The 56,968-nt window shown below is 71.4% G+C and carries 52 protein-coding genes (2 of these 52 running past the window's edge); 6 read left to right on the top strand and 46 right to left on the bottom strand.

What is annotated here, in order from left to right:
* From AB3X52_RS07825 to trpC, 7 genes are all read right to left on the bottom strand, one after another.
* On the bottom strand, positions 1–1,163 hold the 5' portion of the coding sequence (locus AB3X52_RS07825) for a glutamate synthase subunit beta (RefSeq protein ID WP_367992984.1). Its footprint begins 304 nt before the window's first position; 1,163 of the gene's 1,467 nt are visible here — the first part of the coding sequence; its start codon is at positions 1,161–1,163; the stop codon falls past the left edge of the window.
* A gap of 65 nt (positions 1,164–1,228) precedes the next feature.
* On the bottom strand, positions 1,229–5,773 hold the full coding sequence (gene gltB / locus AB3X52_RS07820; RefSeq protein WP_367992982.1) for a glutamate synthase large subunit: 4,545 nt from the start codon (positions 5,771–5,773) through the stop codon (positions 1,229–1,231).
* A 226-nt stretch (positions 5,774–5,999) separates the two neighbouring features.
* Positions 6,000–6,920 (bottom strand): prolipoprotein diacylglyceryl transferase, encoded by a 921-nt coding sequence (lgt, locus tag AB3X52_RS07815; RefSeq protein WP_367992980.1) that lies wholly within the window; start codon positions 6,918–6,920, stop codon positions 6,000–6,002.
* Complete coding sequence (locus AB3X52_RS07810) at positions 6,917–7,534, bottom strand: SCO family protein (protein ID WP_367992978.1); 618 nt, start codon at positions 7,532–7,534, stop codon at positions 6,917–6,919. The genes lgt and AB3X52_RS07810 overlap by 4 nt, the downstream gene beginning before the upstream one ends.
* Positions 7,531–8,340, bottom strand: a complete 810-nt coding sequence (gene trpA / locus AB3X52_RS07805; protein WP_367992976.1) for a tryptophan synthase subunit alpha — start codon at positions 8,338–8,340, stop codon at positions 7,531–7,533. Before trpA ends, AB3X52_RS07810 begins: the two co-directional genes overlap by 4 nt.
* A complete protein-coding gene (gene trpB, locus AB3X52_RS07800) occupies positions 8,337–9,638 on the bottom strand; it encodes a tryptophan synthase subunit beta (RefSeq protein WP_367992974.1) in 1,302 nt (433 codons plus the stop codon). The genes trpA and trpB overlap by 4 nt, the downstream gene beginning before the upstream one ends.
* Positions 9,635–10,438 carry an indole-3-glycerol phosphate synthase TrpC gene (trpC, locus tag AB3X52_RS07795; protein ID WP_367992972.1) on the bottom strand — a complete coding sequence of 268 codons (804 nt, stop codon included), beginning with the start codon at positions 10,436–10,438 and terminating at the stop codon, positions 9,635–9,637. Before trpC ends, trpB begins: the two co-directional genes overlap by 4 nt.
* 235 nt (positions 10,439–10,673) lie before the next feature.
* On the opposite strand from trpC, the gene AB3X52_RS07790 reads away from it, so the two are divergent.
* Complete coding sequence (locus AB3X52_RS07790) at positions 10,674–11,018, top strand: DUF4190 domain-containing protein (RefSeq protein ID WP_367992970.1); 345 nt, start codon at positions 10,674–10,676, stop codon at positions 11,016–11,018.
* 13 nt (positions 11,019–11,031) lie between these two features.
* Here the strand turns inward: AB3X52_RS07790 and AB3X52_RS07785 are convergent, their stop codons facing one another.
* Genes AB3X52_RS07785 through AB3X52_RS07760 form a run of 6 tightly spaced genes read right to left on the bottom strand, consistent with a single transcriptional unit; the run spans position 11,032 to position 16,159 of the window.
* Positions 11,032–11,478 (bottom strand): DUF2752 domain-containing protein, encoded by a 447-nt coding sequence (locus AB3X52_RS07785; RefSeq protein ID WP_367992968.1) that lies wholly within the window; start codon positions 11,476–11,478, stop codon positions 11,032–11,034.
* A 10-nt stretch (positions 11,479–11,488) separates the two neighbouring features.
* Entirely contained in the window at positions 11,489–11,689 is a 201-nt protein-coding gene (locus AB3X52_RS07780) for an HGxxPAAW family protein (protein ID WP_367992966.1), read from the bottom strand.
* 43 nt (positions 11,690–11,732) lie between these two features.
* A complete protein-coding gene (locus tag AB3X52_RS07775) occupies positions 11,733–12,233 on the bottom strand; it encodes a Trp biosynthesis-associated membrane protein (protein WP_367992964.1) in 501 nt (166 codons plus the stop codon).
* 46 nt (positions 12,234–12,279) lie between these two features.
* Positions 12,280–12,624 carry a phosphoribosyl-AMP cyclohydrolase gene (gene hisI, locus AB3X52_RS07770; protein WP_367992962.1) on the bottom strand — a complete coding sequence of 115 codons (345 nt, stop codon included), beginning with the start codon at positions 12,622–12,624 and terminating at the stop codon, positions 12,280–12,282.
* A gap of 17 nt (positions 12,625–12,641) precedes the next feature.
* Positions 12,642–14,420, bottom strand: a complete 1,779-nt coding sequence (locus AB3X52_RS07765; protein ID WP_367992960.1) for an ABC transporter ATP-binding protein — start codon at positions 14,418–14,420, stop codon at positions 12,642–12,644.
* Positions 14,417–16,159, bottom strand: coding sequence for an ABC transporter ATP-binding protein (locus AB3X52_RS07760; protein ID WP_367992958.1), 1,743 nt, complete (start codon positions 16,157–16,159; stop codon positions 14,417–14,419). Before AB3X52_RS07760 ends, AB3X52_RS07765 begins: the two co-directional genes overlap by 4 nt.
* A gap of 103 nt (positions 16,160–16,262) precedes the next feature.
* Here AB3X52_RS07760 and AB3X52_RS07755 point away from each other — a divergent pair, with 103 nt between their 5' ends.
* On the top strand, positions 16,263–16,853 hold the full coding sequence (locus AB3X52_RS07755) for a hypothetical protein (protein WP_367992956.1): 591 nt from the start codon (positions 16,263–16,265) through the stop codon (positions 16,851–16,853).
* 83 nt (positions 16,854–16,936) lie between these two features.
* On the opposite strand, the gene AB3X52_RS07750 is transcribed toward AB3X52_RS07755, so the two are convergent.
* From AB3X52_RS07750 to hisD, 8 genes are all read right to left on the bottom strand, one after another.
* On the bottom strand, positions 16,937–18,190 hold the full coding sequence (locus AB3X52_RS07750) for a hypothetical protein (RefSeq protein WP_367992954.1): 1,254 nt from the start codon (positions 18,188–18,190) through the stop codon (positions 16,937–16,939).
* Between the two features lie 138 nt (positions 18,191–18,328).
* Positions 18,329–19,438 (bottom strand): hypothetical protein, encoded by a 1,110-nt coding sequence (locus AB3X52_RS07745; protein WP_367992952.1) that lies wholly within the window; start codon positions 19,436–19,438, stop codon positions 18,329–18,331.
* 181 nt (positions 19,439–19,619) lie between these two features.
* Positions 19,620–20,381 (bottom strand): imidazole glycerol phosphate synthase subunit HisF, encoded by a 762-nt coding sequence (hisF, locus tag AB3X52_RS07740; RefSeq protein ID WP_367992950.1) that lies wholly within the window; start codon positions 20,379–20,381, stop codon positions 19,620–19,622.
* On the bottom strand, positions 20,378–21,127 hold the full coding sequence (priA, locus tag AB3X52_RS07735; protein WP_367992948.1) for a bifunctional 1-(5-phosphoribosyl)-5-((5-phosphoribosylamino)methylideneamino)imidazole-4-carboxamide isomerase/phosphoribosylanthranilate isomerase PriA: 750 nt from the start codon (positions 21,125–21,127) through the stop codon (positions 20,378–20,380). The genes hisF and priA overlap by 4 nt, the downstream gene beginning before the upstream one ends.
* Positions 21,128–21,153: 26 nt before the next feature.
* Entirely contained in the window at positions 21,154–21,822 is a 669-nt protein-coding gene (hisH, locus tag AB3X52_RS07730; protein WP_367992946.1) for an imidazole glycerol phosphate synthase subunit HisH, read from the bottom strand.
* Positions 21,822–22,448, bottom strand: a complete 627-nt coding sequence (gene hisB, locus AB3X52_RS07725; protein WP_367992944.1) for an imidazoleglycerol-phosphate dehydratase HisB — start codon at positions 22,446–22,448, stop codon at positions 21,822–21,824. The genes hisH and hisB overlap by 1 nt, the downstream gene beginning before the upstream one ends.
* Positions 22,445–23,536 (bottom strand): histidinol-phosphate transaminase, encoded by a 1,092-nt coding sequence (locus AB3X52_RS07720; protein ID WP_367992942.1) that lies wholly within the window; start codon positions 23,534–23,536, stop codon positions 22,445–22,447. Before AB3X52_RS07720 ends, hisB begins: the two co-directional genes overlap by 4 nt.
* 2 nt (positions 23,537–23,538) lie before the next feature.
* Positions 23,539–24,858 (bottom strand): histidinol dehydrogenase, encoded by a 1,320-nt coding sequence (gene hisD, locus AB3X52_RS07715; RefSeq protein WP_367992940.1) that lies wholly within the window; start codon positions 24,856–24,858, stop codon positions 23,539–23,541.
* Between the two features lie 103 nt (positions 24,859–24,961).
* Between hisD and AB3X52_RS07710 the strand changes: the two genes are divergently transcribed.
* Entirely contained in the window at positions 24,962–25,627 is a 666-nt protein-coding gene (locus AB3X52_RS07710; RefSeq protein ID WP_367992938.1) for an LON peptidase substrate-binding domain-containing protein, read from the top strand.
* 9 nt (positions 25,628–25,636) lie between these two features.
* Here the strand turns inward: AB3X52_RS07710 and AB3X52_RS07705 are convergent, their stop codons facing one another.
* The 25 genes from AB3X52_RS07705 to mraZ form a co-directional block, all read right to left on the bottom strand.
* Entirely contained in the window at positions 25,637–27,379 is a 1,743-nt protein-coding gene (locus tag AB3X52_RS07705) for a hypothetical protein (protein ID WP_367992936.1), read from the bottom strand.
* A gap of 32 nt (positions 27,380–27,411) precedes the next feature.
* On the bottom strand, positions 27,412–27,999 hold the full coding sequence (locus AB3X52_RS07700; protein ID WP_367992934.1) for a hypothetical protein: 588 nt from the start codon (positions 27,997–27,999) through the stop codon (positions 27,412–27,414).
* Positions 27,984–31,559 (bottom strand): DNA polymerase III subunit alpha, encoded by a 3,576-nt coding sequence (dnaE, locus tag AB3X52_RS07695; protein ID WP_367992932.1) that lies wholly within the window; start codon positions 31,557–31,559, stop codon positions 27,984–27,986. Before dnaE ends, AB3X52_RS07700 begins: the two co-directional genes overlap by 16 nt.
* Positions 31,560–31,907: 348 nt before the next feature.
* A complete protein-coding gene (locus AB3X52_RS07690) occupies positions 31,908–32,321 on the bottom strand; it encodes a GNAT family N-acetyltransferase (RefSeq protein WP_367992930.1) in 414 nt (137 codons plus the stop codon).
* 34 nt (positions 32,322–32,355) lie between these two features.
* Positions 32,356–33,297: an RluA family pseudouridine synthase gene (locus AB3X52_RS07685; protein ID WP_367992928.1), complete on the bottom strand. Its 942-nt coding sequence runs from the start codon at positions 33,295–33,297 to the stop codon at positions 32,356–32,358.
* Positions 33,294–33,875 (bottom strand): signal peptidase II, encoded by a 582-nt coding sequence (lspA, locus tag AB3X52_RS07680; protein WP_367992926.1) that lies wholly within the window; start codon positions 33,873–33,875, stop codon positions 33,294–33,296. The genes AB3X52_RS07685 and lspA overlap by 4 nt, the downstream gene beginning before the upstream one ends.
* Positions 33,848–34,276, bottom strand: coding sequence for a TraR/DksA family transcriptional regulator (locus AB3X52_RS07675; protein ID WP_367992924.1), 429 nt, complete (start codon positions 34,274–34,276; stop codon positions 33,848–33,850). The genes lspA and AB3X52_RS07675 overlap by 28 nt, the downstream gene beginning before the upstream one ends.
* Positions 34,277–34,592: 316 nt before the next feature.
* The gene (locus tag AB3X52_RS07670; protein ID WP_367992922.1) at positions 34,593–35,363 is read right to left on the bottom strand and encodes a DivIVA domain-containing protein; all 771 of its coding nucleotides are present in this window, start codon (positions 35,361–35,363) and stop codon (positions 34,593–34,595) included.
* A gap of 168 nt (positions 35,364–35,531) precedes the next feature.
* The gene (locus AB3X52_RS07665; protein WP_367992920.1) at positions 35,532–36,053 is read right to left on the bottom strand and encodes a cell division protein SepF; all 522 of its coding nucleotides are present in this window, start codon (positions 36,051–36,053) and stop codon (positions 35,532–35,534) included.
* A gap of 41 nt (positions 36,054–36,094) precedes the next feature.
* Positions 36,095–36,811, bottom strand: a complete 717-nt coding sequence (locus AB3X52_RS07660; RefSeq protein WP_367992918.1) for a YggS family pyridoxal phosphate-dependent enzyme — start codon at positions 36,809–36,811, stop codon at positions 36,095–36,097.
* Positions 36,808–37,521, bottom strand: coding sequence for a peptidoglycan editing factor PgeF (gene pgeF / locus AB3X52_RS07655; protein ID WP_367992916.1), 714 nt, complete (start codon positions 37,519–37,521; stop codon positions 36,808–36,810). The genes AB3X52_RS07660 and pgeF overlap by 4 nt, the downstream gene beginning before the upstream one ends.
* 8 nt (positions 37,522–37,529) lie before the next feature.
* The gene (gene ftsZ / locus AB3X52_RS07650) at positions 37,530–38,762 is read right to left on the bottom strand and encodes a cell division protein FtsZ (RefSeq protein ID WP_367993022.1); all 1,233 of its coding nucleotides are present in this window, start codon (positions 38,760–38,762) and stop codon (positions 37,530–37,532) included.
* Positions 38,763–39,005: 243 nt separating this feature from the next.
* Positions 39,006–39,800 (bottom strand): cell division protein FtsQ/DivIB, encoded by a 795-nt coding sequence (locus AB3X52_RS07645; protein WP_367992914.1) that lies wholly within the window; start codon positions 39,798–39,800, stop codon positions 39,006–39,008.
* The gene (gene murC, locus AB3X52_RS07640) at positions 39,793–41,214 is read right to left on the bottom strand and encodes a UDP-N-acetylmuramate--L-alanine ligase (protein WP_367992912.1); all 1,422 of its coding nucleotides are present in this window, start codon (positions 41,212–41,214) and stop codon (positions 39,793–39,795) included. Before murC ends, AB3X52_RS07645 begins: the two co-directional genes overlap by 8 nt.
* Positions 41,211–42,284: an undecaprenyldiphospho-muramoylpentapeptide beta-N-acetylglucosaminyltransferase gene (murG, locus tag AB3X52_RS07635; RefSeq protein WP_367992910.1), complete on the bottom strand. Its 1,074-nt coding sequence runs from the start codon at positions 42,282–42,284 to the stop codon at positions 41,211–41,213. Before murG ends, murC begins: the two co-directional genes overlap by 4 nt.
* 21 nt (positions 42,285–42,305) lie before the next feature.
* On the bottom strand, positions 42,306–43,577 hold the full coding sequence (ftsW, locus tag AB3X52_RS07630) for a putative lipid II flippase FtsW (protein WP_367992908.1): 1,272 nt from the start codon (positions 43,575–43,577) through the stop codon (positions 42,306–42,308).
* A 20-nt stretch (positions 43,578–43,597) separates the two neighbouring features.
* Complete coding sequence (murD, locus tag AB3X52_RS07625) at positions 43,598–45,058, bottom strand: UDP-N-acetylmuramoyl-L-alanine--D-glutamate ligase (RefSeq protein ID WP_367992906.1); 1,461 nt, start codon at positions 45,056–45,058, stop codon at positions 43,598–43,600.
* Positions 45,058–46,131: a phospho-N-acetylmuramoyl-pentapeptide-transferase gene (gene mraY / locus AB3X52_RS07620; protein WP_367992904.1), complete on the bottom strand. Its 1,074-nt coding sequence runs from the start codon at positions 46,129–46,131 to the stop codon at positions 45,058–45,060. The genes murD and mraY overlap by 1 nt, the downstream gene beginning before the upstream one ends.
* Before the next feature lie 126 nt (positions 46,132–46,257).
* Entirely contained in the window at positions 46,258–47,826 is a 1,569-nt protein-coding gene (locus AB3X52_RS07615; protein WP_367992902.1) for a UDP-N-acetylmuramoyl-L-alanyl-D-glutamate--2,6-diaminopimelate ligase, read from the bottom strand.
* A 76-nt stretch (positions 47,827–47,902) separates the two neighbouring features.
* The gene (locus AB3X52_RS07610; RefSeq protein WP_367992900.1) at positions 47,903–49,642 is read right to left on the bottom strand and encodes an MFS transporter; all 1,740 of its coding nucleotides are present in this window, start codon (positions 49,640–49,642) and stop codon (positions 47,903–47,905) included.
* Positions 49,643–49,698: 56 nt separating this feature from the next.
* Positions 49,699–50,097 carry a MarR family transcriptional regulator gene (locus AB3X52_RS07605; RefSeq protein WP_367992898.1) on the bottom strand — a complete coding sequence of 133 codons (399 nt, stop codon included), beginning with the start codon at positions 50,095–50,097 and terminating at the stop codon, positions 49,699–49,701.
* A gap of 102 nt (positions 50,098–50,199) precedes the next feature.
* Positions 50,200–51,954, bottom strand: coding sequence for a peptidoglycan D,D-transpeptidase FtsI family protein (locus tag AB3X52_RS07600; RefSeq protein WP_367992896.1), 1,755 nt, complete (start codon positions 51,952–51,954; stop codon positions 50,200–50,202).
* 153 nt (positions 51,955–52,107) lie between these two features.
* The gene (ftsL, locus tag AB3X52_RS07595; protein WP_367992894.1) at positions 52,108–52,611 is read right to left on the bottom strand and encodes a cell division protein FtsL; all 504 of its coding nucleotides are present in this window, start codon (positions 52,609–52,611) and stop codon (positions 52,108–52,110) included.
* A gap of 21 nt (positions 52,612–52,632) precedes the next feature.
* Entirely contained in the window at positions 52,633–53,610 is a 978-nt protein-coding gene (rsmH, locus tag AB3X52_RS07590) for a 16S rRNA (cytosine(1402)-N(4))-methyltransferase RsmH (protein WP_367992892.1), read from the bottom strand.
* 165 nt (positions 53,611–53,775) lie between these two features.
* Positions 53,776–54,207, bottom strand: coding sequence for a division/cell wall cluster transcriptional repressor MraZ (gene mraZ, locus AB3X52_RS07585; protein WP_367992890.1), 432 nt, complete (start codon positions 54,205–54,207; stop codon positions 53,776–53,778).
* A gap of 427 nt (positions 54,208–54,634) precedes the next feature.
* On the opposite strand from mraZ, the gene AB3X52_RS07580 reads away from it, so the two are divergent.
* The 3 genes in view from AB3X52_RS07580 to AB3X52_RS07570 are tightly spaced (at most 4 nt apart) and all read left to right on the top strand, a layout consistent with a single transcriptional unit that may run on beyond the window.
* Positions 54,635–55,630, top strand: a complete 996-nt coding sequence (locus tag AB3X52_RS07580; RefSeq protein ID WP_437440541.1) for an AAA family ATPase — start codon at positions 54,635–54,637, stop codon at positions 55,628–55,630.
* 4 nt (positions 55,631–55,634) lie between these two features.
* Positions 55,635–56,936, top strand: coding sequence for a DUF58 domain-containing protein (locus AB3X52_RS07575; RefSeq protein ID WP_367992888.1), 1,302 nt, complete (start codon positions 55,635–55,637; stop codon positions 56,934–56,936).
* Positions 56,936–56,968 carry the start of a transglutaminase TgpA family protein gene (locus tag AB3X52_RS07570; RefSeq protein WP_367992886.1) on the top strand. The gene runs 2,316 nt beyond the window's last position, so only the first 33 of its 2,349 coding nucleotides appear in the window; its start codon is at positions 56,936–56,938; the stop codon falls past the right edge of the window. Before AB3X52_RS07575 ends, AB3X52_RS07570 begins: the two co-directional genes overlap by 1 nt.

Raw genomic sequence — 56,968 nt, 5'->3', positions numbered from 1 at the left:
GTGCCGGCGATCTCGACGAGCTTGCCCTCCTGGAACTCCACCTCGACGAGCTTGAGCGCCCGGACGTGGCCGTCGGCATCGCCCAGGAACTCCTTGGTCGAAGCCTTGTAGAGCCGCTCGCCGTTCTCCTCGTGGGCCGAGGAGACCCGGAAGATCATCGGGTACGTCGGCCACGGCTGCCCCGCGGGGCGGTCGGCCGGCGGCTCGGGCATGATCTCCAGCTGCGTCACGCTCTTGGCGCCCTGGCGGGTCGCGGTGCCGAGGCAGTCCGCACCGGTGTCGCCGCCGCCGATGATGACGACGTGCTTGTCGGTGGCGAGGATCTGGTCCTCCACGGTCTCGCCGAGCGCGACCCGGTTCGCCTGCGGGAGATATTCCATCGCCTGGTGGATGCCCTTGAGCTCGCGCCCGGGCATCGGCAGGTCGCGCGGGACGGTCGACCCGATGGCGAGTACGACGGCGTCGTACCGGTCCAGGAGCTGCTGCCCCGTGAGGTCGGTGCCGACGTCGACCCCGGTGCGGAAGATGGTCCCCTCGCGCTTCATCTGGCCGAGGCGCTGGTCGACCTGCTTCTTCTCCATCTTGAACTCGGGGATGCCGTAGCGCAGCAGGCCGCCGATCTTGTCGGCACGCTCATAGACCGCCACGGTGTGACCGGCCCGGGTGAGCTGCTGCGCGGCGGCGAGGCCCGCGGGGCCCGACCCGATGACGGCGACCGCCTTGCCCGACAGCCACTCGGGCGGCTGCGGCTTGACGTAGCCGGACTCCCACGCCTTGTCGATGATCGAGACCTCGACGTTCTTGATGGTCACCGGGTCCTGGTTGATGCCGAGAACGCAGGCGGTCTCGCACGGGGCCGGGCAGAGGCGACCGGTGAACTCCGGGAAGTTGTTGGTCGCGTGCAGCCGCTCGATCGCGGTCTCCCAGTCGTTGCGCCAGACCAGGTCGTTCCACTCGGGGATGATGTTGCCGAGCGGACAGCCCTGGTGGCAGAACGGGATGCCGCAGTCCATGCAGCGCGAGGCCTGCGTGTTGATGATCGGCAGCAGACTCCGGCCCACCCCACCGGGGTAGACCTCGTTCCAGTCCTGGACGCGCTCCTCGACGTCGCGTCGGGTCGCAACCTCGCGACCGTGCTTCAAGAATCCCTTGGGATCAGCCATGCTGTGCAGCCCCCTTCATAGCTGAGCGGCCGCTGTGGCCTGACGTCGACTGATGCAGATACCGCTCAGCCATGAAGTACCTCCATAATCCGCGCGGCGGCCTCGTCCTCGTCGAGGCCCTCCTCGAGGGCCTCCTCCTGGGCTTCCAGCACGCGCTTGTAGTCACTGGGCATGACCTGCGTGAAGCGGGTCAGGGCGGCCGGCCAGTCGGCCAGCAGCTCGGCGGCGGTCTCGGAGCCGGTCTCCTCCGCGTGGGCGCGGACGAGCTCCTCGAGCTCGCCGTGGAACTTCTCCTCCACGGCGGTCAGCTCGACCAGCTCCGGGTTGACCCGGTGGGCCTTGAGGTCGAGGACCCAGGCGACGCCGCCCGACATGCCGGCCGCGAAGTTGCGGCCGGTCTTGCCGAGGACGACGACGCGTCCGCCGGTCATGTACTCACAGCCGTGGTCGCCCACGCCCTCGGTGACCACGCTGGCACCGGAGTTGCGGACGCAGCACCGCTCCCCCACGCCGCCGCGGACGAAGATCTGTCCGGAGGTGGCGCCGTAGGCGATGGTGTTGCCGGCGATGATGTGCTCGCTGGGCTTGAACGTCGCCGCCCGGTCCGGCCGGATGACGAGGCGGCCGCCCGAGAGACCCTTGCCGACGTAGTCGTTGGCGTCGCCCTCGAGGCGCAGCGTGATGCCGCGCGGCACGAACGCGCCGAACGACTGCCCCGCCGAGCCGGTGAAGGTGATGTCGATCGTGCCGTCGGGCAGCCCCTCACCGCGGTACCGCTTGGTGACCTCGTGGCCGAGGATCGTGCCGACGGTCCGGTTGACGTTGCGGATCGGCAGCTGGGCGCGGACCGGCTCGGCCCGCTCGAGCGCGGGCTCGGCCAGCGGCACGAGCTGGGTGATGTCGAGCGACTTCTCCAGGCCGTGGTCCTGACCACCGGTGTTGCGCAGCGCCTGGCCCTCGAACTGGGCCGGGACCTCGGCGCGGTGGAAGATCGGCGTCAGGTCGAGACCGGCCGCCTTCCAGTGGTCGATCGCGTCGCGGGTGTCGAGCACCTCGGCGTGGCCGACCGCCTCGTCGATCGAGCGGAAGCCGAGCTCGGCGAGCAGCTCGCGCACCTCCTCCGCGATGTAGCGGAAGAAGTTGACGACGTACTCCGCCTTGCCGGTGAAGCGCTCGCGCAGCACCGGGTTCTGCGTGGCGACGCCCACGGGGCAGGTGTCGAGGTGGCAGACCCGCATCATGATGCAGCCCGAGACCACCAGCGGGGCGGTCGCGAAGCCGAACTCCTCGGCGCCCAGCAGGGCGGCGATGACGACGTCGCGGCCGGTCTTGAGCTGGCCGTCGGTCTGGACGACGATCCGGTCGCGCAGCCCGTTGAGGAGCAGCGTCTGCTGCGCCTCGGCGAGGCCGAGCTCCCAGGGACCGCCGGCGTGCTTGAGCGAGGTGAGCGGCGAGGCGCCGGTCCCGCCGTCGTGGCCCGAGATGAGGACCACGTCGGCATGGGCCTTCGAGACGCCCGCGGCGACCGTGCCGACACCGACCTCCGCCACGAGCTTCACGTGGACGCGCGCGCTCGGGTTGGCGTTCTTGAGGTCGTGGATCAGCTGCGCCAGGTCCTCGATCGAGTAGATGTCGTGGTGCGGCGGCGGGCTGATCAGGCCGACGCCCGGCGTGGAGTGCCGGGTCTTGGCCACCCACGGGTAGACCTTGTGGCCGGGCAGCTGGCCGCCCTCACCGGGCTTGGCACCCTGCGCCATCTTGATCTGGATGTCGTCGGCGTTGGTGAGGTACTCGCTCGTGACGCCGAACCGGCCGGACGCGACCTGCTTGATCGCGCTGCGGCGGCTCGGGTCGTAGAGCCGGTCCGGGTCCTCGCCGCCCTCGCCGGTGTTGGACTTCGCGCCCAGCATGTTCATGGCGATGGCGAGGGTCTCGTGCGCCTCCTTCGAGATGGAGCCGTACGACATCGCGCCGGTGCTGAACCGCTTGACGATCGCCTCGACCGGCTCGACCTCGTCGATGCTGATCGGGGTGCGGTCGCCCTTGAACTTGAACAGACCGCGTAGCGTCATCAGCCGCTCGGACTGCTGGTTCACCCGGTCGGTGTACTGCTTGAAGATGTCGTAGCGACCGGTGCGCGTGGAGTGCTGCAGGCGGAACACCGTCTCCGGGTCGAAGAGGTGCGGCTCGCCCTCGCGACGCCACTGGTACTCGCCGCCGATCGGCAGCTCGCGGTGGGCGGGAGCGACGCCGTCGCGGGGGTACGCCGTGGCGTGCCGCTTGGCGACCTCCTCCGCGATGACGTCGAGGCCGACGCCGCCGAGCTTGGAGACCGTGCCGGTGAAGTAGGCGTCCACCAGCTCCTGCGACAGGCCGACGGCCTCGAAGATCTGGGCACCGGTGTAGGACGCCACCGTGCTGACCCCGATCTTCGACATGACCTTCAAGACACCCTTGCCGAGCGCCTTGATCGTGTTGGCCATCGCCTTCTCGGGGTCGGCCTTGACGAAGTAGCCCTCGTGGGCGAGGTCCTCGACCGACTCGATCGCGAGGTAGGGGTTGACCGCCGCGGCGCCGTAGCCGACGAGGAGCGCCACGTGGTGGACCTCGCGGACGTCGCCGGCCTCGATGATCAGGCCGACCTGGGTGCGGGTCTTCTCGCGCACCAGGTGGTGGTGGACGGCGGCCGTCATGAGCAGCGACGGGATCGGTGCCTTCTCGGCCGTCGCGTGACGGTCGGAGAGCACGATGACGCGGGCACCCTTGGCGATGGCGTCCGACACCTCGCCGCAGATCTCCTCCAGGCGCGCCGCGAGGGCAGCGCCACCACCGTCGACGTCGTACAGGCCACGGGACACGTGGACCTCGAACCCGGGCATGTCACCGTCGTGGTTGATGTGCCGGATCTTCGCCAGGTCGTCGTTGGAGATGACCGGGAAGGGCAGCACGACCTGGCGGCACGACGCCGGGGTCGGCTCGAGGAGGTTGGCCTCGGGGCCGATGGTGCCGTTGAGCGAGGTGACGAGCTCCTCACGGATGGCGTCCAGCGGCGGGTTGGTGACCTGCGCGAAGAGCTGGCTGAAGTAGTCGAACAGCAGTCGCGGCTTCGCGGAGAGCGCCGCGATGGGGCTGTCGGTGCCCATCGAGCCGATCGGCTCGGCGCCGGTGTTGCCCATCGGCGCGAGGATGACGCGAAGCTCCTCCTCGGTGTAGCCGAACACCTGCTGGCGCCGCGTCACCGAGGCGTGGGTGTGGACGATGTGCTCGCGCTCGGGGATGTCCTCGAGGCGGACCAGGCCGGCGTGGAGCCACTCGTCGTACGGGTGCTCGCCCGCGAGCCTCTCCTTGATCTCGGCGTCCTCGATGATGCGGTGCTCGTCGGTGTCGACGAGGAACATCCGGCCCGGCTGGACGCGGCCCTTGCGGATCACCTTCGCCGGGTCGATGTCGTCGAGCACACCGGCCTCGGAGGCGAGGACGACCAGGCCGTCGTCGGTGACCCAGTAGCGCGAGGGGCGCAGACCGTTGCGGTCGAGGACCGCGCCGACCTGGGTGCCGTCGGTGAAGACGACCGACGCCGGGCCGTCCCACGGCTCCATGAGCGAGGCGTGGAACTCATAGAAGGCCCGCAGCTTCGGGTCCATCTCGGTGTGGTTCTCCCACGCCTCGGGGATCATCATGAGGACCGCGTGCGGGAGGCTGCGGCCACCGAGGTGGAGCAGCTCGAGCACCTCGTCGAAGCTGGCCGAGTCGGAGGCGCCGGGGGTGCAGATCGGGAAGAGCCGCTCGAGGTCGCCCGGGATCAGGTCGGACTCGAGGAGCGCCTCGCGGGCCCGCATCCAGTTGCGGTTGCCCATGACGGTGTTGATCTCACCGTTGTGGGCGATGTAGCGGAACGGGTGGGACAGCGGCCAGCTCGGGAACGTGTTGGTCGAGAACCGCGAGTGGACCACGGCGATCGCCGAGGCGACGCGCTCGTCGACCAGGTCGGGGTAGACCTCGGCGAGCTGCGTGGTGGTCAGCATGCCCTTGTAGATCAGGGTGCGCGAGGAGAGGGACGGGAAGTAGACGTCGGTCTCACGCTCCGCGCGCTTGCGCAGGCAGAACGCCATCCGCTCGAGCGCCATGCCGGCGACGCGCTGCTTGGCGCCCGCGACGAAGAGCTGGCGGAAGGTCGGCATCACGGCGAGCGCGGTAGCGCCCAGCGAGGCCGGGTTGACCGGCACGTCGCGCCAGCCGAGGACCTCGAGGCCCTCCTCCGCGGCGATCTCCTCGATCTGCTTCGCGGTGGTCTCGACGTGCTCGGAGTCGCCCGGCAGGAACGCCGTACCGACGGCGTAGGAGCCCCTGACCGGCAGCTCGAAGCCGACGACGTCCCGCAGGAAGGCGTCGGGGACCTGGATGAGGATGCCGGCGCCGTCGCCGGAGTTGGTCTCCGCGCCCGCGGCTCCGCGGTGGTCGAGGTTCAGCAGGGCACGCACGCCCTGCTGGACGATCTCGTGCGTGGGCTCACCGGTGAGGGTGGCCACGAAGGCGACGCCACAGGCGTCCTTCTCGAAGCGGGGGTCGTAAAGCCCCTGAGGAGTAGGGAACGAGTGCTCGTAGGGCACCGAGTTCTCCCGTCGTTGTCCGTGCGCAGAACGCGCCCCGACTCAGGACTCTGGGAGTTCCGTCAGAGGGTGCGCGCGCCGTGCGAGGTCGGCAATGGCAGGTGGTGCAGGGGACGGCATTGGCCCGCGCGATGATCGTAGGTTACCAGTATGTGACACAGACGTTCCATCGGGTGTCTCTGGGATGGACCTTCCGGTGTTCCGAGGCGCCGGGGCCGGTCCCGGCTCAGGCCTCCGAGGGGACCTCGGGGTCGTGGTGCTCCCGGCCGGCGACGTACACGCTCTCCTCGCGGCGGCCGCGACCACGGTAGGTCGCCCAGGCGAAGTAGAGCGCCGCGGCGACGAACAGGATGATGGACATCCAATCGCTCCAGCGCAGCCCGAGCACGTTGTGGAGCTCGACGTTGTCGATGCGGAGGAACTCGATCGCGCCGCGCCCGAAGCAGTAGGCCATGACGTAGAGCGCGAGCACGCGGCCGCCACCGAGCTTGAAGCGGCGGTCGAGCCAGGTGACGACGAAGAACATCGCGACGTCCCACACGAACTCGTAGAGGAACGTGGGGTGGAACGTCGCATAGTCGCCGGCGGCGGAGGCCGTCGACGGCGGGTTGTCGGGTCCGTACGGCGCCGGCCACCGGTCGGCGTCGATCTTCAGCGCCCACGGAAGGTCGGTCGGCTTGCCGAACAGCTCCTGGTTGAACCAGTTCCCCCAGCGGCCGAGGCCCTGGGCGAGCAGGCAGGTCGGTGCGATCGCGTCGAGCATCGGCCACAGCCGCATGCCACGCCGGCGGGCGGCGATGATCGCCCCGACGGCGCCGAGCGCGATCGCGCCCCACACGCCCAGACCACCGCGCCAGACGTAGAACGCCGCCCACGGGTTGCGGCCCTCGCCGAAGTAGAGGTCGTGGTCGGTGATGACGTGGTAGAGCCGGCCACCGACGAGGCCGAACGGGACGGCCCACAGCGCGAGGTCCTGGATCTCCCCCGCCTTGCCCCCGCGGGCGACCCAGCGTCGCTCCGAGACCCACACCGCCACGATGATCCCGATGACGATCGCCAGCGCGTAGCCGCGGATCGGGATCGGCCCGAGGTCCCACACGCCGTCGTGCGGGCTCGGGAGGAAGAGCGGGACGGGACCCAGGGTCATGAACGGCCCTTCTGCAGCAGGGTGTGGATGTCGTCGGCGAACTGTCGCGGCGAGGTGTCCATGCTCCACAGCACCGTGGCCTTGCCGCCGGGCACGACGGCCGAGACGTGGGTGTCGTGGGTGGTGAGGTCATAGCCGCCGCTCGGCAGCTTCTGCCCGGACCCGACGTAGATCTTCATCGACTCGCCGAGCTTGACGATCGTGTGCAGCTTGCCGGTGAGGCCGATGAACGCGGGGTCGTAGTGGTCGAGGTATCGCCGCAGGACGTTCTGCGTGTCACGGCCCGGGTCCGTCGTGACGAAGACGACGTCGACGTCCTTGCGGTCCCCCTCGTCGAGGGTCTGCATCGCCGCGGAGAGCGACTGCATGACCAGCGGGCACAGGTCGGGGCAGTGCGTGTAGCCGAAGAACACCAGCGTCAGCGGCTTCGTCGCGTCGCTCGCCAGCGAGTAGGGCTTCGCGTCGGTGTCGGTGAGGGAGACGTGGGCGACGGAGTACGGCGCGTGGGTGATCCCCGTCAGCTTCGTCGACCCCGACGCCGCGCCCGCGCCGGAGCCGCAGGCGCTGAGGGTCAGCGCCAGGGCGGCGAGCACCGCCACGAGCAGCTGCTTCAACGCCGAACCCCCGTGGCGAGGTCCTCGGTGAGGGTGGTGAGCGCCTTCAGCGCGGCGGTCCGGTCCCGGGCGTGGTCGAGCACGGCCCGCACGAAGGCGGAGCCGACGATGACCCCGTCGGCGTACGCGGCCACCTCGGCCGCCTGGTCGCCGTTGCTGACCCCGAGGCCGACCCCGACGGCGAGCCCCAGGGGCGCCTGCGCGCGGGTCCGGCCGACGAGCGGGCCGGCCAGGTCGGAGGTGGTCGTCCGGGCGCCGGTGACGCCCATGACCGCCGTGGCGTAGACGAAGCCGCGGCAAGCCGCCGTCGTCATCGCGATCCGCTCGTCGGTGCTCGAGGGCGCCACCAGAAAGATCTTGTCGAGGTCGTGCGCGTCCGCCGCGGCGATCCACTCCTGGCCGAAGTCCGGGGTGATGTCGGGCGTGATCAGGCCCGCTCCCCCGGCGTTCGCGAGGTCGGCGGCGAACCGCTCGACGCCGTACCTTTCAACCGGGTTCCAGTAGGTCATGATCACCGTGGGGACGCCGGTCGCCGCGACGGCCTCGACCGTGCGAAGCACGTCCCGCGTGCGTACGCCGCCGTCCAGCGCCTGCTGGGCGGCCGCCTGGATGGTGGGACCGTCCATGACCGGGTCGGAGTAGGGCAGCCCCACCTCGATGACGTCACAGCCGGCGGCGACCATCGCCTTGAGCGCCTCGATGCCGCGGTCGACGTCGGGGAAGCCGGCGGGGAGGTAGCCCACCAGCGCGGCCCGGCCCTCGGCCTTCGCCTTCTCGAATGCGGTCGCCGTGGTCACGCCGGTCATGCCTTCGCCCCCTCGGCGATCTGGGCGTCAGTCGCCTGGATCGGGCGGCCGGCGGCGTCGGCCTGGCCGAGACCGAACCACTCCACAGCGGTGCCCATGTCCTTGTCACCGCGGCCCGACAGGTTGATCAGGATGGTGGCCTCGGGGCCGTGCTGCTCGATCAGCCGCGGCGCCTCGCGCAGCGCGCCCGCCACGGCGTGCGCCGACTCGATGGCCGGGATGATGCCCTCGGTCCGGGAGAGCAGGGCGAAGGCGTCCATCGCCTCCTTGTCGGTCACGCTGGTGTAGGTCGCGCGTCCCGACTTCGCCAGCCAGGCGTGCTGCGGGCCGACGCCCGGGTAGTCCAGGCCGGCGGAGATCGAGTGGGACTCGAGCGTCTGCCCGTCCTCGTCCTGGAGGACGTAGGTGCGGGCGCCGTGGAGCACGCCCGGCTCGCCCGCCTGGATCGTCGCCGCGTGGCGACCGGTCTCGAACCCGTCGCCCCCGGCCTCGAAGCCCCAGATCGCCACGTCGCGGTCCTCCAGGAAGGCGGTGAAGAGCCCGATCGCGTTCGAGCCGCCGCCGACGCAGGCGGCGATCGCGTCGGGCAGCCGGCCGTCCTGCGCGAGCACCTGCTCGCGCGCCTCGTCGCCGATGCCGCGCGCCAGATCGCGCACGAGGGTCGGGAAGGGGTGCGGCCCGGCCGCCGTGCCGAAGAGATAGGCGGTCGTCTCGACGCTGGCCACCCAGTCACGCAGCGCCTCGTTGATGGCGTCCTTGAGGGTCGCGCTGCCGGAGTCGACCGCGATCACCTCGGCGCCGAGGAGCTGCATGCGAGCCACGTTGAGGGCCTGGCGCTTGGTGTCGACCGCACCCATGTAGACCGTGCAGTCGAGCCCGAAGTACGCCGCCGCGGTCGCGCTCGCGACACCGTGCTGCCCCGCGCCGGTCTCGGCGATGACCCGGGTCTTGCCCATCCGCTTCGTCAGCAGCGCCTGGCCGAGCACGTTGCGGATCTTGTGGGCGCCGGTGTGGTTGAGGTCCTCCCGCTTGAGCAGGATCCGGCAGCCGACCAGCTCCGAGAGCCGGGTCGCGTGGTAGAGCGGGCTCGGCAGGTTGGCGTAGTCGCGCAGGATCGCGTCGAACTCGGCCACGAACTCCGGGTCGGCCTTCGCCTCGTGCCACGCCACGTCGAGCTCGTCGAGCGCCCTCATCAGCGCCTCAGGCATGAAGCGGCCGCCGAAGCCCTCGACGGCTCCGCCGTACCAACCCAGCGCGTCGGCGTCGAAGGTGGTCGTCTCGTTGATGTGGGTGGTCACGGGTTTACTCCCCTTACTCCGGTCATGGCGCGTACGGCGCCCTCCGGGTCGCCGTCCTTGACGAGCGCCTCCCCCACGAGGACGGCGCGCGCCCCCTCGCCGACGTAGCGCGCCACGTCCGCGGCGCTGAAGATGCCGGACTCCGCCACCTTCACGCAGGTGTCGGGCACGAGCGGGGCGAGCCGACCGAACGCGTCGGGGTCGACCGTGAGGGTCTTGAGGTTGCGGGCGTTGACCCCGATGAGCTCGGCGCCCAGCGCCACCGCACGCTCGGTCTCCGCCTCGTCGTGGGCCTCGACGAGCACGGTGAGGCCGAGCTCGCGGGCGACGTCGTAGAGCCGGCGCAGGTCGTCATCGGCCAGTGCGGCGACGATGAGCAGGGCGAGGTCGGCACCGGCGGCGCGCGCCTCGAGCAGCTGGTAGTCGTCGACGATGAAGTCCTTGCGCAGGATCGGGGTGTCCACGGCCGCGCGGACGGCGCGCAGGTCGTCGAGGCTGCCGCCGAACCGTCGCTGCTCCGTGAGCACGCTGATCGCGGCGGCCCCGCCGGCGGCGTACCGCTGGGCCAGTGAGGCCGGGTCGGGGATGTCGGCGAGCGCCCCCTTGCTCGGGCTCTTCCGCTTCACCTCGGCGATGACGCTGCTGCCCGCGCCGCGGAAGTGGGGCATCGGGTCGCGCGGCGGCTCCACGTCGGCGAGCGCGGCCCGCAGGTCCGCGACGCTCGTGGTCGCCCTACGCGCCTCCAGATCGATCCTGACGCCTTCGACGATCTCGTCGAGGACATCCGTGCGCGCCGGCATCGTTCCTCCTCCTGGCTTGCTCCGTGGGGCTCGTAGGAGTGCATCGGCACCGTCAGCCCGCCACGAGTCTGTCACGCGGCCGGAAGCGACGCGCGGGCGCCCGTCGCGCGCGAGACCGTCACACGACGGACGTCGTGTCCGCGTGTCGGCCGCAACGCAGGTTTGGGGCCGTTCGACCCGGGTAGGGTCCGGCTCGACCGCGCCCACCCGGGCGACTGACATCGGAAGGTACGACATGAGCTACGGCACGCCACCGCCGCCCCCGCCGTCCTACGGAGGGGCCCCGTACGGGCAGCAGCAGCCGCAATCCACCAACGGCAAGGCGATCGCGGCTCTCGTCTTGGGGATCCTGGGCGTCTTCCCGTGCTGCTCGATCTTCATCTTCGGGATCCTTGGCATCGTCTTCGGCTCGATCGCCAAGAAGGAGATCGAGAACTCCAACGGCGCCCAGAAGGGCCTCGGCATGGCGAAGTGGGGTCTCTACCTCGGCATCGCGGGCATCGTGCTCGCCGTTCTCTACTGGATCCTCTACGCAGTGGGCGCTGTCCACTACAACGCCACGTTCCAGAAGAACAGCTGACCGATGAGCGCCGTCAGGGCGCCAGCCACGCGCCGAAGGTGAAGTTCCTGACGACGCTGAAGATCACCAAGAGGGTCAGGCCCGTCCACTGGACGGGCCTGACCGCTTTCTGCGGGAGATGGCGCTCGACGCCGCGCCAGCGGTCGAGCGTCCACACCAGGAGCAGGACGATCGCGACCGGGATGAGCGCGACGACCACGACGTTGCTCGACAGCGCCGCGCCGACGTCGCCCCGGGTGAGGTCGTTGACGGCGCGGAGACCACCGCAGCCGGGGCAGTAGATCCCGGTCGCGGCGTAGAGCGGGCAGAAGCCCCAGCTGCCGTGCTGGTGCGGGTCCCTGAAGTGCAGCGCGACCGTCGCCAGCGTCAGCCCGGCCTCTGCGAGGAGGGGCCAGGCGACGCGTCGCAGCGGCGAGCCGGTGGCGTTCTCCGCCACCGGCGCCAACACCGACCCGCTCATCGCGCCGGGGTCAGTGACCCGCGCTGTTGAAGCCGAGCTTCGCGAGCACGACGAAGAGCAGACCACCGACGACGACCACCGCGACGCCGACCCAGAAGACGACCCAGTTGATCGGGCTCAGCATGATGCCGACGCTGCCGATGATGAAGCCGAGGAGGCCGACGGCGACGGCGGTCCAGGCGGCCGGAGTGTTGCCGTGGTTGTCGGACATGCAGGGTCTCCTCTACGGGCGTGTGCGAACTTGCGGGGGCAGTCTATTCAGTGCGGTCCGCGGTCGGATCATGCCCCTCGCCGATGGACTTCCACAGGTCGAGGTTGGACTGCTCCTCCAGGGGCGCCGACGGCGTCGGGGCACCGGTCGGGGCGTCGTACTTCCGGCCCATCTCGGGCCAGTCCCGCGCCAGGAGTACGCCGGCCACGGCCGCCCCGAGAGCGACGACCGCCCCGGCGAGCGCGAGCCAGGGCCAGGCGGTCGAGGAGCCGTCCGGCAGCCCCTGGCGGCTCGAGAGACCGACCGGGACGGTGGCGAGAGCGGCGACGGCCGCGAGGACGAGCACGAGCCGGCGCATCCGGCCGCGGGTGACGAGCACGACGCCCCACGCGGCGAGCGCCACGAGCCCGAGCGCCGTCACGCCGGGCGCGTCGAGCCCGACACCCTGCGCATCCAGCATCGCCTGGGGCTTCGAGGAGGAGACCCAGTGCTTGGTGCCGCCGATCGTCGCGACGAGGCTGCCGACGAGGCCGAGAATCACCACCGGCCCGAAGGTGCGGCGGCGGGACGGGGCCGGTGTCGGGGCCGGATCAGCCATCGAGCAGGCCGGCGTCGAAGCAGGTGCGGTCGCCGGTGTGGCAGGCAGGCCCCTCCTGGTCGACCTTGAGCAGGAGGGTGTCGCCGTCACAGTCGAGCCGGACCTCCTTGACCCACTGTCGGTGGCCGGAGGTGTCGCCCTTGACCCAGTACTCCTGCCGGCTGCGGCTCCAGTAGGTCGCCCGGCCCGTGCTCAGCGTGCGGGCCAGCGCCTCGTCGTCCATGTAGCCCAGCATGAGGACCTCGCCGGTGTCGTGCTGCTGCACCACCGCCGGCACGAGTCCGTCGGGGTTGCGCTTGAGTCGCGCGGCGATCGCGGGGTCCAGGCTGCTGCTCACGCTGCCCATTGTCCCACTCATCCCTGCTGGGCCACCCACGAGGCGTGCAGGCGGGCGTAGACGGAGCCCTCCTGGGTGACGAGCATGGCGTGCGGGCCGCGCTGGACGATCCGGCCGGCGTCGACGACGAGCACCTCGTCGGCCGCCTCGGCGGTGGAGAGCCGGTGGGCGATCGTCACGCTCGTGCGGCCGGACATGAGGCGTTCGAGCGCCCGCGCGATCCGCATCTCGAGGGCCGGGTCGACCGCGGAGGTCGCCTCGTCGAGCACGAGCAGGTCCGGGTCGGCGAGCTGGGCCCGCAGCAGGGCGACGAGCTGCCGCTCCCCCGCGCTCAGCGACTCGCCGCGCTGTCCCACCCGGGTCCGCACGCCGAGCGGAAGCGTGGCGAGCCAGTCGCCGAGGCCGAGCACGCCGGCGGCGTACTCGATCTCCTCGTCGGTCGCGCCGGGGCGGCCGTAGCGCACGTTGGCGGCAAGCGTGTCGTCGAAGAGGAAGCCCTCCTGCGGGACGAGCACGATGCTGCGCCGCAGGGAATCGTGCCGGATCCGACGCAGGTCGACGCCGTCGAGGCGTACGACGCCGTCGACCGGGTCCATGAGCCGGGTGAGCAGCTTGGCGATCGTGGACTTCCCCGAGCCGGTCTCCCCCACCACCGCGACCCGGCGGCCGGGTGCGATGTCGACACAGACGTCGTGGAGGACCGGGCGAGACCCGGGGTAGGCGAAGGTGACGTGGTCGAGCGTGACCGAGAGCGGTCCGCGCGGCAGTGTCGCGCCCTGCTCCCCGGGGTCGACGAGATCGGCCGGGGTGTCGAGGATGCCGATGACCCGGCGCCATGAGGCGACCGCGTTCTGCGCGTCGGTGAGGATCTGGGATCCGGTCTGCACCGGGCCGACGAAGAGCGAGACGAGGAACGCGAACGCGAGCACCTCGCCCGACGTGATGTCGCCGGCGAGCCCGAGAAGGACGCCGATCACGATCACGCCGGCGTTGGCGAGCCCGCCGGAGAGCCCGCCGAGGCTGAAGAAGGTCGCCACGAAGCTCTGCGCGCGGGTCTGGGCCAGCTTGGTCTCCTCGACCGCGCGGTCGATCCGGGCCTGGGTGCGGTCCTCGACGGCGTACGCCTTGACGACGGCCGCGCCCACGACCGGCTCGGCGACGGCCGAGAGCATCGCACCGACCTGGCGGCGGACGTGGGTGTAGGCCGCCGAGAGCTTGCCCTGGAAGTAGCGCAGGCTGAGGAAGAGCGGGCCGAAGCAGACCCACACGACGAGGGCGAGCTGCCAGGAGTAGACCACCATCACGACCGTCGCGATGAGCATCTGGCCGACGCTCACGACGAAGAGCAGCCCGCCGTACACGATGAACTGGCTGACCTGGTCGACGTCGCTGGTCACCCGCGAGACCAGCGCGCCGCGGTTCTCGGTCGTCTGGGTCAGCAGCGGCAGGTCGTGGACGTGGCGGAACGCCTTCGTCCGCAGGGTCGCGAGACCGCGCTCGGAGGCGGTGAAGAGCCGTCGTGTCATGGCGTACGACGCCCAGCCGGTGACCACGATCGCGACCGCGGCCACCAGGCCGGCGCGGACGACGAACCCCGCGTCGGCGCCGTGCGCGCCGTGGAGGCCGTGGTCGAGGCTCTGCTGCACGGCGACGGGGACGACGACCTGGCCGGTGCTCGCGAGCACCGCGAGGAGCAGCGTGGTCCACAGACCCTCGACCAGCTCCGGCGAGTGTCGGACGCCGCGCCGGATCGTGGCCATCGCGCCGAGGCTCTCCCCGCTGTCGACGGCGCTCATCGCGACGTCACCTCCTCCGCTGCGTCGTCGCGGGGCTGCTCATAGGCGTTGACGAGCGTGGCGTACGACGGGTCGCGGGCCAGCAGCTCGGCGTGGGTGCCCCGGTCGACGATGCGGCCGTCCTCGAGGTGGACGACCTCGTCGGCGAGCGCGATCGTCGCCTTGCGGTAGGCGACCACCACCAGCGTCGTGTCCGCCGCGCCGGAGCGCAGCGAGCCGAGGATCCGCTGCTCCACCTCCGGGTCGACCGCGGACGTGGCGTCGTCGAGGACCAGCAGGCGGGGACGGCGGACGAGCGCGCGAGCGAGCGAGATGCGCTGCCGCTGGCCGCCGGAGAGGCTGGTCCCGCGCTCCCCGAGCCGGGTGTCGAGACCCTGCGGGAGCGCCGCGACGAAGCCGTCCGCCTGGGCGACCCGCAGGGCCTCCCAGACCTCGTCGTCACAGACCTCCCGGCCGAGCGCGACGTTGCCGCGGACGGTGTCGTCGAACACGAACGCGGACTGGGGGACCAGTGCGGCCGCCGTCGCCAGCTCCCCGGCCGCGAGGTCACGCAGGTCCGCGCCGTCGAGCGTGACCCGGCCGTGCGTCGGGTCCACGAGACGGGTGAGCAGCATGGTCAGCGTGCTCTTGCCCGACGCCGTCGCTCCGACGACTGCCACCGTCCGGCCCGGCTCGACGGTGAAGTCGACGTCGCGCAGGAGCTCGGGGCCGCCGTCGTAGGCGTAGGCCAGGCGCTCGACGGTCAGCCGAGCGCCGGTCGTCGCGCGCGGCAGCCGGCCGGCGCCGTACTCCATGCGGCCGGAGGCGGCGAGGACCGAGCTCACCCGGCGGAAGCCGACCACGCTGCGCGGGAACTCCCCGAGCAGCCAGCCGAGCGATCGGATCGGGAAGGCGACGATGGTGAGGAGGTAGGCCACCTGGACGACGTCGCCTGCCGCGGCGCCGCCGTGGAGGACGCGGTAGACCCCCACGGCCAGCACGACGAGGACGCCGAGGTCCGGCAGCGACGCCAGGGTCGGGTCGAAGGCCGCGCGCAGCCGGCCGGCGCGGATGTTGGTGTCGCGCAGCTCCCGCGCCTTCGCCGCAAACCGGTCGGTCTCCTCGGTCTCGCGGCCGAGCGTCTTGACCACGAGGGCGCCGTCGAAGGACTCGTGGGCGACCTCGCTGAGCTCCGCGCGGAGCTGCTGGGCGCGGGTCATCAGCGGCGAGCTGAACCGCTGGTAGACGAGGTTCGTGGCGATGACCGCCGGGAAGACGAGGAGCCCGACGAGGGCGAGCACGAGGTCGGCGAGGAACATCTGCAGGACGGCGATGACCATCATCGCGATGGTCCCGACCGCCATCGGCAGCGGCGCGATCGGCGCCCAGGCCGCCTCGACGTCGGAGTTCGCGATCGAGAGAAGCTGGCCGGTCGGGTGGCGGTGGTGCCAGGCGAGCGGCAGCTCGAGATAGCGACGGGTGACCGCGCGGCGGTAGTGGGCCTGCATGCGGTACTGCATCAGCCCCGCCCCCAGTCGCCGGGCGATCACCCCGACCGCCCGCAGGATCGCGACGCCCACGAAGAGCGCCACGACCGCGACGAGCCACCCGGAGCCGATATGGCCGTCGCGGAACGCCGGCAGCAGCACGTGGTCCGTCGACCATCCGAGCACCCAGGCGTCGGCGACCGTCAGCGCTCCGAACAGGGCGCTGCCGAGGGTCGAGAGGGTGAAGATCAGCGGCTCGCGCTTGATTGCCACCCACAAGACCTTGAACCCGTCCACGGTGGACGCGCGCCGCTTTCCCCCGCTCACCCGGGCCTCACTCACCGTCGCTCACCCCTCACACCCTAAAGTGCGAGAGGTGACGTCTGATGCCGGCCACACCTTCGCCCGCCGCGAGCGGCTCGCGCTCTGCGACACCGCCCTCGAGGTCGGTCCCGACGCGTCCACCCTGTGTGAGGGCTGGCGTGCCGAGGACCTCGTCCGCCACCTCGCCGTACGCGAGCGACCGTGGCTGCGGCTGCGCCCGCCCGCGGACCGGTCGTTCGAGGCGTACGTCGACCTCGTGCGTACGCCGCCCCCGCTGCTGCGCCTGGTGAGCCCGCTCGACCGGGCGATGAACACGGTCGAGTACTTCGTCCACCACGAGGACCTGCGCCGCGAGCAGCCCGGCTGGGAGGTGCGTCCGCTCGACCCGCAGGCCGAGCGGGAGCTGTGGGGAGCGCTGAAGCTGCTCGGCCGTTTCCTGGTCCGTCCCGCCCGCGTGCCCGTCGTCATCAGTGACGGGCCCGCCACCGCGACCCTGCGTGCCGGCGAGTGGCCGGCCACGATCAGCGGCCCGGTCTCCGAGCTCACCCTCTATCTCTACGGGCGCAAGAAGGTCCGCGGGCTCTCCTTCGACGGGCCCGCCAACCGCGTCGCCGCGCTGCGGAAGGCGAAGCTCGGGTTCTGAGGACGGATCGGGCCGATCGAGCGGTCATTCCGACTGGCGTTCGGTGTCCGGCTCGCAGAACAGCCCAGCGCCGGAGGGGCGCATCACGCCGCCACGTAGGCGCGATGGATCTCGAGGCGCAGACCCTCGAGCGCAGTCGTTCCCCGGTCAGGCGTGACGAGGCGGACGAGGCCGTGCGGCGTGGTCCACAGGTAGGACGCAGGGCCGAGCTGGTCGAGCCGATAGCCGAGATGGGTCTTGGCCCGGTGTGATCGCCGGCCGAGCGGCGCGGCGTTGAGGTCGCTGGTCTGACCGGGCGGGCCGTCCGGGGCATAGGGGGTCGGATGGTCCAGGTCGACCCGCCGGCCGAGGGCGCTGGCGTGTGGGAAGACGTCACCCAGTGACCGGAGGACCACCCGCTCGCGCATGGAGGCGGGGTGCTCGTAGGCGTTCACGCTCGCGCCGGCGTTGAGGTCGATGACCGGCTTCAGGTCGATCCGCGCGTGGCCGACCAGCTCAGCCAGCCGCGAGACGAGCAGCGGTCCGCAGGCCTCGGTCCGGGCAACCCCCTCGCCGGCCAGCAGCGACGACTCGTGGAGGTGGACATAGACGACCGCCTTCTGCCGGGACACGGCAGGCTGCTCATCGTCACCGCGAAGACCCAGGACGGCAGCCGCCTCGTCAGGGCGAGCGAGCATCGCCAACGCGGCAGCCCGCGACTGGTCGACCGTCGAGTCGTCCGTCGCCAGGTGGCCGGCGAGCTCGGTGATGGTCGCGTCGAGCCAGACGGCGTCCTCGGGGGCAAGTCGCGCGAAGAAGGACTGCACGCCGCGCCCTGAGTCCGGGTCGTCCGGGTCCGCGGCCTTCACGCGGCCGAGCCAGACACCTTGTTCCGCCCGCTTGGCAGTCAGTTCCGCGTCGTAAGCCGCAGTATCAGCCTCGATGATCGCCGCCTCGGCGACGGCCAGCACTCGCGACGGCGCCTGACCGAGCGCGTCAACGACAGCGGTGTCGACCAGCCCGATCCGCCCGGCAGCGAGCTGCCGAGACATCCGCGCGACCCTGCGCGCCAGCCACGGCTCGCAGGTCAGGCCCCTCACCGCGGCCCACACCTGCGGCAGTCGGTGGCGCAGGTCGAGCGCGTCGGCCATCGCGGCCCTGGTGTTGGCGACGTGGACCTGACGAGCGATCGACAGCTCCTCCAGGCACAGGTCCCGCACGAGCGGCGTACCGTCTCCGCCGAGCCGAACCAGATGGTCTCCACCGGGCACCGTGACGGTCGGCTCGACGCCGTGCAGGTCGGCCCACGCCAGACAGAGCTCGAGCTCCTCGACAAGGACGGCCCGGCGCTCGCGCACGACCTCCTCCGCGCGGTCGAGACCGCACGAGGGGCGAGAGAGGAGAGCTCCGGCATGGCGCCGAGTCTACGCCCATGTCGCCTATAAGTGAACACCTATTCGATGCTCTGGGGACAGCGGACGACAGACTCCCGAGAGCTACGCCGCAGAATCCCCCAGCTGCGCCAGCGCGAGGACCCGGCTGCGCGCCGGCTCCACCAGGAGCCCGGCCCACTCCGCCCAGTGGTCGGGCTCGTTGGTCCGCAGCATCTGCCGTCGTAGGTCGTCGAAGGCGCGGACGTTCATCGCAGCGGCGGCGACGTAGGCCTGGTCGGTCGCGGCCACGTCACCACGGCGCGCACGCTCGAGCACACGGTAGGCGGCTCGGCTGACCTCGTCGCGCCCCGCGCGGAGCTGCTGCGTCACCCGCGCGAGGTCACGGGCACGCGTCCCGAACCTCAGCAGCTCGAGGTCCAGCACGTCGGTCGTGAGCCCGTAGTCCTCCCGGAGGAAGATCGCCGGCCCCAGCCTCCCGCGACGCACGGCGGCGGCGACCACCCGCCACCAGTCGCCATCCCCACGTCCCGCCACCTCCTCCGCGATCTTGGATGGCACGCCGAGCGGCGGCATGTCGAACATGAGCAGGTCGCCGACACCGCTGGGCACGAGACGACCGAGCGCCCAGCCGCCGCGCGCGCAGCCTCGCGCTCCCAGGTCGAGGACGTCGAGCCACTCGCCACCACCGGCGTCGCGGACCGCCAGCCGTGCACCAGGACGGCTCTCGCCCAGCTCATAGCCGCTCATCCGTGACCCGGCCCAACGCTGCGCCAGTGCTGCGTGCTCGTCGAGCCGCCCCGTGGCGTGCTCGTCGATGAAGGCCGCCAGCCCACCGCTCTCATGCGCCGCGAGCTGGTGGAATGCCCACGACTCCCCCATCACCCTGGCGATGACCCTGATGGGGTCGCCCCGATGTCGATAGCAAGCCGCAAGCAGGTCGCCGTGGATCTCGGTGACGACCTCACGGAGCCGAGCCTGCACGAGGTTTCCGGTCGCGCCGTCCTCGCAGCGGAGCGTCTGATAGATCGTCCACCGGGCCCACACCCACGGGGGCGGGTCCTCGGCGAGGTCGGCCAGCCGCTCGGTCAGGGCGCGGTGTCGTCCCTTGCTGAACATCGGGACCGATTGATGCCACTCGAGCGCAGCCGTGGCGTCGCCCGCCCGCTCAGCGGCGACAGCCCTGGCCACGCAGTCGAGGTAGTCAGGCGTCATGGAGTCCGCCACGCGACGTTGGCGGCGGAAGCCGCCCGAGATCCTTCGAGACATGGCGACAGCCAACGCCGCTGCGGCACATCCGACAACCGCCTCTCCACAGGGTTGTGGAGCAGTGCCTCAACCAGGCGGCCGGCGCACCGACATTGAGGACGGCGACGTCGTACGCCCCCCTCGGGTCTCAACGAACCGGGTGTCCCGCTCCGGACAACGCGTCCTTGACCTCGGCGACCCGCACCTTCCCGAAGTGGAAGATCGTGGCCGCGAGGACGGCGTCGGCACCGGCCTCGACCGCAGGCGGGAAGTGGGCGGCGGCACCCGCGCCACCCGAGGCGATGACCGGGACGGAGACCTCGCGGCGTACGGCGCGGATCAGCTCGAGGTCGAACCCGTCCTCCGTGCCGTCGGCGTCCATCGCGTTGAGCAGGATCTCGCCGGCACCGAGCTCAGCGGCCTTGACCGCCCACTCGATGGCGTCGAGCCCGGCAGACCGGCGGCCACCATGGGTGGTGACCTCGAAGCCCGAGGCCGTGCCGTCCGCCCGGCGCGCGTCGACGGAGAGGACGAGAACCTGGTTGCCGAAGCGGTCGGCGATCTCCGCCACGAGCTCGGGCCGGTCGATGGCCGCGGTGTTGACCGCGACCTTGTCGGCGCCGGCGCGCAGCATCCGGTCGACGTCGTCGACCGACCGGATCCCGCCGCCCACCGTCAGCGGGATGAAGACCTGCTCCGCGGTGCGCGACACGATCTCGAGCGTCGTCGCGCGACCCTCGTGCGACGCCGAGATGTCGAGGAAGGTCAGCTCGTCGGCGCCCTCGGCGTCGTACGTCCTCGCCAGCTCGACGGGGTCGCCCGCGTCACGGAGCTCCTTGAAGTTGATGCCCTTGACGACGCGGCCCGCGTCGACGTCGAGACAGGGGATGACGCGTACGGCGAGGGTCATGACTGATCCCCGGTCGGCCTGCCGAGGGTCAGGTCGAGCGCGTCGGCCAGCGAGAGCGAGCCGGTGTAGAGCGCCGTCCCGGCGATGGCGCCCTCGACCCCGAGCGGGACGAGCTCCATGAGCGCCGCGATGTCGTCGATCGTGGTGACGCCGCCCGAGGCCACGACGGGCCGGTCGGTCGCCGCGCACACGTCGCGGAGGAGGTCGAGGTTGGGGCCCTGGAGCATGCCGTCCTTGTTGACGTCGGTGACGACGTAGCGGGCGCAGCCCTCGGCGTCGAGCCGGGCGAGCGTCTCGTAGAGGTCGCCGCCCTCCTGCGTCCAGCCGCGCGCGGCGAGCGTGCGGCCGCGGACGTCGAGCCCGACGGCGACCCGGTCGCCGTACTTCTCGATCGCACGCCGCGTCCACTCCGGGTTCTCCAGCGCCGCAGTGCCGATGTTGACCCGGCGGCAGCCGGTCGCCATCGCCGCCTCGAGGGAGTCGTCGTCGCGAATGCCGCCGCTCATCTCGACGTTGATGTCGAGGGCGCCGACGATCCTGGCCTGGAGCTCACGGTTCTGGCCGTGGCCGAACGCCGCGTCGAGGTCGACCAGATGGATCCACTCCGCCCCGGTCTCCTGCCAGCGCAGCGCGGCCTCGACCGGGTCGCCGAACCGCTTCTCGGAGCCGTCGACGCCCTGCACCAGCTGGACGGCCTGGCCGCCCTTGATGTCGACGGCCGGCAGGAGCTCGAGGTAGTCACCCATGGCGCAGATCCTAGAGTTCGGAGCCGTCAGGCGCTCTTCAGGGTCTTCACCCAGTTGCGCAGCAGCGCGGCACCAGCGTCACCGGACTTCTCCGGGTGGAACTGAGTCGCCCAGAGCGGACCGTTCTCGACGGCCGCGACGAAGCGGTCGCCGGCCCCGGCATCCGACCCAGTCTCGGCCCAGGTCACGAGCGGCTGGTGGCTCTCGGGAGTGCGGTCGTTGGTGACGAGTGACCAGTCGCGTACGCCGTAGCTGTGCACGAAGTAGAACCGCTCCTTCTCCACGCCCTCGAACAGGGTCGACCCCTGCGGGGCCTCCACCGTGTTCCAGCCCATGTGCGGGACGATCGGCGCCTGGATCCGCTCGACGAGCCCCGGCCACTCGCCGCAGCCCTCGGTCTCGACGCCGTGCTCGATGCCGCGCTCGAAGAGGATCTGCATGCCGACGCAGATGCCCATCACCGGTCGGCCGCCGGAGAGTCGCCGGGCGATGATCCGCTCTCCGCGGATCGCCCGCAGCCCCGTCATGCACGCCTCGAACGCGCCGACACCGGGCACGAGCAGCCCGTCCGCCGCCATCGCGGTGTCGAGGTCGCCGGTCAGCTCCACCTCCGCGCCGGCCCGCTCGACGGCGCGCACCGCGGAGCGCAGGTTCCCCGAGCCGTAGTCGAGGACGACGACCTGCGGCGTCGCCACTACAGAGCGCCCTTCGTGGAGGGGATGCCGGTCTCGCGCGGGTCGTAGCCGACCGCGTCGCGGAAGGCACGCGCGAACGCCTTGAACTGCGTCTCCACGATGTGGTGCGGCTCGCGTCCGGCAAGGACACGGATGTGGAGGGTGAGGTAGGCGTGGTGGGCGATCGAGTCGAAGACGTGCTGGGTCAGCGAGCCGAGGTAGGGCACGCCGGAGCCGCCGAGCAGGACGTGCTCCTGCCCGGCCGGCTCCCCGGTGTGGACACTGTAGGGCCGGCCGGACACGTCGACGACCGCCTGCACGAGCGCGTCGTCGAGCGGGACGGTCGCGTCGCCGTACCTCCTGATGCCCACCTTGTCGCCCAGCGCCTGGCGCAGCGCCTGACCCAGCACGATGGCGGTGTCCTCGACGGTGTGGTGGGCGTCGATGTGAAGGTCGCCCTCGCTCAAGACGGTGAGGTCGACGAGCGAGTGCCGCGCGAACGCGGTGAGCATGTGGTCATAGAAGCCGACGCCGGTGGAGATGTCGTGGCGGCCGGTCCCGTCGAGATCGACCTCGACGAGCACCTTCGACTCGCTGGTCTGCCGCTCGATCCGTGCCGTGCGGGCCGGTCGATTCGCGTCGCTCATGCTCGTTCCCCGTTCACATCGGTGAGGGCGGTCTTGAAGGCGGTCATCTCCGCAGGCGTGCCCACCGAGACCCGGAGCCAGCCCTCGGGCCCGGTCTCACGGATCAGCACGCCGTGGGCGAGCAGGCCCTGCCACACAGCGTGCCGGTCGGCGTACCGCCCGAAGAGGACGAAGTTGGCGTCGCTCTCGGCGACCTCGAGCCCCTGCTCGCGCAGCCAGACCACCAGCGCGTCGCGTTCGGCGCGCAGCTCATCGACCCTGCCGAGCAGCTCCTTCTCGTGGCGCAGCGCCGCGAGCGCGGCCGCCTGGGTGACCGCGGAGAGGTGGTAGGGCAGGCGGACGACGCGGATCGCGTCACAGATGGCCGGGTCGGCCGCGAGGTAGCCGAGCCGGAGGCCGGCCGCGGCGAACGCCTTGCTCATCGTCCGGGACACGACCAGGTTGCGGTGCTCGGGCAGCAGCTCGACCGCGCTCGGCACGCCCTCGCGGCGGAACTCGCCGTACGCCTCGTCGACGACGACCAGGCCGTCGCCGGCGGCCTCGCAGAGCACGGAGACCGCCTCGGGCGGCAGGGCGGTGCCGGTCGGGTTGTTGGGACTGGGCAGCAGCACGACGCTCGGCTGCTCGCTCTTGACCAGGTCACGGGCCACGTCGAGGTCGAGGCTGAAGTCGCTCTCGCGTCGGCCGGCCACCCAGCGGGTGAGGGAGTCGCGGGCGTACTCGGGATACATCGAGTACGTCGGCGCGAAGCTCAGCGCGGTGCGGCCGGGCCCGCCGAAGGCCTGCAGCAGCTGCAGCATGACCTCGTTGGAGCCGTTGGCCGCCCAGACCTGCTCGGGCCGCACGCCGTGGGGCGTGTCGCGGGAGAGGTACGACGCCAGCGCGGTGCGCAGCGCGGTGAACTCCCGGTCGGGGTAGCGGTTGAGCCCCGTCGCGGCCTCGCTCACCGCCGCGGCGATGTCCGCAACGCACGCCGGCGACGGCCCGTAGGGGTTCTCGTTGACGTTGAGCTGGACGGGCACGTCGAGCTGCGGCGCGCCGTACGGCTCGATGCCGGCCAGCTCGGGCCGGATCGGCGGGAAGCTCATGCTCACTCCTCCCCGGCGGCGAAGCGCACCCGGACCGCTGCGGCGTGCCCGGGCAGGTCCTCGGCCTCGGCGAGCGTCGTGACGTGGTCGGCGACCTTCGCGAGGCCCTCGCGGTCGTAGTCGACGACGTGGACCGACTTGGTGAACGCGCGCACCGACAGGCCCGAGGAGTGGCAGGCACAGCCGCCGGTCGGCAGGACGTGGTTGGAGCCCGCGCAGTAGTCACCCAGGGAGACCGGCGCGAACGAGCCGATGAAGACGGCGCCGGCATTGCGCACCCGGCTCGCCACGACGTCGGCGTTCTGGGTCTGGATCTCGAGGTGCTCGGCCGCGTAGGCGTTGACCACGTCCAGACCCTGCTCGACGTCACGGACCAGCACGGTCCCCGACTGCTTGCCCGCCAGCGCGGTCCGGATCCGCTCGACGTGCTTGGTCGCCGCCACCTGCTTATCCAGCTCGGCATCGACCTCGTCGGCGAGCCGCTCCGAGGTGGTCACGAGGACCGAGGCGGCCAGCGGGTCGTGCTCGGCCTGGGAGATGAGGTCGGCCGCGACGTACGCCGCCTCGGCGGTGTCGTCGGCGAGGATCGCGATCTCGGTCGGGCCGGCCTCGGAGTCGATGCCGACCTGGCCCTTGAGGACCCGCTTGGCCGTGACGACGTAGATGTTGCCGGGTCCGGTCACCAGATCGACCCGGTCGACCCGCCCCGAAGAAGTCTCGACGCCGTAGGCGAACATCGCGATCGCCTGGGCGCCGCCCACGGCGTACACCTCCTCGACGCCGAGCAGTGCGCAGGCCGCCAGGATCGTCGGGTGGGGAAGACCACCGAACTCCTTCTGGGGCGGGCTCGCGAGGGCGATGGAGCCGACGCCTGCGGTCTGGGCCGGCACGACGTTCATCAGGACGCTCGAGACCAGCGGCGCGAGTCCGCCGGGGACGTAGAGACCGACCCGCCCGACGGGCACCTTGCGGTGGGTCACCCGGGCGCCCGGCCCGAGGTCGGTCACGGCGTCGGTCTCGAGCTCGTTGGCGCAGGTCGCGCGCAGGCGCGCGATCGACTCCTCCAGACCCGCACGGATCTGCGGGTCGAGCTCGGCGAGGGCCTTCGCGAGCGCCTCGGCGGGCACGGCGATGTCGGACTGCTCGACGCCGTCGAACTTCGCGTTGAGCTCGAGGATCGCCTCGAGGCCGCGGTCGCGGACCGCGTCGGTGATCGGCTTGACCACATGAACCGCGGCCTCGACGTCGAAGTCCGCCCGGGGCACGGCCTGGCGGTAGTCGACTGACGCGTCTGCGTCACGGAGGTCGATACGTCGGATCATGCCCCAAGTCTACGAGCCCGACCCCGCCGGAGCCGCGCCGGCGACGAGGTCTGGACGCGTGGCGGTCGGCGGCGTGGCGGCCCGGCCCGGCTAGCGTGGCGGTGTGAGCCTGCGGCTGCCGATGTTCCCGCTCAACGCGGTCCTCTACCCCGGGGTGTCCCTACCCCTGCACGTCTTCGAGGACCGCTACCGCGCGCTCGTCCACCACCTGCTGCGGATCGAGGATCCCGCCGAGCGGCTCTTCGGCTCCGTCGCGATCCGCGAGGGCTACGAGGTCGGTGACCAGGGCGCCCAGTCGCTCTACCGGGTCGGCGTCCTGCTGCAGCTGACCGAGGCGGAGGCCGACCCCGACGACTCCTTCGAGGTGGTCGCACTCGGCCGCGGCCGGATCCGGATGGATCGCCTCGATCCCAGCGGCCCCTTCCCCGTCGCCGAGGTCGAGGAGCTCGGCGAGCCCGAGGTCGAGGTCGCGCCGGAGGTCGCCGACCGCGCCCGCGCCACCTTCACGGCCTACCGTGCCGCCATCCAGGAGTTCCGCGAGGACCCGTTCTCCGGCTCCCTGCCCCGCGACCCGGAGTACCTCGCCTGGACGCTCTCGGCCACCGCTCCCCTGCCCATGAGCGACCGCCAGGCCCTGCTGGAGGCCGAGGACGCCGGCGTACGCCTCGAGATGGTGACCCGGCTCCTGCGCGACGAGCTCCGCGCGATGAACGTCATCCCGTCGCTGCCGGCGACCGAGGTCGCGCGGACGCGCTGGTCGCCCAACTGACCCACCGGATCAGTCGGTGCTGAGCCGTAGGAAGGTGTGGGAGACGGTGCCGTCGTACCAGGTGCTGAGGCCGAGCGCCTTCAGCGGCTTGAAGTTGGCCAGGTCGTCGCTGCTGCCGTCCTTCTCGACCATGCCGTCGAAGGCGTCGAAGTCGACGTAGGCCACCATGCTCGCCTTGTCGATCTCCGGCACGACGTCCTTGAAGGTGGTGTCGCCGAACAGCTTGCCGTCCTCGAGGAGCCGGGTGCGGTAGCCGGCGTCGGGGCCCACCGCCACGGTGTCACCGGAGGTGTCGGTCTCGAGCATGCCCTCGTCGTTCTCCCCCGACCGGTTGATCGCGGCGCGGATCTTGGCGATCACATCGTCGATCCCGCTGGCGTCGCCCGTGATCTTGGCGCCGATCGGCTGACCCGCCGGCGTCGGAGCATCGAAGTCGATGCCGTCACCGACCGCGAGCGCGAAGCCGTCACCGACCAGCGTCTCGATGTCGTCCGGGAACGTCAGCCCGGTCAGCTGGGACAGCCGGTCCTCGACGGTCTTGGCGTCGAAGCTGCCGCCACACACCTGGCCGAGATTGGTGAGCACCTGGTCGAACCAGCCGTCGCCCATGCTGACGCCCAACGCCGCCGCGGTGTCCGACGGAAGCGAGCCGACCAGCGCCCCGGCCTTGTCGCCGGCGCCGCCGGCCTTGCCGAGGTCGGCCGCCGCCTCCAGCTCGACGCCGCCGTCCTCGAACCGCAGCGTGGCCGCCGCACCGCCGAAGCCGGCGAGCGCCGACTGGTAGCTCTGCATAAGTCCGGACGGGTCGCCGAGCCCGGGACACGCCTGCTCGAGGAGCGCCGCCGGCCCGGAGTCGTCGTCACCGGAGTAGGCGCCGTCGCCGTCGCCGTAGGCGAACCAACCGAAGTCGGAGCCGCTCCCGGACACACCGCCGAGCATGTCGCCGTAGCTCTCCAGCGCCTTTGAGAGCAGGTCCCCGGTCTTCGGGCCGGCGTACATCGTCAGCGCACCCTGGTCGCCGATCGAGCCCATCTGATCGCGGTAGGACTTCTCATCGGCCAGGCTGCCCTTGCCGGTCGCGTCGACCACCTGCGTGACCGTCGCCTGCGAGGTGCTGACCACGACCCAGCCGTCACGCACCGTGCCGGCCAGGTGTCCCTCGGCACAGTCGGACAGCTTCGAGAGCTCGGTCTTCGCCTTCGCGTCGTCGGTGGACTGGATCAGCCCCACCGGCGCGGGCGATCCGCCGACGTCCACTCCGGCGATCGCCGCGCTGTGACCGAGCCACGGCGCGAAGTCCTTCTCCCAGGTCAGGCCGCCGCACAGGTCGCCGGCATCGCCGAGGACCTCACCGATCAGCTTCTGAGCCATGTCGTCCCCGCTGCCGAGGTCGTCGGCCCCGGCATCCTCGCTCAGTCCCGGGAACTTCTTGACCAGCGAGATCGCCCCGCCCGCCTTGCTCAGGTCGACGCTGGCGAACGCGAACGTCGTGGACGGAAGCGCCTCGGCCACCGCGGGACCCTCGTCGTCGTCTCCGCCGAGCAGCGAGGCGGCCGCGAACGCACCTCCACCGACGAGCGCGGCCGCCGCGACCACCGCACCGGCACCGATCAGGATCTTGCGCGTGTTGCGCGGCTGCGGCGGCACACCGGCCAGCATCTGGCTCGGCGGCGGACCGTACGGCGGCTGGCTCGGCGGTGGACCGTACGGCGGCGGGCCGGGAGGACCGGGCGGCGGCTGCTGATCGGACACGAAGACTCCCCCATCTGGTTGTGCCGCGGAGCCTACCCCCGCGGGCGGGAGTACAGCATCAAGAACACCGCCGCGAGCGCGGCGAGGCCGCCGGCAGGGCAGGCCAGGACGACCCAGTGGGAGCCGAGATGAAGCGTGTCGGAGAGGACCGTGCCGTTGCGCGCGGTGGCGGCCGCCCGGGCCGGGTCCGGCGGAGCGAGCGCCGTCGCCACGGCATAGGTCACGAACCCGGCGCCGACGGTCGCCACCGTGACCGCGACGAGCGTCACCAGTTCCCGTCGGGCCAGGAACAGCGCCGACACCAGCCCCACGACCAGGCCGCCGACGACCGTCACCACGACGAACCAGCCGATGCCCGCGAAGACACGCTGGTCGGCGTTCTGCGCGACGAGGGGCGGATCGAGCGAGACGACGCCGCGATACCACCGGTGGTCGACGACCATGCCCGTCGCCGCCGGGCTCCAGAGCCGCTCGACCAGCCAGCCGCCGACGACGCCGACCACGGCGCCGAGGACGACGGTGGCGACCGCCTGCAGCACCGCCACGCGGACCTGTCGGGACGGCGGCGACCCCGCCGCCTCGAGAGGTGGCGTGGTCGGTGTGGTCAGTTGGTCAGACATCCAGGTCCCAGAAGCTGCTTGAGATCGGCGAAGAGCGCGGGCGTCGGGGTCACCCGGAGCCGGTCGTCGAGCTTCATGACCCGCGTGGACTCCCGCGTCAGCAAACGTAGCCGCACCTCGGTCATCCCCGGGTGGGTGCTGAGCACATCACGCAGCGAGGAGACGACCGGCGGCGTGCACCGGGTCGAGGGCAGACTGATCACGACCGGTCCGCTGGGCCCGTCGGAGAGGTCGGGGACCGTGACCTCCTGACCGCGGATCTCGGGCTGCTCCTTGTCGCGGGAGAGCTGGCCCTTCACCCTGACGATCGCGTCCTGGACGAGGTGGGGCGCCGCGAGCTGGTAGGAGCTGGGGAAGAGCAGCACCTCGATCGCACCGTCGAGGTCCTCGAGCGTGACCGTCGCCCAGGCGTCGCCCTTCTTCGTGATCTTGCGGTTGACCGCCGTGATGAGCCCGCAGATGGTCACCGTCGAGTTGTGCGGCCGGTCCTCGTCGAGCAGCAGCTGGCCGATCGTGGCGTCGGTGCCGTTGGACAGCACGTGCTCCAGGCCGAGGAGCGGGTGGTCCGAGACATAGAGGCCCAGCATCTCGCGCTCGTGGCCGAGCAGGGTCATCTTGTCCCACTCGTCGATGTCGGGGATCGTCACCGAGACCCCGAAGCCGCTCCCGGAGTCGTCGTCGAGCCCGCCGAAGAGCGAATCCTGGCCGATCGCCTCGTTGCGCTTGATGTCGATGTACTGCTCGATCGCGGTCTCGTGCACCGCGACGAGCGCGCGGCGCCGGTGCTTCAGGTCGTCGAACGCGCCCGCCTTGATGAGCGACTCGACCACCCGCTTGTTGCAGACCCGGTCGGGCACCTTCGCGAGGAAGTCGTTGAAGTCCGCGTAGCGGCCCTTCTCCTCGCGCGCCGTCACGATGCCGTCGACGACGTTGCTCCCGACGTTGCGGACGGCGGTCAGACCGAAGCGGATGTCGTTGCCGACCGCGGTGAAGTCGTGCGAGGACTCGTTGACGTCGGGTGGCAGGACGGCGATCTTCATCCGACGGCACTCGTTGAGGTAGATCGCCATCTTGTCCTTGTCGGTCTTCGCCGACGTCAGGAGGGCTGCCATGTATTCAGTCGGGTAGTTCGCCTTGAGGTAGGCGGTCCAGTAGGTGACCACGCCGTACGCCGCGGAGTGCGACTTGTTGAAGGCGTAGTCGGAGAAGGGCAGCAGGATGGCCCACAGGGTGTCGATCGCGTCCTGCGGATAGCCGCGCTCGAGCATGCCCGCCTGGAAGCCGGCGTACTGCTTGTCCAGCTCCTCCTTCTTCTTCTTGCCCATCGCGCGGCGCAGGTTGTCTGCGGCGCCGAGCGTGAAGCCGGCGAGCACCTGGGCGATCGCCATGACCTGCTCCTGATAGACGATCAGGCCGTAGGTCTCGCCCAGCACAGGCTCCAGCGCCTCGGCGAGCGCCGGGTGGATCGGCTCGATCGCCTCCCGGCCGTTCTTGCGGCGGGCGTACTTGTTGTGGGAGTCGGCCCCCATCGGGCCGGGTCGATAGAGGGCTGAGACCGCAGTGATGTCGGCGAACTGGTCCGGTTGCATCGAGCGGAGCAGCGCGCGCATGCCGCCACCATCGAGCTGGAAGACGCCGAGCGTGTCGCCGCGGCCCATCAACTCGTAGGTCGCCTTGTCGTCGAACGGGAGGTCCTCGAGGACGACCTTCTCGCCGCGGTTCATCTCGATGTTCTTGACGGCGTCGTCGAGGGTGTGGAGGTTGGACAGACCCAGGAAGTCCATCTTGACCAGGCCGAGCGACTCGCAGGTGGGGTACTCGAACTGGGTGATGACCGAGCCGTCCTGCTTCGGGTCCATCAGCGGCACGATGTCGAGCAGCGGCTCGCTCGCCATGATCACGCCGGCCGCGTGGACCCCGGTCTGGCGGATCTGTCCCTCGAGGCCCAGGGCGACCTCGTAGATCCGTCGCACCTCGGGGTCGGAGTCGTGCAGGCTGCGGAAGTCACCGCCCTCGCCGTACCGCTTGTGCTCGGGGTTGAAGAGCTCCTTGAGCGGCACGCCCTTGCCCATGACGTCGGCCGGCAGCGCCTTGGTGATCCGGTCGCCGATCGCGAAGCCGTGGTCGAGGATGCGCGCCGCGTCCTTGATCGCCTGCTTCGCCTTGATCCGGCCGAAGGTCGCGATCTGGGCGACCTTGTCGGCGCCGTACTTCTCGGTGACGTACTTGATCGTCTCGCCACGACGGTGGTCGTCGAAGTCGATGTCGAAGTCGGGCATCGAGGGACGCTCGGGGTTGAGGAAGCGCTCGAAGAAGAGGCCGTGCTCGAGCGGGTCGAGGTCGGTGATCCGCAGCGCGTACGCGGCGATGGAGCCCGCACCCGATCCGCGCCCCGGCCCCACCCGGATGCCGTTGTCCTTCGACCACTGGATGAAGTCGGCGACCACGAGGAAGTAGCCGCAGTATCCCTTCTGCGCGATGATCGCGAGCTCGAACTCGGTGCGCTCCTTGACCTCCTGGGTCAGCTTGTCGCCGGGGTAGCGCATCTCGATGCCACGCCAGACCTCCTGGCGCAGCCACGACTCCTCGGTCTCCCCCGCGGGGATCTCCGCGCGCGCCATGTAGCCGCCGGTGGACTCGGTGAACTCGACGTCGCACCGCTCGGCGATCAGCAAGGTGTTGTCACAGGCCTCCATGAGGTCCTGCGACCCCCAGAGCTCCCGCATCTCCGCGGCCGACTTGATGTAGTAGCCCGTGCCCTCGAACGCGAACCGCTTGCCGCCCTTGCTGTAGGGCGGCTCGGACAGCCGGCTGCCGGAGTTGACGCACAGCAGCGCCTCCTGGGCGCCGGCGTCCTCGGGGCTGGTGTAGTGGGAGTCGTTGGTCGCGATCGGCTTGATGCCCATCTCGCGGCCGAGTCTGAGCAGGTCGTCACGGACCCGCTTCTCGATGGAGATGCCGTGGTCCATCAGCTCCAGGAAGACGTTGTCCTTCCCGAAGATGTCCTGCAGCTCGCCGGCCTCCTTGACCGCCTCGTCCCACTGACCCAGCCGGAGCCTGGTCTGGATCGCGCCGCTCGGGCAGCCGGTCGAGACGATGATGCCCTTGGCGTACTGCTCGAGGAGCTCGCGGTCCATCCGGGGCTTGTAGAAATAGCCCTCCAGAGCCGCCTTCGAGGAGAGCCGGAAGAGGTTGTGCATCCCCTCGGTGGACTCCGCCCACATGGTCATGTGGGTGTAGGCGCCACCGCCCGAGACGTCGTCGCCGCCCTCCTCGGACTGGTCGCCCTTGCCCCACCGGACGCGCTTGCGCTCACCACGCGGGGTGCCCGGGGTGAGGTAGGCCTCGATGCCGATGATCGGCTTGACCCCGTGCCCCTTCGCCTTCTTCCAGAAGTCGTAGGCACCGTGCATGTTGCCGTGGTCGGTCATCGCGATCGCCGGCATCTCGAGCTCGCTCGTACGCCGGAAGAGTCCGTCCAGGAGCGAGGCGCCGTCCAGCATGGAGTACTCCGTGTGGACGTGCAGGTGGACGAACGAGTCCTTCGATCCGGCCGACATGGGTGCGGAAGCCTCCTCGAGGTCGTTCGGGGCATGCAACAGGGTCTGTCACGGGCCGTGACGAGCGTCCTGGGGGAAGGGCCTCAGCCTACCGGTTCGGCACCCGCCGACAGCCACCCGGGCAGCGTGTCACCGAGCACCGACAGCTTTCCGCTCAGCGCACCCCAGCGCAGCCCATAGGAAGGCTGTGAGTTGGCTGAAAGTTGCCGCCGAGGCCGCCGGATCGGGGTCCGCGGGACGTACCGTCAAGGCGAGGCCGAGTGCTCCCTCCGCCTCCCCTGACGTGCCCCGGTCCCGCGGAAACCCGAGCGCCGCGGACCGGGGCACTCGGCCGTCGGGCCACCACCGTCATGCCGCTGCGACAGGACGCCATTCCATCCGGATGTCGGGCGCTCGCTCCTCGTTGTCGGCGCCGTCGGTCCGCTCCATCTCCACGAGACCGTGGCGCGCGTAGAACGCCCGTGCCGGGGTGTTGGACTCGAAGACCCACAGCCCGAAGCCGTCAGGACAAAGCGACTTGACCACGGCGAGCAGCGCGCTGCCCAGCCCGGCCCGCTGCTGGTCGGGATGGACGAAGAGGTCGTTGACCCACGTCGGCGTGAGAACCACGAACGCGACCACCGTCCCGTCGACCTCGGCGACCCACGTCTCGCGGTCACCGTCGGCCAGCACCTCCGCGAAGTGGCGGTGGTCCTCCTCGCTCGTGTGGATGGACACGGGCATGAACGGCACCGCCGCCACGCGGGCGGCGGTGTAGACCATCGCGACCTCGTCGGCGTCCGCCGGCTCCGCGGGCCTAATGACTGTCGCGGATGACGTCGAGCGCATGTTGCAGATCGGCGGGGTACGTCGACTCGTAGACGACCTGGTCGCCCGACTCGGGATGCTCGAAACCGAGGCGTACGGCGTGGAGCCACTGCCGCTGGAGACCGACCCTCTTCGCGAGCGCCGGGTCGGCGCCGTACGTCAGATCGCCGACGCAGGGATGCTTGAGTGCGCTCATGTGGACCCGGATCTGATGGGTCCGGCCGGTCTCGAGGTGGATCTGGAGGAGGCTGGCGAACCGGTGGGCCTCGAGCGTCTCGTAGTGCGTCACCGAGTGGCGCCCGTCGGCCATGACGGCGAACTTGTAGTCGTACTTCGGATGGCGGCCGATCGGCGCGTCCACCGTCCCCTCGAGCGGGTCCGGATGACCCTGGACGAGCGCGTGATAGGTCTTGTCGACCGTGCGGTGCCGGAAGGCGTTCTTGAGCACGCTGTAGGCATGCTCCGACTTCGCGATCACCATGACGCCCGACGTGCCGACGTCGAGCCGTTGGACGATGCCCTGCCGCTCGCTCGCGCCGCTCGTCGAGATCCGGAAGCCGGCACCGACCAGGTGGCCGACGACCGTCGGGCCGGTCCAGCCCGGCGACGGGTGGACCGCCACACCCACGGGCTTGTCGATCACCACGATCGCGTCATCGTCGTGGATGATCTTGATCCCCTCCACGATCTCCGGCACGACCTCGAGAGGGTCGACCATCGCCGGGATCGTCACGTCGAGCATCGACCCGGCCACGACCCGGTCGCTCTTCGCGACCGCCGCGCTGTCGACGAGCACCTGGCCGTCGGCGATGAGCTCGGCCGCGCGGGTGCGGGAGAGCCCGAACAGCCGCGCGATGGCAGCGTCGACCCGCTCCCCCTCCAGTCCCTCCGGCACCAACAGCGTGCGATGGTCGGTGTGACCGAAGCTCACTGCTCGTCCTCCGCGTCCGGTCGGGGGTCCACCGGCAGGCCGCTGAGCCGGACCCCTCGATAGGCCAGCACGAGGATGAGCACCGCAGCGACGGTGATGCAGATGTCGGCGACGTTGAAGATCGGCCAGTGCGGCAGCTCGAGGAAGTCCACCACGAAGCCGTGGAACGCACGCGGTGCGCGGGCGACCCGGTCGACGAGGTTGCCGACGACGCCGGCGAAGAGGAAGCCGAGCGCCACCGCCCAGGCGCGGCTTCCGGCACGGAACGCGAACCACACGGTCACGATCGCGGCGGCGATCGCGAGCGCCGTGAACACGGCAGTGTGGGACGTGCCCGTGCTGAACGCCGCGCCCGGGTTGCGGGTGAGGTTCAGCCGCAGCAGGGACCCGACGAGCTGGTGGGGCCGGCCGGGGGTCAGGCCCGCCACCGCCGCCACCTTGGTCACCTGGTCGATCGCCAGGAGAACGACCGCGACCGCCACGAAGATCGCGCGGACGACCGGTCGTCGTACGGTGGTCGAAGCCTTGGTCTGGGTCTCGTCCGCGTCGCTCAGCGACGTTCCTCGCGCTGCTTGCATGTCATGCACAGTGTGGCACGCGGGAACGCCATGAGCCGCATCTTCCCGATCGGCTCACCGCAGGACTCGCAGATGCCGTACGTGCCGTCCGTGAGGTAGGCGAAGGCACGCTCGATCTGCGCCAGCTTGTCGCGCTCGCTGTTGACCACGGTCAGTTCGTGGTCACGCTCGAAGCTGGTCGCCCCCATGTCGGCCTGGTCCTGGCCGGCACCGTCACCTGAGTCACGCATGAGCCCGGACAGCTCCGCCTCCTGGGCGGCGAGCACCTCGAGGCTGTGGGTCCTCGCCTCGTTGAGCTCGGCGATGACCTCGTCGAGCTCCTCCTGGGTCCAGGGGTCCTCCCCGTCCTTCACCTTGAGGGACTCGGGAGAGATCACCCCGGTGGTCGCCTTCTTGACCACGGCACTCGCTTTCTTCGTCGTCGCGGCCCGACGGGCCGTCGCGCTGGTGGTTGACCTGCGGGTGGTGCTGCGGGACGAGCCCGACCTACGGGCGGCGGGGACCGCCACGGCGGACCCAACCTCGTCGCGCTCGGACTTGTTCCCTTCCGCGGAACGGTGTGCGGGGACCATGCGATCCCTCCCTCCTGCCGTGGCTGTCGCGCCCCGATACGCAAGACAGCGTGCGGGGAGGGTAACCGCTGGCGGAACGCCACTCAACCAACGCGCCGGCCGGTCCCGTGCGGGAGCGGCCGGCGCGTGTGAGCAGGGGTGGCTGTCAGCCCTCTTCCTCGCCGAGGATGGAGCGGAGCCGCTTCGGCGCCGGGGCGACGTCGTCCGAGGACGACGCGTTGGGCGACTGCGTCTCGGTAGCCGAGTTGTTGAGCGCCTCGAGCTGCTGGGTGAAGTAGCTCTTGAGCCGCGAGCGGTACTCCCGCTCGAAGGAGCGGAGGTTCTCCACCTCGGTCGTGAGCTTGTCCTTCTCGCGCTCGAGGTCGCCGAAGAGCTGCTGACGCCGCTCGGCGGTCTCGGAGTCGAGCATCTGGGCGCGGGTCCGGGCATCGGCCTCCATGCGGTCGGCCTTCTCCTTCGACTCGCTCTCGAGCCGCTCGGCCTTCGTGCGCGCCTCGCCGACGATCTTGTCGGCGTCGTTCTTCGCGGTGTTGATGAGCTCGTCGTGGTTGCGCGTCGCAAGCTCGAGGAGACGGGCCGCGGCGTTGGACGCCTCCGGCACGGTCTCGACGCGGATCGTCTCGATCCCGCTGGTCGGAGCCGGGGTCGCGGCGGCCGCCGCAGGCGCCGCCACCGGCTCGGGCGCGGCCGGCGTCGGCTGCGGCGCAGGCTTGGTCTCCGGGGCCGGAGCGAACGAGGAGCCGCCGGACTGGGCCGCCGCCAGCTTGGACCGGAGGTCGTCGTTCTCCTTGGTGAGACGCGCCAGCTCGGCCTCGACCTCGTCGAGGAACTGGTCCACCTCGCCCATGTCGTAGCCCTCGCGGAGCCGGACGGGAGTAAAGCGCTTGTTGCTCACGTCCTCTGGCGTCAGCGGCATGACCTCACCCATTCATTGCTCGGTTGTGTACGTCGGTGTGCCGTGTCCTGAGGAAGCGGCACGGATGGTGCTGTCGAAACTCTAGCGCCTGCCAGCACAGCCGAGTTCCGCGACCATCGCGGTCGCGCTCCCGGGCACCGTGGCGCGCCGGTGACGCGCGGCGCGGCCTCAGCTCTGGTTGAAGAACCCGCCCTCGGCGATGCGGCGCTTGTCCTCCGCGGCCACCGTCACGTTGGGCGGTGAGAGAAGGAACACCTTGTTGGTGATGCGCTCGATGTCACCACGCGTGGCGAAGATCAGCCCGGCGGCGAAGTCGACGAGGCGCTTGGCGTCCGCGTCCTCCATCTCGGAGAGGTTCATGATCACCGGGGTGCCGTCACGGTAGTTCTCGCCCACCTGGCGCGCCTCGTTGTAGGTCGTCGGGTGGAGCGTGACGATCCTGGAGAGCTCGGCGACCGACGGCACGACCGTCGGCCGGCGCCGCTCGGCGATGTCGGCCACCGGCGCGGGGCGCGACTCCCTGACCTCGCGGACCTCACGCGGTGCGCGGGCGGCGGGACGTGCGGGAGCGCCCTCCTGCACGCGGGTGTGGTCGTCGTCGCCGTCGTAGGAGCCGAGCTCCTCGTCGTACCGGCCGGTGTCCTCGAGCAGGCCGAGGTACTCACCGATCCTGCGCATCGCACCGCTCATTGGTTATCTCTCTTCCGCCTGTGGTGGAACTGCCTGGGACATTACTTGAGAGTGGGCCTCGAACCGAGGACCGCCGAGCCGACACGCACATGTGTCGCCCCCACGGCGATCGCCTGCTCCAGGTCCCCACTCATCCCGGCCGAGAGCCGGGTCGCATGGGGGTATTGCGCGGTGAACTCCCGCCGGATCGCCGCCAGCCGGGCGAAGGCCTCGGCGGGGTCCTCCCCCAGCGGCGCCACGGCCATCAGGCCGCAGAGCCGAAGCTCTTCCGCGGCGGTGACCGCCTCCGCGAGCGCCGCGAGATCAGCAGGCGCAGCGCCCGAGCGGCCCGGGTGGTCCGGCGGGTCGAGGCTCACCTGCAGGAGTACGTCGACGGGGTGGTCGCGCTGGCGGGCACCGCGCTGCAGGCCGCTGACGAGCTTGACCCGGTCGACGGACTCCACCACGTCGGCGTAGGCGGCCACGGCCGCCGCCTTGTTGCTCTGCAGGCCGCCGATGAAGTGCCAGCGCAACGGCTGATCCGGCCCGCGAGTCCGGCGCAGCTCGGCGGCCTTCGCCTCCGCCTCCTGGTGACGGTTCTCCCCGACGTCGGTCACGCCGAGGTCGGCGAGGATCTGGACGTCGGAGGCCGGAAAGTACTTCGTGACGACGACCAGACCCACCTCGCCGGGGTCGCGGCCCGCCTTCTCCGCGGCCACCGCGATGCGATGCCGGACCGTCGTCAGCCCGGCCTCGATCTCCTCCGCCCGGGTGGTCATGCCGCACCTCGCAACCGGATCACGGCACCGAGCGACATGCCGGCCCCGTCGCGGCGGTAGGAGTACAGGTCGGGCGACTCCCGCGTGCACCGGCCCGCGTCGAGTGTCGAGACACCCTCACGGTCGAGCTGCGCGCGGACACCGGCGGCGACGTCGAGGCTCGGGGTCCCCCAGCTGGTGGTCGCCCGGCTCGCCGGCTCGATCGCGGCGACCTCCTCCTGCAGCGCGGACGGGACCTCGTAGCACTTGCCACACACCGACGGGCCGAGCCAGGCGGTGAGCGATCCGGCGCCGAGCTCCCGCATCCGCGCGAGCGTCGCCGGCACCACGCCCGCCGCCATGCCTCGCCGACCGGCGTGCACCGCCCCGATCACCCCGGCGTCGGGATCGGCGAGCAGCACCGGCACGCAGTCGGCCATGCGCACCAGCAGGACGACGTCACGGTCGGTGGTGACGATGCCGTCGGCGTGCGGCCGCTCGCCCGGTCGAGCGAGGGCGACGTCGCGTCCGTGAACCTGGTAGAGATCGGCGTACGGCACGCCCGGAGCGAAGTCGCTGAGCAGCCGTCGGTGGTTCTCGGCCTTCGCCTCGAGGGAGTCAGGGCCGCTCACCGCGAGGTTGAGCTCGTCGAAGGGCGCAGCGCTGACCCCGCCGTACCTGTCCGTGAAGGCCAGGTCGACGGGGCCGAGCGAGGTGCGGAAGGAGTACAACCGAGGCCTTACTTCAAGAAGTCCGGCACGTCGAGGTCGTCGTCGCTGAAGTCGACGGACGGCGCGGGCTTGCGCACGGGCTGCTGCTGGGCCGGTGCAGGCTCGGTGGGCGGGGCCGGCGGAGCGGCGGGCGCCTGGCGGGGAGCGGCCGGGCGGGCGGTCTGCGCGGTGTCCTCGGTACGACGGCTCGCGACCGCCGCGACGGCGGCGCGGGTCTCCTCCTGCGACTGCTGGGGACGACTCTGGCGTGCCGGCTGACCGAGCACGCTCTCGCCCTCGCGGCGCTTCGGCATGCCACCGTCGAAGCCGGCGGCGATGACGGTCACCCGGACCTCGTCGCCGAGCGCGTCGTCGATGGTCGCACCGAAGATGATGTTGGCCTCTGGGTGGACCGCGTCCGCGACGAGCGCCGCCGCCTCGTTGATCTCGAAGAGACCGAGGTCGGAGCCACCGGCGATGGAGAGCAGCACGCCGTGGGCGCCGTCGATGCTGGCCTCGAGCAGCGGGCTGCTGACGGCCATCTCGGCGGCCTCGACCGAGCGGTTGTCGCCGCGGGCCGAGCCGATGCCCATCAGGGCCGAACCGGCGTTGGACATGACCGACTTCACGTCCGCGAAGTCGAGGTTGATCAGGCCGGGGGTGGTGATCAGGTCGGTGATGCCCGAGACACCCTGGAGGAGCACCTGGTCGGCCTGGCGGAAGGCGTCCATCACCGAGACGTTGCGGTCGCTGATCGAGAGCAGTCGGTCGTTCGGGATGACGATGAGGGTGTCGACCTCCTCGCGCAGCCGGGCGATGCCCTCCTCGGCGGAGTTGGCGCGCCGGCGGCCCTCGAAGGCGAACGGCCGGGTGACGACACCGATCGTCAGGGCGCCGAGGCTGCGGGCGATGCGCGCAACGACCGGCGCGCCGCCGGTGCCGGTGCCGCCGCCCTCGCCGGCGGTCACGAAGACCATGTCGGCCCCCTTGAGGACCTCCTCGATCTCGTCCGCGTGGTCCTCCGCCGCCTTCTCGCCGACATCCGGGTTGGCGCCGGCACCGAGACCGCGGGTCAGCTCGCGGCCGATGTCGAGCTTGACGTCGGCGTCGCTCATCAACAGCGCCTGGGCGTCGGTGTTGATCGCGATGAACTCGACCCCCTTGAGGCCGACCTCGATCATCCGGTTGACGGCGTTGACCCCGCCGCCACCGATGCCGACGACCTTGATGATCGCCAGGTAGTTCTGTGCAGCTCCCACGATGGTCGCCCCTTCGCTCCTGTTGCGCTGGTGTTGCTCTTGCTTGACGTCTGCCGGCGTGTCCCTCAACCCTGACCCTCAGCCTGAGGGTTATAGTTATGTCAACCTCGCCGTGTCAGAAACACTAGGCAGAGGTACGCCGTCGATCGTGGCGACACGCGGGTCGGATCGCAGATCGATCGGATCACGCCGCGTCGGGTCTCCCCGGCCGGCCGGGGAAATCGCCGCTCCCGGGCCTGCTCCCGCCTACCGCCCGGGCGAGACGACCGGCTGGCCGGGCACGGAGACGTCGTACTTCCCGGCGTCGGGGTTCGACTTCAGCACCGCCACGAGCACCTTCGCCTTCGTGGTGGAGTCGGCGGCGCCGCCCCAGACGACGGTGCGGCCGTCGCGGAGCGAGAGGGAGATGTCGTCGACCGTCGCGACGGCGACGTGGTCGACGCGGCGCGCGAGATCGGCCGGGAGCGCGGCCGCGACCTTGGCGGCCTCGCTGAGCGCCTCGCTGTCCGTGCCGGCCGAGCTCGTCACGCGCGGCAGGCCCGCCGGCGCCTTGGCATAGTGCCAGAAGACGGCGCCGGTGTCGTCGAGCGCACGCAGCCGCCCGCCGATCGAGACGACGGCCACCGGCTTCCGCTCGGTGATCTTGATGAGGATCCGGTCGGGCCATTCGCGGGACACGTCGACGGACTTCACCACCGGGAGGTTCGCCAGGATCCGCAGCCGGACGCCCGCGAGGTCGGCGGTGATGAGCGGGTCACCGACCGGAACGTCGGCGAACTTCTCGACCAGCGTCGGCGTCGCCATCGCGTGATCGCCCTCGATGTCGGCGCCCTTCACCTGGAGCCAGCGGGAGAAGTACGCCGCCCAGATGGCGACGCACAGCAACACGATGACCAGCAGCAGGACGATGACCCACTTCCAGGCCAGGAAGCGACGGCGCCACTGCCGCCGGGCGAAACGCCGTCGGCTCCGCAGCGTGGCCGCGTCGACCTCGGCGGTGTCGGAGACCGCCGCCGGCTCCGCGCGCCGGAGCCTACGCATCCTGACCCTCGAGCAGCGCGAGCACGCGGGGCGCGACCTCGGTGACGTTGCCGGCACCGAGCGTGACGACGAGGTCGCCGGGCCGGGCGCGGCGGACCAGCTCGGCCGCGGCCTCCTCGAGGCCGGGCACGAACGCGACCCGATCCGCGGGCAGCGGCACGGCGTCGGCGACGAGCCGGCCGGTGACCTCCGGGTCCGGGTCCTCCCTCGCGAGGTAGACGTCGAGGACGACGACCTCGTCGGCCGCTCCCAGCGCACGCCCCATGTCCTCGCCGAAGATGCGGGTCCGGGAGACCAGATGGGGTTGGAAGGCGACGATGAGGCGCCCCTCCCCCGCGACGGAGCGGGCCGCGACCAGGTCGCCGGCGATCTCCGCGGGGTGGTGTGCGTAGGAGTCGTAGACGCGGACGCCGCCGGCGTCGCCCTTGCGCTCCATCCGCCGACGCGTGCCGGTGAAGCTCTCCAGGCCGGCCTTGAGCAACTCGAAGGAGTAGCCCAGCCGGAGCCCCACGGTCAGCGCGGCGAGAGCGTCGGCGACGTAGTGGCGGCCGGGGATCTGGAGCATGACCCGGCCGAGCTCGACGCCGCCGCGGTCGACCACGGTGAACGACGACGTGGTGCCCTTCAGGACCACGTCGACGGCGCGTACGTCGGCGAGCTCGGACTCCCCCACCCCGACGAAGCGGCGCCCCAGCGACGAGGCGACGTAGCGGAGGTCGGCGGCGCCCGGGTCGTCGACGACCGCGACCAGCAGGCCGTCGGGGTCGAGCCGGCCGACGAACTGGGCGAACCCGTTGCGGTAGGACTCCTCGTCACCCCACTGGTCGAGGTGGTCGGCCTCGACGTTGGTGACCACGGCGACGTGCGGCTTGTAGACCAGGAACGCGCCGTCGCTCTCGTCGGCCTCGGCGACGAAGAGGTCGGAGCCGCCCTCGGCGGCGTTGGTGCCGCTCGCGGCGAGCTCGCCGCCGACGGCGTACGTCGGGTCGGCCCCCGCTGCCTGGAGCGCGACGGTCAGCAGGGAGGTCGTCGTGGTCTTGCCGTGGGTGCCGGCGACGGCGAGCACTCGGCGGCCCGCCATCACCGAGGCGAGCCCCGCGGAGCGCGGGTAGATCCGCAGCCCGAGGCGGACGGCCTCGACGTACTCAGGGTTGTCCTCGCGCACGGCCGTGGAGACCACGAGCGTGTCGGCCCCGCGGACGTGCTCCGCCGCGTGGCCGACGTGGACGGTCGCGCCCGCCTCGCGGAGCCGGTCGAGCGTGGGGCTGTCGACGCCGTCGCTGCCCGAGACCACGATGCCGCGGGCCAGCATGATCCGGGCGATGGCCGAGAGGCCTGCGCCGCCGATGCCGACGAAGTGGACCCGGCCGAGCTGCTCGGCGGGCAGGATCGTCTCGGGGACGGGGATCCTCACGGGGCTGCCACCTCGGCGATGATCCGGGCCAGCTGGTCGTCGGCGTCGCGCGGGATGAGGGCGCTCGCGGCGGTCGACATCGCGGCGAGCCGCGCCGGATCGGTCGCGAGGGCGGGCACGTGGGCCGTCACCCAGGCGGCGGTCAGCTCGGCGTCCGGCACGAGGAGCGCTCCCCCGGCCTCGACGACGGGCTTGGCGTTGAGCGCCTGCTCACCGTTGCCGATCGGCAGCGGCACGAAGATCGCGGGCACGCCGACGGCGGCCGCCTCGGTGACGCTGGAGGCCCCGGAGCGACCGATCATGAGGTCGGCCGCGGCGAGCGCGTAGTCCATCCGGTCGACGTAGTTCAGCACCACGTAGGGCACCGCCGTCCCGGGAGCGGTCACCTCGTTCTTCGGCCCGACGACGTGGAGGACCTGCACGCCGGCGTCCGCGAGCGCCGCAGCCGCGCCGAGGACGGCCTCGTTGAGGCGGCGGGCTCCCTGTGAGCCCCCGGTCACGACCAGCGTCGGGCGGTCGGGGTCGAGCCCGAAGAAGGCGCGCGCCTGCGCACGCAGCGCCGTCCGGTCGAGCGTCGAGATCATCCGGCGGATCGGGAGGCCGACGTACTCCGCCTTCGGCAGCCGGGTGTCGGGGAAGCTGACGCCGACGCGTCGGGCGATGCGCGCGCCGACCTTGTTGGCCAGCCCGGGCAGAGCGTTCTGCTCGTGGACGACGACCGGGATCCTGCGCCGCCGGGCGGCGAGGTAGGCGGGCATGGAGACGTACCCGCCGTAGCCGACGACGACGTCCGGCTCGACCCGGTCGAAGACGTCGTAGGTCGCCTTGACGGCGGCGCGCAGGTTGGTGGGCACGCGCAGCAGCTCGCCCGAGAGCCGCCGCGGCAGCGGCACCGGCGGCACGAGCTCGAGCGGATAGCCCGCCGCGGGGACCACGGTCGTCTCCAGGCCGCGCGGGGTGCCGAGACAGGTGATCGGGGTGGACTCGTCGAGCCGGCGCAACGCGTCGGCGGTGGCGAGCAGGGGCGAGGTGTGGCCGGCGGTACCGCCGCCCGCGAGAAGGACCTTCATCGTGCGTCGAATCTACCGGGGCTACCGGATCGGGCGGCCGGCACCGACGCCGGACGAACGGGTCTTCTTCCGCTGGGCCAGCGCCGCGGCGGCCTCGGGCTCGCGACGGGCGCAACCCAGCACCAGGCCGAGGGCGACCAGCGACGGGAGCAGCGCCGAGCCGCCGTACGACACCAGCGGGAGCGGGATGCCGATGACGGGCAGCAGGGCCAGCACCATGCCGATGTTGATCATCATCTGACCCATGAGCCAGACGACGACCCCGAACGAGACGAACCGGACGAACGGGTCCGTGGTCTGGCGCGCGACCTTGATGCAGGCGTAGGCGAGCGTGGCGAAGAGTGCGATGACGAGCAGGGTGCCGACCAGCCCGAGCTCCTCGCCGAGCACGGCGAAGATGAAGTCGGTGTGGGCCTCGGGCAGGTCGCCCCACTTCTGCTGGGAGGCACCGATGCCCTGGCCGAACCAGCCGCCTGTCGAGAGCGCGTAGAGCCCGTGGGCGGGCTGCCAGCCGGCGTCGTGGAAGTCCTTGAACGGGTCGACGAAGTTCGTGATGCGCTTGAGTCGCTCGGGGTTGGTGCCGATCAGGAAGATGACCGCGACGCCGATGACCGAGGCGGCCAGGCCGAAGAGCCGGCCCGGCGCACCGACCGCCCAGAGCGCGCCCAGCATGAGCGCGAAGAAGACCAGCGCTGTGCCGAGATCACGACCGGCGAGCACCAGCCCGATCGTCACGAGGAAGCCCGGCACGACCGGCACCAGCACGTGGTGGAGCGAGGCGAGGCGGCGCTCCTTGAGCGCATAGACGTGCGCCGACCACAGCACGAGCGAGAGCTTCGCGATCTCGGAGGGCTGGATCGAGAGGGAGCCGACGCCGAGCCAGTTCTGGTTGCCGTTGACGGCGTGACCGAGGAAGACGGTCGCCAACAGGAGCACGCAGGAGAGGACGTACGCCGGCCAGGCCAGCCGGCGCACCCAGCGCTGGCTGAGCCGGGACGCGATGAAGGCGCACGGGACGCCGACCGCGACCCACATCAGCTGGCGGGTGACCACCGTGTAGGAGTTGCCGTACTTCGTGAACGACCACACGCTCGAGGCTGAAAGCACCATGATGAGCCCGATGGTGAGCAGCAGCGCCGAGGAGCCGAGCAGCAGGTAGTAGGCCGCCAGCGGCCGGTCGAGCGCCTCCCGGAGGGTGGCGAACCAGCCGGGGCGGCGCGCGGTCTCGCCGTCAGCGAGAGTGTCGACGGGGGCCAGGGCGCCGGTGAGCTCGTCGGGTTCGACCGTGGTCATCGGCGGCGGCCCTCCTGCGTCTAGGCGTTCCTGCGGCGTACGGCGGCGGCGAAGGCCTCACCGCGTGCCTTGTAGTCGCGGAACTGGTCCTGCGAGGCGCATCCGGGCGCGAGCAGGACGGTGTCGCCCCCTTGCGCGAGCCCGGCGGCGGCCTCGACGGCCTGCTCCATGACTGCGGCACCAGTCTCGCCGTCGCCGACCGTGATGACGGGGACATCCGGCGCGTGTCGCGCGAGAGCGTCCGCGATCACGTCGCGGTCACGACCCACGAGCACGACACCGCGGAGGCGGCCGTGGACCTCCTCGACGAGGTCGTCGAAGCGCGCGCCCTTGGCGAGCCCGCCGGCGACCCAGACGACCGGATCGTAGGCCTGCAGCGAGGAGCGGGCGGCGTGCGGGTTGGTGGCCTTGGAGTCGTCGACCCAGGTGACGCCGTCCTGCGTCGCGACCACCTCGATGCGGTGTCCGTCCGGGCGGAACGCGCGGAGGCCGTCGCGCACCGCGGCCTGGCTCACACCGTGGGCCCGGGCGAGGGCGGCCGCGGCGAGCGCGTTCTGCAGGTAGTGGGGTGCGTCGCTGGCGAGGTCACGCACGGTGCACAGCTCCGCCGCGCTCGTCTGACGCTCCTCGATGAAGGCGCGGTCGACGAGGATGTCCTCGACGAGTCCGAGCATCCCGACGCCGGGCATGCCCAGCGTGAAGCCGATCGCGCGGGCACCCTCCTCGACGTCGGCCTCCCGGACGAGCTCCTCGGTGGTCGGGTCGGCGACGTTGTAGACGCACGCGCGGCGTACGCGCTCGAAGATGCGGCCCTTGTCGGCGGCATAGTCACGCATCCCGGTCGGCCCGGCGTACCAGTCGAGGTGGTCCTCGGCGACGTTGAGGACCGCCGCCGCCTCGGCGGCCATCGAGTCGGTGTAGTGCAGCTGGAAGCTGGAGAGCTCGACCGCGAAGACGTCGTAGGGCGCCGGGTCCATCACCGCCTCGACGATCGGACGCCCCACGTTTCCGACGCAGGCCGAGCGCAGGCCGGCGGCGCGCAGGATCGAGTCGAGCATCTGCACGGTCGTCGTCTTGCCGTTGGTGCCGGTCACGGCGAGCCAGGGCGCCGGGCCCTCGGGGTCGCGGAGACGCCAGGCGAGCTCGACCTCGCCCCAGACGGGGATCCCGCGTTCCCGAGCCTGGGCGAGCAGCGGGGCCGTCGGCTTCCAGCCGGGCGAGGTGACCACGAGGTCGGTCCCCTCGGGCAGGGTCGCGGTCGAGCCCTCCCCCAGCCGCACGGTCGCTCCGAGGACCTCGAGGAGCTGGGCCTTGTCCTGCCGCTCCGCGTCGCCGACCGACTCGTCGAGCGCGGTCACGGACGCGCCCAGGTGGGTGAGGTTGTCGGCCGCGGCGAAGCCGGACACGCCGAAGCCCGCGACGACGGCCCTGATCCCCTCCCAGGAGTCCTTCTGGCCGAGGCTGTCGAGTCGCCTGCTCATCAGATGCCCGCCACCCACTCGGCGTAGAAGATGCCGAGGCCGGTGGCGACGCACAGGCCGGTGATGATCCAGAAGCGGATGACCACCGTGATCTGCTCCCAACCGAGCATCTCGAAGTGGTGGTGGATGGGCGCCATCCTCAGGATGCGTCTGCCTTTGGTGACCTTGAAGAAGCTCACCTGCAGCATGACCGAGAGCGTCTCGACGACGAAGAGGCCGCCGAGGACGATGAGCAGCAGCTCGGTGCGCGACAGCACGGCCAGCCCGGCGAGGGCGGAGCCGAGCGCCAGCGAGCCGGTGTCGCCCATGAAGATCTTCGCCGGCGACGCGTTCCACCACAGGAAGCCGAAGCAGGCGCCGGTGATCGCCGACGCGACGATCGCGAGGTCGAGCGGGTCGCGGACGTCGTAGCAGGTGCCGATCTCGACCGAGGGCCGGCCGCAGCGCTGGTTGTTCTGCCAGATGTTGACGATCGTGTAGGCGCCGAAGACCATCGCGCTCGAGCCGGTGAGGAGGCCGTCGAGACCGTCGGTGAGGTTCGTGGCGTTGCTGGTCGCGGTGACCATCAGCCAGATCAGCGCCAGCACGATGACCGTCGGCAGCGTCCAGCCGAGGTCGCGGATGAAGGAGATCGCGTGGGAGGCCGGCTCGATGCCGCGGGCGTCCTTGAGCCCCGGCAGCAGCGCGAGGACGCCGAAGACGACCGCGATCACGGTCTGCCCCACCATCTTCGCCTTGCTCCGCAGGCCGAGGCTGCGCTGCTTGTAGACCTTGATGAAGTCGTCGAGGAAGCCGACCAGGCCCATCCCGACGAAGAGGAACAGCAGCAGCAGCGCCGAGGCCGACGGGGTCGACCCGGTCAGCAGCTTGGCGACGAAGTAGCCGACGACCGAGGCGACGATGATCCCCACTCCGCCCATCGTCGGCGTCCCGCGCTTGGTGTGATGACTGGTCGGCCCGTCGTCGCGGATCTCCTGCCCGTAGCCCCACTTCGTGAACTGCCGGATGGCGAGCCTGGTGCCGAGCAACGAGAGGAGCAGGCTGATGGCGCCGCTCAACAGGATTGCTCTCATGTCAGCCCGGTGTCCTCGTCTCTAGCTGTGCGTCCCGACCGAGGACCGGCCCCACAGCTCCCGGACCGGCCTCCGGCATTCTTCCCTACCCGACCGGCGAGCTGGTGGTGCCCCGCCGTACGGCCGTCACCGACGTGTGGCCAATGCCTCACGCGCGACGTCGCGGTCGTCGAACGGGTGCACGACGCCGCCGACCTCCTGGCCGGTCTCGTGGCCCTTGCCGGCCACGAGCACGATGTCGCCCGGCGCCGCCCGGCGTACCGCCTCCACGATGGCCGCACGCCGGTCGCCGATCTCGAGCACCTCCGCGGCGGCCGAGGTGGTTCCGGCGAGGACGGCGGCGCGGATCGCCGCCGGGTCCTCGCTGCGCGGGTTGTCGTCGGTGACGATGAGGACGTCGGCGAGCCGGCCCGCGATCTCGCCCATGATCGGACGCTTCCCGGCGTCACGGTCGCCCCCGGCCCCCAGGACGGCGATCACCCGGCCGCGCGTCAGCGGCCGCAGGGTGTGGAGCGCGGCCTCCACGGCGTCCGGCTTGTGGGCGTAGTCGACGACGAGGGTGAAGTCCTGCCCCTCGTCGATCCGCTCGAGCCGGCCGGGCACGCCGGCGCCCCGGCCGAGCGCGGAGGCGGCCGCCTCCAGCGTGCCTTCGGGCAGTCCTGCCTCCCCGATCGCGGCCAGCGCCGCGAGGCTGTTGACGACGTTGTAGTCGCCGGGCAGCGGGCAGCGGGCCCGCAGCTCGACGCCGCCCGGGCCGCGCAGGGTGAAGTCGGACCCGTCCGGGCCGAGTGCGACGTCGGTGGCCGTCCAGTCCGCGGCCGCGTCGTGGGTCGAGAGGGTCCGGACCGGGATCGGCGCCTGGGCGGCGAGCCGCCGGCCGTGCTCGTCGTCGATGTTGACGAGGCCCAGCCGCGCCCGCTCGGGCGTGAAGAGCGACGCCTTGGCCTGGTAGTAGTCCTCGATATCGCGATGGAAGTCGAGATGGTCCCGGCCGAGGTTGAGGAAGACCGCCACGTCGAAGACGACCCCGTCGACGCGCCCCATCACCAGGGCGTGGCTGGAGACCTCCATCGCGCAGGCGGCGACGTCCTCCTCGCGCATCCGCGCGAAGAGGCCGTGCAGGTCGGGCGCCTCGGGGGTCGTCAGCGTCGTCCTCACGTCGCGTCCGGCGATCCGGGTCCCGACCGTGCCGACGACCGCGGCCCGGACGCCCGCCTCCAGCAGCGCGCCCTCGGCGAGGCGGGTGGACGTCGTCTTGCCCTGGGTGCCGGTCACACCGATCATCCGCATGGCCGCGGCCGGGTCGCCGTAGACCAGCCGCGCCACCGCGCCGAGGAGGGCACGCGGGCGCTCGGTGACCAGGACCGGGACGGTCGGGTCGCCCATCCGAGCCAGGCCGTCGGAGTCGGTGAGCACCGCCACGGCGCCGTCCTGGAGCGCACCGGCGACGAAGGCGATGCCGTGGCTCCGGCTGCCGGGCAGGGCCGCATAGAGGTCGCCGGGCAGCACCCGCTGCGAGCTCAGCGACACCCCGGTCAGCGTGACCGCGCCGCTCGCATCGGCGTGTCCCGCGGGCTCGTGGATGGTGACCGCGGGGCCCAGCGCCGCGGTCAGCGCGTCGATGCGCACCGGCACCGGGTGGCGCGGCCGGGTCGCGACGTGAGGGCGGTCGAGGCCGTCGTACGGGCTGGTCACGCGGGCAGGTTAACCGGCGGCCGGTCGCCCGCCGATTCGTCGGCGGGCAACCGGCCGGATGGTGCCGGTCGCGCCGTCAGGCGTACCGGCGGCGCAGCTCGTCGAGCGAGGCGCCCTGGAGGGAGCGCGGCTCCTCGCCCGGCACGAGGAGGACGACAGGACGGTCGGTCGCGCCGGTGAGCGCGGCCGTGAGGCTTCCATCGGCGAACTGGACCACCGGGCCGCGCGGCGAGCGGCCCAGGGCGATCGCCCGGGCGTCCACCTCGGCCGCGTGGAGCGCGAGCACGCGTCCAGCCGTGGCGTGATCCCCCACGCTGTGGAGCACGAGACCGCTCGCGGTGACGCCGCGACCGGCGAGCCGGTCGAGATGGGCCTGGACGGTCGCGGCGGCCGCGCTCGGCTCCTCGGCGTCGATGGCGAACTCCTCGACGACCTCGGTCTCCCGGACGTGCACCACCTCGAGGGCGGCCCCCTCCTGCGCGGCGATGTCGGCGGCCTGGTCGACGACCGCGGCGGCGTCGTCCGTGGCACCGACCGCGACGATGACCGGACGCAGGCCCTTGGCCGGCAGCCCGACGGCCTCCAGCGACGGCGAGACGACCTCCTCGTCCTCGACAGAGGACTCGGCCGCCGTGATCAGCTTGCGGCCACTGAACAGGACCGGGATCGCGAGCAGGAAGGCGGCGGCGCCCACATAGAACGCGACCGACTGGTTGCTCGCCTCGGCGATCTTGCCCGCCACCCACGGCGCGAGACCGCCGCCGATGAAGCGGACGAAGCCGTACGCCGAGGAGGCGACCGGCCGCTCGACCGGCGAGACCAGCATGACCGCCTGGGTCGTCAGGGTGTTGTTGAGACCGACGAAGATGCCCGAGAGGACCACCGCGACGATGACGGTCGTCGGCGACGACTGCCGGGCGCCGATGCCGATGACGGCCAGCAGGACGGCCAGCCCGACCAGGTTGAAGTAGAGCGTGTGGGCGGTGCCGAACCGGCGCTGTGCCCAGGGGGCGCCCCATACGGAGAAGATCGCGACCAGGATGCCCCAGCCGAAGAAGACGTAGCCGAGCTGGACGGGCTTGGAGAGATCCATCGGGTACGGCGCGTAGCCGAGCAGCGTGAAGAAGCCCCAGTTGTAGAGCAGCGCCATGATGCCCATCGTCAACAGCCCACGGTGGCGCAGGGCGGCGAGCGGCGCGACGATCGAGGTCTTCTTCTCCGGCTTCGGCGTGGGCGGCAGGAAGAGCAGGGTCGCGAGCAGCGCGATGAACATGAGGATCGAGACGCCGAAGAACGGCCCGCGCCAGGAGATCCCGCCCAGGACACCGCCGAGCAGCGGACCGACGGCGATGCCGAGGCCGAGGGCGGTCTCATAGAGGATGATCGCGCCGGCGAAGCCGCCCGATGCGGACGCCACGATCACGGCCAGCGAGGTCGAGATGAACAGCGCGTTGCCCAGGCCCCAGCCGGCGCGGAAGCCGACGATGCCGTTCACCGAGTTCACCGTGCCGGCCAGGCCGGCGAAGACCACGATGAGGATCAGGCCGGCGATCAGCGTCCACTTCGCGCCGATCCGGCTCGAGACCCAGCCGACGACGAGCATCATCACCGCCGTGACGACCAGGTAGCTCGTGAACAGCAGCGACACCTGGGCCGGCGTCGCCTTCAGCTGGGTGGCCAGGACCGGCAGGATCGGGTCCACCAGGCCGATGCCCATGAAGGACACGACGCAGGCGAACGCGACGGCCCAGACGGCCTTCGGCTGTGTGAACGGACTGGCCGGGGCTCCGTGCCCCGACCCGTGGGGTGCACTCATGTGCGGTTCCTTCGCGAGTTGTTCGTGTTGTGCCTGTTTGTCCGGGCGCGGCGCGCTCAGTGCGACGCGCTCGCGTCGACGAGCCGCTCCAGGGCCGGCAGCGCCGCGGCGATCGCGGCCTGGTCGTCGGCTTCGAGCTCGTCCAGCAGCGCGTCGAGCACGCCCGCCCGCTCCGCGCGACGCTCGTCGAGGACCTGCTTCCCGCGCTCGGCCAGCCCGACGAGCACGACCCTCCGGTCGTCCTCCGCCGCGGTCCGCGCGACGAGGGCGTCGCGCTCCATGCGCGTGACGAGCTGGGTCATGGCGGGCTGGCTCACGCCGGTCGCCCGGGCGAGCTCGCTGACCTGGGTCGGGCCCTCCCGGCCCAGCCGGGCAAGGACGGAGGCCGCCGTCGGCGAGACGCCGCCGGCCGTCGAGATCTCCCGGATCAGTCGCACCAGGCTCTCGAGGGTCACCGACAGCTTCCTGCCCGTGACCGGTCGCGTTTCCATAATCTACTTATATCATAGGCGCATTATGCATCGGCCGTTGAGTCGCGGGACTCAACCCCGGGGCGGTCACCAGGTGGTGGGGAGCTTCGAGGCCGGCGTGTTGGTCGGCGGGACGCCGTACCGACGGAGTGCGAAGCCCATGATCTTGGAGAAGACCGGGCCGGCCACCGAGCCGCCCCCGCCGCCGTTGCGCGGGTTCTGGACCACGACATAGATGGTGAAGCGCGGGTTGTCCGCGGGGGCGAAGCCGGCGAACGACACGGTGAAGGTGCCGTCGTAGCAGTGGCACTTGGTGCTGACCCGCTGCGCCGTGCCGGTCTTGCCGGCGACGCGGTAGCCCGGGACGCCGGCCTTGGGGGCCAGCCCCGCCACCGGGTCGACGACCCGCTCCATCATGAGCGACATCTGCTTCGCCGCCGCGGCGCTCACGACGCGACGACGCGTGGCGGTGTCGGTGCCGACCTCGACGCCGGCGTCGTTGGTGGCGTGGCCGATGACCAGGCTCGGGTCGATCCGGACACCGCCGTCGGCGATCGTGTTGACCGCCGCCGCCTCCTGGAGCGCGTTGACGGAGAGCGACTGACCGAAGTCGATGCGGTCCTCGTCCGCGTCGTTCCAGACCGACGTCGACGGCAGCAGCCCGGCCGACTCGCCCGCGAGTCCGACGTTGGTGCGCTGGCCGAGGCCGAACTTCACCAGGTAGTCGCGGAGCTGGCCCTTCTTGAACTTGTTCGAGGCCAGCACGGTGCCGATGTTGGACGACTGGGCGATGACGCCGGCGAGGGTCAACTTGACCGTGCCGTGCGCCCACCAGTCGTGGATGTAGGCGTCACCGCTCTTGTACTCCCCCGGCACGGTGAGCTTCGTCCGGTCGGTCACCTTGCCCGCGTCGATGAGGGCCGAGAGGGTCAGCACCTTCTCGACCGAGCCGGGCTCGTAGGGGTCGGAGAGGGACGGCACGCCGCGGTACTTCTGCGGCGTCGCACCGGGGTCCTGGGCGTTGTAGGTGGGGTAGTCCGCCTGGGTCAGGACCTCGCCCGTCTTGGTGTCCATGACGATCGCCATGCCGGACTCGGCGTTGGCGTCCTGGACGGCCTTCATGAGGACCCGCTGGGAGTACCACTGCAGGTCACGGTCGATCGTGAGCGTGAGATTCTGCCCGTCGATCGGGTTGACCCGGCTGCTCTTCCCCAGCGGGATCCGGGTGCCGCCGGCGGCCTTGTCCTGCTCGTAGGTCGCCTTGCCGTCCTTGCCGGCCAGGTGCTTGTTGAAGGCGAGCTCCATCCCGGCGAGCGGCCCGTCGGTGCCGATGAAGCCGACCAGGTTGGCGGCGACGTCGCCGGCCGGGTAGTCGCGGATCGGGTCGCGCTCGGTGGTCAGGCCGTCGTACCCCTTCTTCTCGGCGGCCTGGACCGCCGCGGTGGCGAGGGTCGCGGGGACGTTGCGCGCGACGTACTGGAAGCGGCTCCCCGCGCCGCTGGTCTTGCGGAGCTTGGCCAAGGTGGCGGCGTAGTCGATCTTGAGCCGCTTGGACAGCAGCGTGGCGAGCTCGGCGGCGTGCTGCGAGGTCAGCGACGGGTCCGCGATCACCATGAGACCGTCGACGGAGTCGGCCAGCGGCTCGCCGTTGCGGTCCAGGATGTCGCCACGCTCGGCCGGCAGCACGACGTCGACGAGGTTCTCCTTCGCAGCGGCCGCGGCGTAGGCGTGCGGGTCGAAGCCCTGCAGCTGGACGAGGCGCGCGCCGAAGACCGAGAGGATCATGGCGATCACGACGAACCCCACCCGCAGCCGGACGTCGAGGCGGGCGGCGGAACGCACCGGCCGGCGGCCTCCGAGCAGACCGGACACCAGCCCCGGTCCCCTGCCGCTACGGCCCCGCATTGGTCGACCCACTCTCTCCCCCGTGTGTGATCAGTGGTGCTGCTGTGACTCGTGTGGTTCTTGTCTACAGGTGGTACGACGCCGCCGCCGTCACCGACGCGCGTGTCGGTCGGTCTTGGCCTGCGTCGTCGTGGCCGGCGGCGTGACGGCGTACGCCGGCTTGGCGATGCGCGGGTAGAGCGGCGGGGTCGCGCTGCGGTCCGCCGGCACGGCGGTGCCCTCAACCTTGCCGTTCGGGACGTGGATCAGCGCCGGGCTGGCGGGGATCACCATGCCGAGCCGCTGCGCCCGGGCCGCGATGTTCTGCGGGTCCTGCAGCCGCTGGATCTGCGAGCTCAGCGACTCCTGGCGCGCGGCGAGGTTCGTGGCCTGCTCCTGCAGCTTGTTCTCGGCGAACGCCGCCTGCTGCATCGAGGTGTTGAAGCAGAGCAGACCGACCACGCCGCCGACGAGGATCACGCTCACGAGGACGACGAATGGCAGCCGGGCCGCCGACGACCGGCGGTCGGGGACGACGGTGAGGCGGACGCGCTCGCGGCCCTCCAGCAAGGGGGCGAGACGGCTGCGGACCTGCTGGGCGGCGGTGCTGCTCATGGCGGTGGCTCCTCGGACGGACTAGCGGCGGGACTGCTGCGGGCGGACGCGTTCGACGGCACGGAGGCGGACCGACGCGGCGCGCGGGTTCTCCTCGATCTCGGCCGGGGTGGCCTGTTCGCTCCCCCGGGTGACGAGCCGGATCTCCGGCTCCATCCCCTCGGGCACGAACGGCAGGTCGGGCGGGACCTCGAGCCGGGTGGCCCTGGTGAAGACCTGCTTGACGAGCCGGTCCTCCAGGGAGTGGTAGGACTCGACGACGACACGGCCACCGACCGCGATCGCCTCGAGCGAGGCGGGCAGGGCGGCGCGCAGCGCACCCAACTCGTCGTTGACCTCCATGCGGAGCGCCTGGAAGGTGCGCTTGGCCGGGTGGCCGCCGGTACGCCGGGCGGGCGCCGGGATCTCCGCATACAGCAGCTCCACCAGGCCCGCGCTCGTGGTGAACGGCTCGCGCTCGCGGCGACGGACGATCGCGCGCGCGATCTTCGCGGCGAACTTCTCCTCGCCGTACTCGCGCAGGACACGGGTGAGGTCGCCGACGGAGTAGGTGTTGAGGACGTCGGCCGCGGTCGGACCGGTCGTGGCGTCCATCCGCATGTCGAGCGGGGCGTCCTCGGCGTAGGCGAAGCCACGCTCGCGCTGGTCGAGCTGCATCGAGGAGACACCCAGGTCGAAGAGGACCGCGTCGACCTGCGCGAGCCCCTGGTCGGCGATGACGTCCAGCAGCTCGTCGTACACCGCATGGACGCCGACCCAGCGCTCCCCGAAGCCCGCGAGCCGCTCACCGGCGAGCGCGAGCGCGCTGGTGTCCCGGTCGATCCCGATCACGCGGGCGGTGGGGATCCGCTGCAGCACGGCCTCCGTGTGGCCCCCGTGACCGGTGGTGCAGTCCACGAGGACGGCGCCGTCGCGCTCGAGCGCCGGGGTCAGCAGCGCGACGATCCGGTCGAGCATGACCGGGACGTGCTGCTGGCCTGCCACCTGTTCGACCCCCATCGCGTGGCTCGGTGTTGCGGATGCGTGCTGGAAATGCGGCGGATCCGCAGAGCCAGGTCTCATGCCCGCTCCCGGGGAAGTGGTCCGTTCCGGCGCCGGGGAAGGTGCGTCGGACGACCGTGAGAGCGGGACTGAGACCTCGTCCTGCGGATCCGCTGTTGACTTCTAGTTCTGCTGGCCGGGGTCCTCGTCGAGCTCTGCGAACTTCGCCTGCGCTGCGGCGGAGTACTCCGTCCAGCGGGTCGGCTCCCAGATCTCGATCCGGTCCATCACGCCGATCACCACCACGTCCTTGGTGATGCCGGCGTAGGCCCGCAGGAGCGGCGGGATGCCGATCCGCCCCTGCTTGTCCGGTGAGGACTGCTCGGCGCCCGCAAAGAGGACACGCGCATAGTCACGCGCCCCCCTCGACGTCAGCGGCGTCTGCTGAGCCCTCGCGGCCTCCTGCATGAAGACGTCCTCGGGCCACACGACCAGGCAGTTCTCCTGACCCTGTGTCACGACGACCCCCTCAGCCAGTCGGTCACGGAACTTGGCCGGGAGGAAGAGCCGTCCCTTCTCGTCCAGCTTCGGCGTGTAGGTGCCCATGAAGAACATCGGGCGCCTCCAGGTCGATCCGGATGATCCGGCCTACGGGATCTTCCTCCACTTTGCTCCACCCTACTCCACAATCCCCCACCGTCAACCACATCGCACCCCTGCGGCTCGTGTCGCGGCTCCACCCGCGCCCGCCGAGCACCGCTGAGGCACCGTGGATCGCGGTGGATCGCGGCCGATCGCGGTGGTGGAGCACCGTGGTGGAGGAAGGTGGAGGGATCCGGTGGGGCGTGGTGGGGAACCTGGGAGGGCAAGAGAGCGACACCGGTGCGGGTGAACCGCGATGGCCCCGGCGTCGTCACACAAACATCAGCGAGACCTCAGACAGCAGACGCGGCGCCCGCCGACCCCGTACGGTGGAGGGCGACGCAGCCGACCCTCGTGGAGTGGTCGCGGGGAGCCGGTCGAGGATCTGGAAGGACCACAGGTGAGCACGCCGACGCATGTGCCCTCGGGAGGGGCGGACCTCGAGACGGTGGCGCGCGTCACCGCCGGGATCCGCCACAACGTCGAGAAGGTCATCGAGGGCAAGTCCGACGTCGTCTTCTCGACGCTCGTCGTGCTGTTGGCCGAGGGCCACCTGCTCATCGAGGACGTGCCGGGCGTGGGGAAGACCCAGCTCGCCAAGGCGCTGGCCCGCAGCATCGACTGCTCGGTTCGGCGCATCCAGTTCACGCCTGACCTGCTGCCCTCCGACGTCACCGGCGTCGCGGTCTTCAACCAGAACACCCGCGAGTTCGAGTTCCGCCCGGGCGGCGTGTTCGCCAACATCGTCGTCGGCGACGAGATCAACCGCGCCTCCCCCAAGACCCAGTCGGCGCTCCTGGAGTGCATGGAGGAGCAGCAGGTGACGGTCGACAACGTCACCTACCAGCTCGAGTCGCCGTTCATGGTGATCGCGACCCAGAACCCGATCGAGATGGAGGGCACCTACGCGCTGCCCGAGGCCCAGCGCGACCGGTTCATGGCCCGCGTGTCGGTCGGCTACCCGCCCGCCGCGGCGGAGATCTCCATGCTCGCGAGCCACACGGGCGCCAACCCGCTCGACGACCTCGAGCCGGTGACGGACGCGGCCGAGATCCGCAAGATCATCGGCATCGTCAAGCAGGTGTACGTCGCCGACGCGGTGCGCCAGTACACCGTGGCGATCGCCTCGGCGACCCGCGTCAACGGCCAGCTCGCGCTCGGTGCGTCGCCGCGGGCGACGCTCCACCTGCTGCGGGCGGCGAAGGCCTCGGCTGCGCTCCAGGGTCGCGACTACGTCCTGCCCGACGACGTCCGCGCGCTGGCCGTGCCGGTCCTGGCCCACCGGCTGCTCCCCAGCGCCGCAGCCGCGATGAACGGCCTGTCGGTCGCCGACATCCTCACGGGCGTCGTCTCCGGCGTACCCGTGCCGCCGTCGCTCCCGCCCTCCCCTCGGTGATCCGGTGCGCGAGGCACTCGCCGGCCTGACCGTCCGCGGACGGGCGTTCCTGGCCGCCGGCGTCACGGCGGTCGCTTGCGCCGTCGTGCTCGACCAGCGGACGCTGGTGCGGGTCGGCGTGCTGCTCGTGGCGCTGCCGCTCGTGACGGCGTTCGTGGTGGGTCGCGGTCGCTACCGGCTCTCGCTGGTCCGCACCATCTCGCCCCAGCTCACCGAGGCGGGCCAGCCCGCGCGCGTCGACCTCGTCCTCACCAACGAGGGCTGGATCCCGACCGGGTCGCTGCTCCTCGAGGAGGGTCTGCCCTACTCGCTCGGCGGCCGCCCGCGGTTCGTCGTCGACCGGATCGGCCATGGCTGGCGCCGCCGGGTCACCTACCAGGTCCGCTCCGACGTCCGTGGACGTTTCGACATCGGCCCCATGCGGGTGCGGGTCGCCGACCCGTTCGGTCTCGTCGAGCTCGGCCGCTCCTTCCAGACCACCACCTCGTTCACGGTGACGCCGCGGACCGTCACGCTCTCCCCCATCGACCTGAGCGGCACCGCCAGTGCCTCCGGCGACAGCCGCCCGCGCTCGTTCTCCGGTGGGAGCGCGGAGGACGTGACGGTCCGCGAGTACCGCCGCGGCGACGACCTGCGCCGGGTCCACTGGCGCAGCTCCGCGCGGGTCGGCCAGCTCATGGTCCGGCGCGAGGAGCAGCCGTGGCAGGCGCGGGCCACGGTGTTCCTGGACAACCGCCGCGTGGCACATCGCGGCCAGGGCGCGGCGTCCTCGTTCGAGGCCGCCGTCGTCGCCGCGGCCTCCATCGCGCTCCACCTGCGCCAGCGCGGGTTCACGGTCCGCCTGGCGACCTCGTCCGGTGACCTGTCCGGCTGGCATAGCCGCGACGGCGAGGCCGACACCACCGGGCTTCTCGAGACGCTCGCGCTCGTCCAGCTCGCGCCTCACCCGCTCGTCGACGACTCCTGGGTGGGTGAGGCCGGCCAGAGCGGTGTCACGGTCGCCGTCCTGGGTGCGGTCGACGAGGGCGACGTCGCCGTGCTCCGCCGCGTGCGTCACCACGCGGGTGCCGCGCTCGCCCTCGCCCTCGACGTCGACCAGTGGGCCACCTCATCGACCCCGCAGTCGCCATCGGCGCCGGCGCCTGCGCTGGGCGGCCTCAAGATCCTGACCGTCCACGGCTGGAAGGCCGCCGGGCTCGGACCGGGCGACCGTCTCGACCAGGCCTGGCGCGAGCTCGGTGCCCGCGCCGCCACGGCGACGTACGGCGTCGTCCCGCCGACGCCGGCGGGCGAGGAGGTGGGCTGATGCCGCGCCGGTACGACGTCTGGGCCCCGCTC

Source organism: Nocardioides eburneus, from assembly GCF_040838215.1.
Lineage (GTDB): Bacteria > Actinomycetota > Actinomycetes > Propionibacteriales > Nocardioidaceae > Nocardioides > Nocardioides eburneus.
The sequence above is the reverse complement of the archived record's forward strand: the minus strand, read 5'-3'. Positions and strand labels throughout refer to the sequence as shown.

What these genes read in the sequence shown, in the direction of transcription:
- AB3X52_RS07690 (WP_367992930.1), bottom strand. Translation starts at nt 32,321, where the DNA reads ATGGTCTACACCGCCGCCCGCGTGGCGGCGGTGCCGTTCATGCCCGTG.
- AB3X52_RS07765 (WP_367992960.1), bottom strand. Translation starts at nt 14,420, where the DNA reads ATGAGCGCCGTCGACAGCGGGGAGAGCCTCGGCGCGATGGCCACGATC.
- AB3X52_RS07665 (WP_367992920.1), bottom strand. Translation starts at nt 36,053, where the DNA reads ATGAGCGGTGCGATGCGCAGGATCGGTGAGTACCTCGGCCTGCTCGAG.
- priA (WP_367992948.1), bottom strand. Translation starts at nt 21,127, where the DNA reads ATGGGTGACTACCTCGAGCTCCTGCCGGCCGTCGACATCAAGGGCGGC.
- lgt (WP_367992980.1), bottom strand. Translation starts at nt 6,920, where the DNA reads ATGACCCTGGGTCCCGTCCCGCTCTTCCTCCCGAGCCCGCACGACGGC.
- trpA (WP_367992976.1), bottom strand. Translation starts at nt 8,340, where the DNA reads ATGACCGGCGTGACCACGGCGACCGCATTCGAGAAGGCGAAGGCCGAG.
- hisF (WP_367992950.1), bottom strand. Translation starts at nt 20,381, where the DNA reads ATGACCCTCGCCGTACGCGTCATCCCCTGTCTCGACGTCGACGCGGGC.
- AB3X52_RS07610 (WP_367992900.1), bottom strand. Translation starts at nt 49,642, where the DNA reads ATGAGTGCACCCCACGGGTCGGGGCACGGAGCCCCGGCCAGTCCGTTC.
- ftsL (WP_367992894.1), bottom strand. Translation starts at nt 52,611, where the DNA reads ATGAGCAGCACCGCCGCCCAGCAGGTCCGCAGCCGTCTCGCCCCCTTG.
- AB3X52_RS07785 (WP_367992968.1), bottom strand. Translation starts at nt 11,478, where the DNA reads ATGAGCGGGTCGGTGTTGGCGCCGGTGGCGGAGAACGCCACCGGCTCG.
- AB3X52_RS07670 (WP_367992922.1), bottom strand. Translation starts at nt 35,363, where the DNA reads ATGCCGCTGACGCCAGAGGACGTGAGCAACAAGCGCTTTACTCCCGTC.
- lspA (WP_367992926.1), bottom strand. Translation starts at nt 33,875, where the DNA reads ATGCAAGCAGCGCGAGGAACGTCGCTGAGCGACGCGGACGAGACCCAG.
- dnaE (WP_367992932.1), bottom strand. Translation starts at nt 31,559, where the DNA reads ATGTCGGCCGGATCGAAGGACTCGTTCGTCCACCTGCACGTCCACACG.
- trpC (WP_367992972.1), bottom strand. Translation starts at nt 10,438, where the DNA reads ATGCCGGCGCGCACGGATGTCCTCGACGAGATCGTCGAAGGCGTCAGG.
- mraZ (WP_367992890.1), bottom strand. Translation starts at nt 54,207, where the DNA reads ATGTTCTTCATGGGCACCTACACGCCGAAGCTGGACGAGAAGGGACGG.
- AB3X52_RS07780 (WP_367992966.1), bottom strand. Translation starts at nt 11,689, where the DNA reads ATGTCCGACAACCACGGCAACACTCCGGCCGCCTGGACCGCCGTCGCC.
- ftsW (WP_367992908.1), bottom strand. Translation starts at nt 43,577, where the DNA reads ATGACCACGGTCGAACCCGACGAGCTCACCGGCGCCCTGGCCCCCGTC.
- hisB (WP_367992944.1), bottom strand. Translation starts at nt 22,448, where the DNA reads ATGAGCGACGCGAATCGACCGGCCCGCACGGCACGGATCGAGCGGCAG.
- mraY (WP_367992904.1), bottom strand. Translation starts at nt 46,131, where the DNA reads ATGAGAGCAATCCTGTTGAGCGGCGCCATCAGCCTGCTCCTCTCGTTG.
- AB3X52_RS07720 (WP_367992942.1), bottom strand. Translation starts at nt 23,536, where the DNA reads ATGAGCTTCCCGCCGATCCGGCCCGAGCTGGCCGGCATCGAGCCGTAC.
- AB3X52_RS07645 (WP_367992914.1), bottom strand. Translation starts at nt 39,800, where the DNA reads ATGCGTAGGCTCCGGCGCGCGGAGCCGGCGGCGGTCTCCGACACCGCC.
- AB3X52_RS07745 (WP_367992952.1), bottom strand. Translation starts at nt 19,438, where the DNA reads ATGACGCCTGACTACCTCGACTGCGTGGCCAGGGCTGTCGCCGCTGAG.
- AB3X52_RS07790 (WP_367992970.1), top strand. Translation starts at nt 10,674, where the DNA reads ATGAGCTACGGCACGCCACCGCCGCCCCCGCCGTCCTACGGAGGGGCC.
- AB3X52_RS07660 (WP_367992918.1), bottom strand. Translation starts at nt 36,811, where the DNA reads ATGACCACCCGGGCGGAGGAGATCGAGGCCGGGCTGACGACGGTCCGG.
- hisD (WP_367992940.1), bottom strand. Translation starts at nt 24,858, where the DNA reads ATGATCCGACGTATCGACCTCCGTGACGCAGACGCGTCAGTCGACTAC.
- AB3X52_RS07700 (WP_367992934.1), bottom strand. Translation starts at nt 27,999, where the DNA reads ATGTCTGACCAACTGACCACACCGACCACGCCACCTCTCGAGGCGGCG.
- murD (WP_367992906.1), bottom strand. Translation starts at nt 45,058, where the DNA reads ATGAGCAGGCGACTCGACAGCCTCGGCCAGAAGGACTCCTGGGAGGGG.
- rsmH (WP_367992892.1), bottom strand. Translation starts at nt 53,610, where the DNA reads ATGGGGGTCGAACAGGTGGCAGGCCAGCAGCACGTCCCGGTCATGCTC.
- murG (WP_367992910.1), bottom strand. Translation starts at nt 42,284, where the DNA reads ATGAAGGTCCTTCTCGCGGGCGGCGGTACCGCCGGCCACACCTCGCCC.